Raw genomic sequence first — 57,671 nt, 5'->3', positions numbered from 1 at the left:
TGATTTTAAATTAATAATTGTTAGCGTATTTTAACCTATTCCTGATCGTTTTAAAATTCATTCTCCAACTGGAAATAGTCATTGCTATTTTCAAATTTGTTGTACTGGAAGACCTAAAGTAATCCAGTCATGCATTCCTCCCCTGTAGTATAAAATTCTATTTGCTGGACAACCTGCATCCAAGAGGTCTTTTATAGCTGTTGATGATTGTGGGCATTGTGGGCCATTACAAAAAAATATGCTGGGATTGTTTATGTCCAATTCATCCATTCTTTCTACCAACTCGGTATAAGGGATATTTATTGAGCCAGGTATGGTTACTGAACCAGAGGTATTAGGTTTTCTCGCATCAATAATGGGCCAACTTTTATTGTGGTGATTATATACTTCTAGCTCTCCCACCGTATGCACCTGTTGTGCGGCCGTTATGGATTGAATACTGCCCCACGTTACGTCAACTTCTACTAAACCAGGTTCTGTTCCTATATTTTTGGGTATCATATGGTTCTCATCTCTAGTAGAGGTTCTTCGCTCGGATATATCCTTAATTCTTGCCTTTAGTTCATTTATTTTATCTATTTCGGGCATACCAACAGATTCAATCTTGTCATCTACAAGCAATAATGGGGAGTGTTTCAAATGATGCTTTTCAAAGAATTCGGGATGCTCCTCAGAATAAATTACTTTATATGGCAACCAAGCGGCTTGAAGCACTTTCTCTAGTATAAGTCTATGCTGACAGGTTTTGGTCGCTGCTATTATTATCTCCATAATTATTTTCTTTTGTTGAATTTGATAAATAACATTATCAGTAGTATTACAATTAGAAGTGTTAAAAACCACCATCCCATATGCATTCCCCAGTAATAGGAATCTCCATTATTGTGCATCATTTCTGAATGTTCAGTATTCTGGTTGCAACTACTTAAGGTTACTAATCCGATAATTATAATCGCTAATGTTCTCATAATAGTTAATTTATTTGTTCCTGATATTTTCATTTGAAATTACTCCAATCTTTGTGCAAGAATTTATTATCCTTCATTCTTCATATTCCCTTTCATCTTCTTCATCATTTCGGGATTTTTCTCCATCATTTTCTGCTTCATTTCTTCCATCATTTCAGGGTTTTCATCCATCATTTGCATCATCTTTGTTTTCATTTCTTTTTTCATCATTTTGTTTTTATGGATTTCATCCATCAACATTTTACGACCTTCTTCACTTGCTATCATTCTATCGAGCATTTTAGATTGCATCTTTTGCATCATCTCCGGATTTTTCTCAATCATCATCTGCATATGGGATTGCATTTTTGCTTTCATTTCGGGATTTTTCTCCATCATCATTTTCATATCTCCAGATTCCATTTTTTCCATATGAGCTTTCATCAATATCTTTTTGGCTTCTTCACTTTTTTGTGCCTCACTGATGAAATTGGCAAACTGAATAGGGTTTGAAATGATTTCTTGATAAATGGCATTTCTATTTTCATCAACCTGCAATGTCTCTGTGGCATTGAAAGCTGACTTACAGCTAACCACTGTACCGATTAAAGCCATAACCATTATCGTTTTTACTATTGTTTTCATGTTTTTCATTTTATTTAATTTTAAATTATTTATATATATATTTTATGCTGAATCCTTGTTGTTTTTGTTGGCTGTTAAAAACCATCTTTCTCCTAAAATTATAAGCGTTATTGCTACTAGTGCAACAATTATGACCGTTTTGTCAGTGCTCGCTTTAATCCATAAAAAGGCACTTAAGACTATGACATCTAACAAAATAGCCGTTATAATTATGGCTGAATTAGCTTTAACTTCTTTTCTTAAGTTTCGCAGTACACCCCATTGGATGCCGATGTCCATTACTAAATAAAATATGGCACCCAAAGATGCTATACGACTTAAATCAAAAAATATAGTTAGTACAATTGCAATAACAGCAACATAAACCAACATGTGCTTTTGAATAGTACCGGGCATTCCGAAATGTTTATGAGGAATGAGCTTCATTTTTGTTAACATTGCTGTCATTCTTGATACGGCAAAGATGCTGGCTATAATTCCCGATATGGTAGCTACTATTGCTATACCAACGGTGAACCATAATCCGTATTGACCAAAAGCTGGCTTCGAAGCCTCGGCCAATGAATAATCCTTGGCTGATACAATTTCTGAAATAGTTAAATTAGAGGAAACTGCAAATGCCACTAATAGATATATTACGGTACATATTGAAAGAGAAATTATAATTGCCCGTCCCACATTCTTTTTAGGGTTTACAATTTCTCCACCGCTGTTTGTAATAGTTGTAAATCCTTTATACGCCAAAATAGATAAAGCCAATGCACCTAAATAATCTGTTGTTGCATAATTCGTTGAATTACTTAATGAAATAGCATCTTGGAAAGAAAAGCCAGCAGCCCAGAGCGCTCCTATTGCAAAAATAGCGATGCCTCCAATCTTAATGATTGCCATAATTAATGATGACTTTCCAATAATTTCATTGCCAGAAATATTAATTAGAAAGGCACCCACAATTAGGATTACCCCCAGTATGGGTACCCAAACACTGTTGTTGCCCACATTAAAGAGCTGTAAGGTATAAGAACCAAAAGTACGGGCGACCAGACTCTCATTGATTATCATTGAAAACGCCATTAAAAGCGCACCTGATGCTGCAACAGTTCCTTTTCCGTAGGCTTTGACCAAATACATCGCTATTCCACCAGAAGATGGAAAAGCATTTGACATTTTGATATAACCATAAGCACTAAATCCTGAGATTATGGCTCCAGCAATGAAGGCAAGTGGAAATAAATTACCTGACAGTTCAGCGACCTGACCCAATAAGGCAAAAATTCCGGCACCAATCATTACACCGGTACCCAATGCTACAGCTCCTATTAGTGATAGACTGTTTTTTTTATAGTTAGTATTCATATTTAGAATCTTACTGATAGTCCGCCACCTGTACCAAAACGGTTATCGTAGCTTGCCATCAATGAAAAGTTTCGTGATAAAAAATATTCCACACCTGCGTTCCAAACAACTTCGTTTGCAAAATTGTCTGCTGCCGGAAGGTCGTCCACCCATCCAAAATCTGCTTGATACTCATAATTGCCGAAAATGGCGGTTCTTGGGAAAATGATTATTTCACGGCTCAAACTAATCTGTGGCCTCAATTTAGTATCTATACGCACGTCAAGATTAAAGAGATAAGGTGTTAAATATCGAATTCCTACAATTGCTGTGGTTGAAAGTTCATCCAGACTATCTTCTATTTCATTTTCAATATTAACACCGCCAAACACTCTTAAATAATCGTGTAGATAACGTTCGTAGGTAACTTCTGCTTCCAAATTTTCATTCCATCCATATTCTGCCATCACATTGAACTGATTACGAATGTTGGAAGTTGTAAAGTTAAACTCGGTCATATGAGATGCGGCATCCACCATAGCCCACGTATAATATTTATCGGCTTCAGTGAGCAATCCACTTATGGGATAACCGTTCAAACGGTCGTCTCTTGGCGTGTTATAACTGATAACCCTTGCCATCCCGCTCATCATATGGTACAGAATGTGGCAATGAAAAAACCAATCTCCATACTCGTTGCCATAAAACTCTATCGTAACTTCCTGCATCGGTGGCACATTAACCGTATGCTTCAAAGGCGAATATTCGCCGTTCTTGTTGATGACCCTAAAAAAGTGTCCGTGCAAGTGCATTGGGTGGTGCATCATCGTAAGGTTGTTTAACGTAATCCTTGTAACCTCTTTATGGTTGATTTTTATCTGGTCAGTTTCGGAAAGTGGAACACCGTTCATACTCCAGATGTAACGGTTCATATTTCCCGTAAGGTTTAACAAGATTTCCTTAACTGGAACATCTTTGTTATAGGTTGTTTTTTCGGAAGACTTCAAGTAATCATAATTATATTCCGAAAACATATCCATTCCTGTTATATCAGAATCATCCATTTTCATTTCTGAATTTTTGGACATTTCCATATTCACTTCTTCCTTGCCGGCAGGCAGGTTTGAGTGGTCCATTTTGGAATGGTCCACTTTTTCATTCATCGTTGAATCTTTGGACATATCCATATTCATTACATCCATCTTCATTCCATATTCTTTTTTCATTTCAAAGCGTTCATCTTTTTTTGGTTGGAATTTTAAAGCGTGTGCACCCATTTTCATATCCATTTTTGCCATTTTCTGCATCATTTTAATTTTATCGGGTTTCGGAACTACTTCCGCAGGAAGCACTTTTCCGTTTCCAATATTTGCAGTTGCAGTACCCGAACCGTCTTGTGCCATTGCCCTGAACTCGATTTTTGCGTTTTGTGGAACGGTTACAATAAAATCGTAGGTTTCCGCAATAGCGATAAACGTTTTGTTCTTCTGTATAGGTTCAACATTAAGGCCATCGGCAGAAACCAGCGTGGGCATATCTCCGCCAAAAGTCATCCAAAATTGGCTGGATGCCGAACCGTTTATGATTCGCAACCTGACTTTTTCCCCTGCTTTAAAATCGGGATATTCGGGCTGTTGCTGTCCATTGACCAAAAAGGCTGGGTAATAAATATCCGCTATGTCAGCACCTTCCATTCGTTGTCTCCAAAAATCGAGCTGTGCACCAAATGCACCACGAGCAATTACTTTGTTAAGTGGGGTGGATGTTCCTTTTTTCATTCCGTACCACTCGTTACCACGTTTTAGGTTTCGCAGTACGTTCATTGGTTTTTCATTTGTCCAGTCTGAAAGCATCAAAACCAAATCTTTGTCATAATCCAAGGTTTTTTCCTTTGGGTTTATAACAAGAGAGCCGAAAACGCCACTTTGTTCCTGTAACATCGTATGGGAATGATACCAATAGGTGCCATTTTGCGTTATTGGAAATTCATATTTAAAGGTTTCGCCTGGGCGAATGGGTGGCGTGCTTAAATAGGGAACACCGTCAAAAAAATTGGGAATGATAATTCCGTGCCAATGGACGGATGTTTCCACACTCATATCATTTTTTACATAAATGACCGCATACTCGCCTTCGGTAAATTCCAAAGTTGGGCCTGGGATTGTGCCGTTTACGGTCATTCCCTTTACCTCTTTTCCTGCTTTGTTTACCATTTCTTCCTTGATGATCAAGGTGTATTCGTGAACTAGCAGATTGTCATTGTTTCCTTCTTGGGACTGCTCATAAAGGTTTTGACCAAAGATGGTTTGGCATCCTAATAAAATAAGTAGTGATATGTATTTCAAATTCTTAATTTTTCTAATTAATATCTCGTTAAATAAAAACCATTTCGGTTTAATAGATTACCTCTTTTGACGTAATTGTTAACTATTGACATAATCCAGCCCAAAAGCAAGCATAGACTGCTTTCCTTTTATTTTAATTACTCGGTTTTTCTAATAGGTAGGTGATAAATATCGCATTTGCGCAATTCAGTATGTACTGCCAAATTTTTAGAATTGATATGGAAAATTTTCCAGAGGGAAATTCAATTCATCTTCGACATTTACTAGAACAGCAGTGTCTCTATTTTAATGATACTATAAGGTAACCAATTCTAATAAATAAGCATGCTATAAAACCCTTTTACTTATTCCTGTTCATTTTAACGTATTTGTAATCGCAATATATCGACCAAGCTGTTTTCTTCATCACGGAGACCTAGAGTACAACTACGTTTTTTAATGGTATAGGCATTTAGGTCTATAGGATTCAAATTTGGTTCTGATAGCGTTGAAATTGAAAAGTAGAATAGATAGTAATAAACAGACATGTACTGCGTTCTATCTAGACTAAAAACCAGATTATGAGACAGATAAAACTACTTTTTTTATTACTGATGATGTTTCCGTTACTATCCTTTTCTCAGGTAGAGATGAAATGGAACAAAGAGGTACCTACTAAAATTTTATGGCAAGAAGTTACTTCACTGGGCAACCTTATCGTTAGTTCAAGAGAAGAATTGATTGGTATAGATACCGAAACAGGAGAAATTAGTTGGGGAAAAAGGGCCTTTGGTAATCTCGAGAGAGCGGCTTTCGAAGAACTTCCCAATAGCCCTTTTTTTTCGGTAACCACAGACCATAGCTTACATCTCATCGATCAGTTTAGCGGCAACGAAGTCTTTAATTCTAAAAATGCCGGACTTCAAAAGGTTGCGAGCTATCATTTATTGTATAACTCAGATGCGATTCTTGTTTCCGGAACGGATTACAATGAAGAACCGTTGATGGTTTCCGTAAAAATGTCAGATGCTAGTTTATCATGGTCCATGAATGAAAAATTTGGCCGTATCGTTACTGCCAATGAACTGGATAATCAAGAACTTCTTATCGTAACCTTGTTCAACAACTACAAACTCAATACAGATACCGGAGATGTAATTTGGAAGAAAACGAACTCCAGGGAAGCGGAGCAAATAGACAAAATGGGGAAATTTGGCGCCTTATTGAAGCAGGCCGCGGAGCATGTTTCCCAAGATATGGATATACAACTAGACTATTACCAGCCCGAAGGCAGTGATGTCTTCTATTTGGGGTCACAACAAGAGCGACAAGGCGGCATGACTACATCTTCCGGTACTACCTCCATCAACTATACCAATCACTATAACGCGTATAATATCAATGATGGTAGTTTGGTATGGAATGAAGAATTAGAGGTAAATGGGGCGCTTAGCCAGGTTAGTTTTTTAGATAACGGAATGCTTGTATTGCCCGATGATGGCAATAGAACAAAAATAAACCTGTTCGACTATAAGACCCGTGAAGGTCTATGGGGGAAAAAGGGCCGTGGTATTGCCATCAAAGGCGGAGTGTATGATTATTTAGATTCCGGTGATGGTATTTTGCTGGTATCGCGAACTGCCAATAAAGATTTCCTCAATTATTTAGACCCAACCCTTGGGGCCATTACCTTTGAAAAACCAGTCAGAGTAGAAGGTACAGTCGTCGGTATTGTGCCACTGGCAAATGCAATCCTATATATTACGACCGAATCCATGAACATTTTGGACCATCATACGGGTACACTCAAGTGGAACAAAAGTATTCAAACCAGTCCTAGACTTACCGCTGAGCATCAAGATAAAATCTATGCTTTTGATTACAGTTCCGGACTTTTAAAAGTTGTGAATAAGTCAAATGGTCAAGTCAGTGATTTTTCACAAGTAGCACTTCGCTTTGAGGGGAAGGAATCCCCATCGAATCTAGAAATTTTGGAGGATGGTATTTTTATACATTCTGATCAGAATGTTGCCAAATTTAATTTTGATGGATCTCTGGTCTATCAGGAATACTATGCCGCACCCAAGGAAGCGGGCTGGAAACGTGCCTTGCTATATGCCTCATCGGTAAGGGCCGCATATATTGGTGCCGCCTCATACTATGTTTCAGGGGCTATGGCCGCAGCCGAAAATGACGTACGTCAAAAAGACGAAGCAGCAGGAGAACTGGTATCTCAAATAGGAAACGCCTATGGGGATTTAGGCAATGCCGCCTCAAGTTATGCCGGTGCTGCCTTTAGAAAGGCGAATGCCCGACTCAAAGCCACTAAACAAGGTAGGGATTTTATGTTCATTATGTCCAAACAAGAAAAAGACATCGTCTTGTTAAAAGTGAGCAAAACTACGGGTAAAGTAGCGGGTGAAATTAATCTTGGTAAGGACCGTGAGCCCTTATATGCGGTTGACGATATTACCGGACAAGTGTATTATCAAACAGGAGACGCTGCACTTACCTCTTATATGGCGCGTTAACAGATCACCGTTTAGGAAGGCTATTGCATATGGCTTTCTTTTGGAAAGCTTGGTGTGTAATACAAAAAAAGAGTGTAACCATTTCAAAAACGTATAACGTATTGCTATTTTGATTTACGGCATAAAATTAAGAGGTCTAGAAGACCTCTTAATTTTATGCCCGTTGATGCGGTGGAGAAATTGGCGCCTCACTTTCTTTTCTATCGCTGCATCTCACCGAAAAAAGTAATTGCCCACCGCGTAATCACTTTTTATCGCACCTCAAAAGGTAATGACATCGAAGAATGAAATGAGGCCTATGCCACATCTTATTTAGAGATGCATAAATACCTTTATAAAATAAAAGACAAGCTATTTATAAACAGGTATTATGCGACCTAAGCCCGAGAGCTATCGAGAGTAGGGGAGTGATCCCCAATTTTAGTAGAAGTGCATGAATTCTTTACTATACAATTACAGGCTATTTATTTGTGTGAAATGAGATGGATATAAAGAAATCTTTATTAGCATTCTTTTAAATTACAGTAGTTGTTTTATTCAAAAGTATGCCGTTGTTCTTGTGTTGAAGAGGCGTTTAATAATTGGTTAAATACTTTTATATTCTCAAAATCGCGATTAATTTCTTCCGAAACAGCAATACCAGAAACACCCATTTCTAATAGCGCAGTAACATCTGCAGTGGTGATGCCTCCAAAAGCAATAATGGGCATTTGGGTCTTTAGAGCTTCAACTAGTAACTTATACCCATTTAAACCTAAGGCGGTATTTGAGTTATCATTGTTTGTAGTTGTTCTAAAGGGACCTAACATAATATAATCAACTTCTTTAGTAACTAGTGTTTCTGCCTCTTGTAAGGTATTTGCTGTACCACCGATTATTTGCCAAGAGTATAGAAATTTTCGCGCTTTAGTAGGGCAAATGGCTGTTTTATCTAATACTACGCCATCCGCTTTAACGGCTTTAGCAATCTTATACTGATGGTCAATGATTAATCTTGTTTGAAAATGAGAAGTGATTTCTCTAGCCTCTTCAGCTATCTTTAAAAACTTTTTTTCTGAAACATTATTTAAACCTAATTGCACTAATTCAATACCAGAAGTACACGCCTTTTGTATATTTCCCAAAACCTCTTTTGGTGAGTTTCCTTGGGGTGTATAATGTAGCTTAGGAATTATCATGTCTTTGTTTTTAGATGTAAATGTTGCTCAATCAGGTTGGCAAAGTTACGAATGAATGACGGTATATTTTATTGTATACTACGAGACGAATAGAAATATGTAAACTAAAACAGGATAACACAAATTAGTGATTATATAGGAGAGAAAATTTAGTTCCCTATGGTATAGTTTTGCTCCCTGATTTATTTGGCACTAATTTAAAAGTAGCTAGTAAGAGTATCATTCATCATGCATCTATTGGAAGTAACGACGCATGTGTTACTCTTGGACTTGAACTTAGGTTGTGGCAAAAGTTTTTCATTGGTCGTTAAGATGAAAACAGATGGAACTGTTATGGGGCAATGGGTTGATAAATTCAATGACGATACAGTAGGTATTCATATGTTTATAGATTGCATGACTGTTGATGGAAATACCGAAATTATTGGTGTTATTGTCACAAAAGGCTCTACGAATGGAGCTAATCTGGCTGGATCTTATGCAGTTACGGCAATGGTAGATAATGGAACTTCTGCCAATGACCCTCTTAATCAAATTTCCAACTCATATTATAGGGTAGACCCTAATAAATTTTTTGACTTTGCAATCGAGGATTTCGGACTTTTAGATATGAACATAGGCCAGCATTAGTCATTTATTTCTTCCATTTTCATGCTGAATAAGGTTAGTGGCAATTGCATTGTAAGTTTAAAAATTAACCCCTGATAACAAAATAGGTACATTCGGATAGTAAAAGCGCCTATTCGTCCCATACCATTTGTGTGCTTCTTTTGAATAGGATAATTTCAATTCAAGATCAGAAGTTCTTTTTAATTCAAATTCCCTACTTCTGACATTCCCCCAGCAACAGAAATAGTTTCTCCAATGGAAAGAGCTCGCTTAATAGTGCGGTTTTTCCAACATGAACATCGTACTCCATTGCTCATATATACCTAATTGAATTATTATATAACCCTTTAAATTGAAAAAGTATGAAAACAAAGCGTAAGAATGGCATGAAGGCTATTTTAAAATTAGCCCTGCTATCAACATTTATTTTATCGGTGGTATCCTGTTCTACCGAAGCTATAAACACGGACGAAACGACCAATCTGACAGCAGTGGCTGCCAAAGCCAAAAAGCCCCGTCCTATAAAAAATACCTATGTAGGTATTGACAGATTTGAAGGCGGGGTACTCGTGGGGGCTGACTTCTCTGGTAACATGTCACATGCGGGCAAATTTACCGGTCAGACCATTATAACAAGTTTTGATTTTATATCTGAATCGCAGGCTACCCAAACAAGTGTCGACCTCATCGTTGCTGCCAACGGAGATAAAATATACACTTCTTCAGGGGTCACTATTACGTTTTCACCAGAAAGTATTGCTGATGGAACCTATTCTGCGGGCACCTATACCGGCGGTTTTGATATAGTTGGTGGCACTGGTCGTTTTGATGGAGCAACAGGAAGAATGGATGTTGTTGGTAATGGAGAATTCGGTGCAGGAGTAGCGAGGCATAGTGCAGCAGGTAGTATTACATATTGATTATATGTTAAACCAAATAAAGCCAGCGCATGTCGCTGGTTTTTTGTTTTAAGAGAGCTGATAAAGGTGATTGTTATAGTAATGGGTGGTGGCTGTCTTTAAACTTTTCTTTTCAAAATAATAATTTAGAAAGGTAATGGTATTTTCCTTTTCTGAAGACAAGGAAGATAAAGCACTTATTAATCCATCCGACATCTTCCCAACGGAATTTATTACAAATAATGCATACACGAGTTATTAAAATCTTACGTAAAGCAAAGTATTTATAAAACATTAATAGCAGAAATGTAACAAGTCATACGCTATGTCGTCGTTTATAAAATAGCCAACTAATCATGATTGAGTCATACAACGCTAATAATCAAACCTGGAAAACGATAGTTATATTTTTAGGTATTCTTACCATACTTAGTACAATTTGTTACTATGCAATATTAAAGTTAAATACAACTAGCATCTACATTGGCGCATTAATGATGTGTCCTGCTATAGCATCATTTATAACTTTAAAACTTATGAAACGCTCCATTTCAAGCTTACCATGGAGTTTAAAAGATCCTACGTATTTAAAGCTATCTTATATATTACCTGTAAGCTATATTGCCATTTCATATATCTTAATTTGGGTATTTGGCTTCGGAAATCTTGGAAACCAAGATACGATTGCTGCATGGTCCCAAGAATTAGGAATGACAGGATCCAATACTTCTATGGTAGTGACAGTTATGATTTTGCTATTAGCTATTGTTGGTGTCGTTAAAAATATTGGTTCAACTTTAGGAGAAGAGATTGGTTGGCGTGGCTTCTTTGTGTTCGAACTTAGAAAAGTAGTGTCCTTTGAAGGTGCATCAATTCTTAGTGGCTTGATTTGGTCTATTTGGCATTGGCCAATAATTTGGTTAATGTATAACGGAAGCGGTCAGCTTTTCTTTCATATTGCAGCTTTTACGATTATGATTGTTGCCATTTCGATTATCATGACCTATTACACGTTTAAATCTAATAGTTTGTGGCCAGCAGCACTTTTTCATTCCGTGCATAACATTTTCATTCAAAAGGTATTTACTCCAATGACAACAACGAATGATAGTAGTTCATTTTGGATCGATGAATACGGTTTTATGATTCCAATTGTCGCTAGCGTTTTTGCTATTGTATTTTGGAGGAAAGCGAGAAAAGAGAATTTATAGAATTAAAGGAATACAGGTCAATCAAAAAAAATCAAAATGACAGTTTTAGTAGTAGGAGCAAGTGGAGCTACAGGCAGTAAATTAGTAGAACAACTTCTATTTAAAAAAAATAAAGTAAAAGTAATTGTAAGATCTCCTGAAAAGCTACCAGCATCATGGAAAACCAATGATAATCTGCAAATCATCACTGCTAGTTTATTAGATTTAAGTGATACAGAAATGCGGGAAATAGTTAAGGATTGTAATGCTGTTGCTTCCTGTCTGGGACATAATTTAACTTGGAAAGGCGTTTACGGACAACCAAGAAAACTGGTGACAGATGCTACACGACGCTTATGCAATGCTATAAAATCAAACAAGTTGCAAAGCACAACAAAGTTTGTTTTAATGAACACTACAGGCAATCGTAATCGCGACGTATACGAACCTATATCTTTTGCTCAAAAATGTGTTATTGGTTTGCTTCGTTTGTTATTACCACCTCATGTTGATAACGAAAAAGCTGCCGAATATTTACGAACACAAATTGGACAAAACAATAGTTTTATAGAATGGGTTGCTGTTCGACCAGATAGCTTGATTGATGAGGAAGAAGTGTCCAATTACGAAATATATGCTTCACCAACACGAAGTGCCATTTTTAATGCAGGCAAAGTGAGTCGTATAAATGTTGGTCACTTTATGGCTAGTTTAATTACTGACGACGACTTATGGACTAAATGGAAAGGGCAGATGCCCGTAATCTATAGCAAATCAAATCTTCAATAGTGTATTGACAATAAATGAAATGTAAATCTTATACATGGTGATTTTGAAAAAAAATATTGAGAAACATATTTCAGGAAAGAAAGTTTTTTGGCTATTCATTCTAACCAATCTAGTATATGCTTTTATGCTAATGGTTACAATTCCGAATACAATGGCATTTTCTAATGGAATGAAGTTATTAGATATGATGCCAACAGGCTATGATTTCAATTATGTGAACAAATTGTTCAGTACTCTTGGGGAAAATGGACGAGAAACGTATCTAACCAACCAAATACCTGTAGATATGATTTATCCATTACTATTTGGTGTTTCCTATTGCTTAGTAATGGCATATTTTCTAAACAAAATAAACAAACTAAATACACCATTTATTTTTCTATGCCTTTTGCTCGTTATTGCAGGAATTGCAGATTATCTCGAAAACATCGGAATTATCTCAATGCTTAGCAGTTATCCAGATTTTACTAAAACAGCGGTTCTTACAACCAGTATCTTTTCAGTAATAAAAAGCATTTCAACAAGTATGTTTTTTATCGCTTTAATAGTAGTCTTAATACTGCTAGGTATTAAATCATTAAAAAAAACAAGTAGTACTATTTAAGAGAAATGGAACCCAAATAAATATAACTAGCCCAATAATTTAATTGGGCTATAGTGTGACAAATTTTATTTGTTTTATACTAATGGTGTATAAACCTAATTTTCAGTACTATGATCAATACAACTAAAGAAAACAATATTCAGAAAATTCTTATCAAGTTTTATAAATGTGAACTACGTACATTTAAACGCATACTTGGTTTAAAGTAAAAATTCAACAGCTCAGTTGGCACGTTTATAAACCAGGTTAGTAGTATAGCTACTTGGATTGAGAATTTGTAGAATTTCGCCTGCTCGCCATCTTTTTTGATTATAGCTTGAGCAAATGGCTAAACCATTACTATAAATGTTCTTTAATGTTGCGAGTTATACAGCTTGAGCCTTGATTACGGCATAAAAATATAAGGTCTAGGAGGCCTTATATTTTTTGAGCGGGTTAGCGCGCTGGCCTTATTTGGTACAACACTTTCTTTGGCACCACTTCATCTCGCCGAAAAAAGTAATGACATCGACGGAGGAAATGCATGAACACCTATAAAGAACAATAGATAAACAATGAATAAACAGGTATTATGCGATTCAATCAAGATAGCTATCGGGAGGAAGGGAGCATAATAATACGTGTGGAATGGGTTTCCTGATGATACCGTTTTATAGTAGTCATATAATTACGTGTTGCGAATTTCTTATTCCTTAAAGTACTTCAACGGTACGCGAGGACTGAAAATTTATTTTTTCATTATATTTAAAGAAACATTACGTAATCCCTTCCACTTAATGAATAAAAAAGTAAGGACTATTCTAATTTTTCTAGCTGCCTTTGCTTGCATCTATATTGCCATACGACAGGTCTTGAAGTTTAGATTGAATGATTTACTGAAAGAGCAAGAAATGTATGGCATTCAAATAACCCATGACAACATAAACTTGAATATTCTTAAGGGATCGGCCAGTTTTAAAAATCCGGCGGTACAACTAACCCAAGAGGCCAACATTGGTTTCGTTGGCGATATGACCCTAGAGAACTTCCAAATCAACGATATCCGTTATCTAAATCTATTGTTCACGGGTAATTTGGACATTGAATCCATCTCGTTGAATAGGCCCCAGGCCGCATTTAAAACAGCTCCAATAGACAGTACCCTCATAGATCATACGGTTGCCGGGAAGAAATTAGGTTTGGCCATTAAATTGAAAGACCTGGTCCTCAACGAAAGTCACGTAACTATCCATGATGGTCAAACAGATTCGCTCTTGCTTTCCCTTAAAAATTTCAATTTAGACGTATCGGACATTGAAGTTTCCGATCGTACCATAGCCCATTCCATCCCATTTATTGGCGAGGATTATGACGTGCGGTCAGATTCCATTTTCATTAAAATATCACCCTACGAGAATTTAAAGATCGCCCAAGTGAATGGTGACCATAACTATACGTATCTTTCTGGTATAACGTATGGTACAACACTTTCCAAGACCGACTTTGATGCAGGTCTCCTTCAAGAGAAAGACCATTATACCATAGCCATAGATTCCGTCCAATTTCAAAAATTAGGATTAGATAGCGTCGGGGAGGAAGACCTAATCTTTTTTTCTGCCCAGAAAATAAGCATCGTACAACCCAAAATAGGAATCTATCGCAATAAACTCCTGCCCGATAGTTATAGTGAAAAACCCATGTACAGTAGCCTGTTACGGGAATCCCCCATCAACATACAAATAGACAGCCTTCAATTAAAGGATGCCCAGTTCACGTATGTAGAACGATCCAAGTGGGAGAATGAAGGGGGCAAACTGGAGTTCAATGAAATGAACGTTGACATTACCCGTTTGGGTAATACCTATAAAGATAATACCCAAGTGCGCCTTACCACCTTGTTTATGGACAGTGCACCTTTTGAAGGCACTTGGAGCTTTAACGTGTTGGACCCCAGCGATGTTTTTACTTTTGAAGGGGAATTGCATGGGCTGGCCCTGGATAAGCTTAATGCCTTTACACAGCCCTACGCGGATACCCGTCTGGAAGGCATCATGCAAGATGTGTATTTTAATATTTATGGCAATGGCGATACCTCTACCGTAGACTTAAAGTGCAAGTTTAACGATGTCAGTATTTTTCTATTGAAACCAGGTACACGTAAAAAAAAGAAGTTGCTATCTGCCTTGGCAAACGTTTTGGTGTCCACCAACTCAAAACATAGGGGAGAGGACTTTAAACAGGTATCGGTAAAAGTGCAAAGAGATAAGACCAAATCTTCTTGGAACTATATCTTTAAAAACATTGAAGAGGGCATGAAAAAAGTGTTGTTGTAACAACTCTGACGGGGTGAAGGTGCTCATGAATACGCTGCATTTGCATTTAGAAAATAAGTATTTAGTTTTGCTTTTGGCGCACTAGATGCAACTCTGTAAAATGGCCCGTAAACGCGTTATCCGAGAATTTGCTATAATTGAACCATAATGTCTTGCGATATGCGACATAAAAAGTGAAGATTGAGAATCTTCACTTTTTTGAGAGCGTTAGCGAGCTGGCCTTATTTGGTACTACACTTTCTTTGGCGCCACTTCATCTCGCCGAAAAAAGTGATTACCCAGTGGGTGATCACTTTTTCTCGCGTCTCAAAAGGTAATTAAACCGAGGGACGAGGTTCATTAATACCTATAAAAAACAATAGACAAGCAATGAATAAACACGTATTAACTGACCGACGACAGGAGGGGAGTATAATGTGTGTGGAATGGAATTTTATACGAAAACGCTAAAAAGAATAAAAGAGTTACAGTAATTTTGTGTCTCATATAATTTCAGAATCTTGCTAGAGAAAAGACGACAATTACCCCAAGAACAATCTATAGATACTGATTATTTCATTTATTGCTTAGAAGGGGTTCATGATATAGAAACGGACAAGGTTAGCGAAGTACAAGAAAACTTGGAACAATTGGCCATGAAATATGGAATAGCAAGTATTTATAAAACGTGCGACACCATTGAAGGTCTAGAAGATAGCTTAAATGCACTGGTCTTGGATGATCATAATTTTAAGGACTATGAAATCATCTACTTGGTCATGAAAGGTGAAGCAAATAGTATTTGTTTAAATGACTACTACTATAGTTTACAAGAAATTGCGGAAATTTTTGAAGGAAGGTTAAAAGGAAAAATTTTACATTTTTCAAATGCCAAAATCTTAGATTTGGACGAAGAGGAAGCACAGTATTTTTTGGATATCACTGGCGCAAAAGGTGTTTCTGGCTATGGTAATGAATTTAATGGAATAAGTAGCTCAAATCTTGATAAAGCATTCTTTAACTTATTTAAAGAAGATGATGATATGTTAGCTATTGTAGAAGAGTTGCACCAAAGACATTACAATGTTTGCAAATTACTTGATTTTAGATTGTATTATTAAACCTAGAAAATTGCTAAGAAAACGACCTTCAATTAGGACTTTTCATTGAATACGAGAATTTTGAAATATCTTTCTCTTAATTTTAATTAAGAGGTAATAGTCTAATAATTTTAATAGCTTTTCTTTATTTGACGTTATGACATTTTGCTTAAGAAAGCAAAGTATTTAATACTACACTTTTTTAAATAGTTATTCTTAAAAGTTCTTCTCAAAAGGTAATGAAATCGAAGAATGAGATTAGGCGCTAGCCAAATTACATTCTAGGTTCATGAATACCTTTAAAAAACAATAAACCAGCAATGAATAAACACGTATTATGAGAGCCAACTAGCTTGTCCGCCTAAGTTTTTTTTGCGAAGGAGGATAGGAGGGGAATGTATTGTGTGTGGAATGGAAATCTTTCTTATTTCTTGGAAATTATCCGCATTGAACCGCACTAGCTATCGACTTGTGATAGAGACCTTAGCTTTTAAGTATCGAAATTTCAAAAAAGACTAGGCATAATGATGACTTCATATCATCCATAAAATTGCGGACTATGATTTGTTGATTATTCTAAATCGCAGTGATTATAAATGTCAAGACAAATCAGTTAATCTAACCAAAGAAAGGTTTACTATATTCCTAACACTAAATGTTATTGTCTCAAAATGAGACTTTAACTTTTAAAACCTATTGATTATTTAAATAATTGATTATTTTGCGCTTTAATAATTGACAAAACTCAATAATTTTATAGGGTTTATATTTCAATAGTTTAATTTTTTAACAGAATTATAGCAGTGTCCCAAAAAGGGAAGTAGCTATAAAATTAAAGGGGTACATTTTTAAACATACCCTTTATCAACTAATCAAACCTAACTAAAACAACACTATGTGTTTATCTAAATTTCATTTCAAAAGTATACCTAGCCTCTTGTTCAGGATAATGGTAATTCTACTTACGCTTCCTTTGGCCATGAACGCCCAAGAAGTTGGCCAGACGGAACGATTGGTCTCTCCCGAATTGGAAGCCGACAATTCAGTTGTATTTCGTATTAAAGCACCAAAGGCCGAAAATGTAACTCTTTCGGGCAATTGGATGCCCATGGTTCCAAATGGAAATCAAGGTATGATCAGACAAACGGTCGAACTCGCTAAGGATGATATGGGTGTATGGACGACCACAGTTGGTCCATTGGCACCTGAACTTTATGGATATACATTTTTGGTAGATGGTGTTACCACGTTGGACCCTTCTAATTTAAAAGTAGCCCGTGACGGTATTTTTAGGACGGAAAGTTTACTTTATGTTCCAGGTGAGGCATCAGACCTATATTGGGCCAAAACCGGACCAAAGGGAAGTGTACACCAAATTTGGTATGACTCACCCAATCTAGATTTAACGCGCCGCATGTTTGTCTACACCCCTCCAGGTTATCATGAATCTACTGAAGAGTATCCTGTGTTGTATTTACTTCATGGTGGTGGTGGTGATGAAGAGGCATGGCCTACACTTGGTGCAGCGCCAACGATTATGGACAACCTCATTAACAGTGGTGAGGCCGAACCCATGATCGTGGTTATGACCAATGGAAACCCTTCCCAAGCCTCTGCCATAACGGTAACCCCTAAGTTGCCAAATGTAGAACAATCAGGAAACAACATGGCAAGTATGTTATTTGAAAAAAGTCTGGTCAATGATGTGATTCCATATATTGAAGCGAATTTTAAGGTTAAGGCCAATAAGGATAATCGTGCTCTGACCGGTTTAAGCATGGGTGGATTACAGACCATGAATACTTCATTCACCAACCCAGATTTGTTTAATTATATTGGAGTGATGAGTATGGGGTTTGCCGATTTAAGTCGATTTGGAATAGAAGTGGACCACTCAAAACGTGAACAACAGATTTTAGACCTTAAGGAAGCTAATCCAAAATTGTATTGGATTGCCTGTGGAAAAGATGATTTTCTTTATGAAAGTGTCGTAACCATGCGCGAGGCATTGGACAAGCAGGATTTTGAATATACCTATCGTGAAAGTACCGGAGGACATACATGGACCAATTGGCGAATATATCTATCGGAGTTTGCTCCCATGTTATTTAAATAATTATGAATCCCTACATGAAAGAATCATGCTTCATCTTGTCCATGATTTTAAGGGCACTTGATCATTAAAAATCTATTAAAAAAATAAATTACCAACGGTAACGCTAAACAAATAAAATGAAACCTTTAACCAACAACCCTATTTTAAAAACATTTTCATTACTACTACTTCTTATACTGTATACGGGAATTGGCTCGGCACAGGAATCTAAGAAAAGGCTTCCCATTATAGATGTACATGTACATGCCATGAAAGCTAACCCTAATTTTTCTTCAGAAATGTGTCCGTGGTTTTTAAAGGATATGCCGGGGAGCGGACCCAATCAAGAACCACCTTCCTTTATAAATACCAATTGCGTGGCCCCTTTAAAACCTGCTAAATCCGATAAAGAAATGCAGGAAGCAATCTTAAGGGCAAATAAGGAATTGAACATTACCATGGTGGTAAGTGGTGATGCCGATGTTATTCATAAATGGCATAGCGCCGCACCTGACCATATTATTCCATCGTTGGGAATAAGCAATCCAGAACAGATGACGGTGGCCGCCTTTAAAGATTCCCTTTCTAACGGATTCTATAAAGTAATGGGCGAAGTGGCCCCACAATACCAAGGCATGTCCCCAAGCGATATGTCATTAGATGCCTATTTTGGTGTTGCGGAAGAGCTTGGTGTTCCAGTTGGTATTCATATGGGAACAGGTGGTAACGGTATGGCCAATATTAGCTCTCCTAAATATAGGGCATCCTTGGGGCAGCCTTTTTTATTGGAAGATATGCTGGCCAGACATCCCAAATTAAAAATATGGGTGATGCATGCCGGCTACCCAATGGTAGATCAAATGATCGCGTTAATGGGTGCGAATGCGTATGTTTATGTTGACTTGGCAGGGTTTATTTGGAGTTACCCTTTGGAAGAAATACATGCCTATCTAAAACGTTTGGTACAAGCCGGCTTCGCCAAAAGAATATTATATGGCACCGATCTAATGGTTTGGCCAGAACTATTGGAAACTTCTATTGGGGTAATTGAAAATGCAAACTATCTTTCAGAGGAACAAAAACGGGATATCCTTTTCAATAATGCAGTACGATTTTTAAACTTGGATGCTTCAAAATTTGAATGAACCCTATTACAGGTTAGCCAAAAAACCTAATTTCTTAAAATTATTTCAAATAGAAATTAAAGAAGAGTTTTTAGGCACATGGAGGGCAGCAAGTGCTCAGGAATTTTATTTTATTAACTAGTTTATCCAATCATCGAATTTAGAGATGTTCGTGAATCTCCTAAAATGTCGATTTCAAAATTTTGAGCTGTTGCGGCAAGCCGATGACAATCTTTAGAGGAATGTATTGACGCACAGATTCTTATAAAACGAGTATTTCAAAAGAATCTAAAATTTTGTTTTTTTTGGCGTTGGCGAGCGGCTGTAAATTGTGTTTGAATTTAAAATACGTATTCAGCATTTCAGAACTTAAAAAGCAATCGAGCGTTTGCCAGCGGCAATTTGACATCTTTAATTTGGTCTAGGTATATACAGGGTTAGAAATACTTTTTTCTAATCTGGGTTATAGAATATAATTGGTAAAAAAAGATTTTGTCGTTGACATTGTAAGTTACAACGGATTTTTAATTCTATTTCGGTTGACCATCCTGTATTTCATTACATTGATCTACAAAACCGACCAAAATAAAACCTGAATGAAATTTAAGTATGCCCTTGGAATGCTTTTCCTTCTATTACAAGTAGGTTCTATTGTGTATGCCCGATTTGTTCCGGAACGGTATTTTTGCTGGGCTCCGTATGATGAACATACCAACTATGCTATTTCTATAAAAATAAATGGTGAGTTACTTTCAAAGCAAGACATAAAAAATAGGTACCATTACCAAGCAGTTGGTTGGGAACCAAGAGCAATAGATAATGTTTTCGATTTAATACGGCAGTATGAGACTACTAATGGAATAGATGATAATGCACAGGTACAAGTGCATTACAGTACAAATGGTCATGAAGAAAAAGTATGGAGATTTCCAAAAAAATAGGCAGTCTTACATCACAACAATTCTTTCCATTGCGAGTTACGAATACCGCCATGCTACCCAATATTCTTTTATTGTGCAAGCTTGCTTTTATCATACTTTGCTTGTATGGTTTTGTTGGATCTATTGATAATCCTCATATTCCATTTATTAAGGTTTTTGACCAATTTCACAACATTCCAAATGTCTTTAAAATCGTTTGCAGAGTCACGTTTGTGACAGCAGGCATGTTATTGTTGTTTAATGTTAGGGTGAGAACTATGGCGTTTTTAATGGGAATAACAACGTTATTGGTTTTACTTTCTTCAAAACCAATATTTAGAAATCACCTGTTCATATTAGGTTGTTTTTTTCTATTGGCAGGAGTATCGGACAGGAGGCACAGTCCTTGGTTATTATATGTTCAGTTTGCACTAATATATCTTGGGGCGGTAATAAATAAAGCTCCTCAAATGGATTGGTGGACCGGACAATTTATGGACAATTGGTTGCGGAATGCCTCCGAGAATCAGACTTATATTACTATTGCTTCAAGCCTGCCAGATATGATGTTTGCAAAGCTTTTATCATGGAGTTCTATGTTCATTGAATTTGCCATAGCCCTATTAATATTAAATAAGAAAACACAAAAAATTGCAGTTTGGACTATTCTTATTTTTCATACATTACTCTACACCTTAACGATTAATCGATTTGGTCATTTTTATGAAGATATTGTCTTAGGATTACTCATTTTTTTAAATTGGCCTAAGGAAAAGCTATTGGTAGCGATAGATGACAACAGATTTTTGAAATTAAAAAAGGTACTGGTTAGCCTAAATTTTAATAAACACATAATCTGGAGTAATGATAGCCCCCAATTGGAATCTAATTGGTTTGAAATACGTACTTCTGAAAAGGAAGCGTTTAATTGGAGCGGTATTCGCATATTTTTAATGTACAGCAGTAATTTTTATATATTTCTATTTGGGTTAGATTTTCTTAGCCGTTTTATCACTCGCTTTCTTTTTAATAATGAAATTATGCATATGACTCAGGTTATCATGATCTGGGCAGGTATTTTATTTTTCCTTCCGATGCTGTGGAAAAAACAAAAAACTAAAGGTTAAAAATGAAAAAAAAGGATTGTATATCGATATTGATTCCTGATGGGCAAGGCTTTTTAGCAACACCTGTTATCAATTGTTTAGCAGCTTCAAATCAGTTCAAAATATATCTGCTTTCGAATCTAAAATATACGCCAATGCGTTTTTCAAGGTTTGTGAATCACTTTTCTTATTCTCCAAAAACTGAAAATGATGAAGATTGGATTCATACGATTGACAATACAGTTGAAAATCACGGTATTGATTTTATTATGCCCGTATCTGAGGATAGTATTCGAAAACTAATACTACACAAGAGCAAATTAAAAGCGGCAAAAAAGTTAATGCTATTACCTGAGCTTGACAATTTTGATACTGCTAATGATAAAGCACTACTGTCTCAGCATTTACATACGTTCGACATTCCATATCCTAAAGGATGCTTAGTATCAAATATGGCGGAATTGAACAAAATAGAAACATTAAATTTTCCTGTAATAAGTAAGCCTACAATAGGGTATGGTGGGGGTAAGCATATCCATCTTTTTAAAAACATGGATACGCTTAAAACCCATTTTAAAAATAACGATTTTTTAGGAATACACATTATTCAAGAATATATAGAAGGGTACGATATTGATTGTAGCGTATTGTGTAAAGCAGGTGAAATTTTAACATACACCATTCAAAAAGGTATTCTTAGTGACGCCTCTGGTTTTTCACCTTCTGATGCACATGTCTTTGTTCAAGAACCCAAGTTGTTCTCCGTGGTAGAAAAGCTCATGAAAACGCTTAATTGGTCTGGTATTGCACACATTGATTTGAGATTTGACGAGAATGCACAACAATTCAAAGTTATTGAGATTAATCCTAGGTTTTGGTTGTCGCTTGAGGCGTCGTTACATGCTGGTTTCAATTTTCCAGAATTATCCTATAAGTTGAGTACAGGGCAAACTTTGATAACGCCAAAATTTAATGAATGTAGCTATTGGAGTCTAAAAGGTTTAAAATTAAAACAAAAAAAGAAAGTTCTATTTAGGTGGAAATTTTTGATAAAACATACCGGTTTAAAATTTTTCATCAAAGACCCTGTTCCAATATTTTACCGGTTTTTTGCCCTAAGATTCGGGAAAGTAGAATCGGTACATGACTTCTCTAACTGATTACTGTATTATGGGTAATATACTTATGACTCAAAATATTCTATAATGTTCCGCGTTATGACACGTTGCTTGGGTACAACATAAAAATATAAGGTCTGGGAGACCATATATTTTTTGAGCGGTTTGGTGCGCCTGGGTATTTGGCACTGCACTTTCTTTAAATTTTACTTATAAATACTTCTTCTGAAAAGGTAATGAAATCGAAGAATAAGATTAGGCGCTAGCCAAATCTCATTCTAGGTTCATGAATACCTTAAAAAACAATAAGTAAGCTATGAATAAACACTTATTAACTGACCGACGGCAGGAGGGAAGGCAATGTGTGTGGAATGGTATTTTACTACATATTTAATTTGACTACGGAAAACCGTAAATAACTACTTGTTAAAATTATCTATATTGTAGTTGGCTTATGAGCTAGTTCCTAGCTACAAATTTTACTTTTAAAATATGCAAAAACCACCTGTTTCTGATAGAATTCTTACTGTTTTGCATCAAGATTATGCCAAACCATTTTCAAAGAAATTTGATTTAAAAAGGACTGCAAAAGAATTTGGAGAAGATGTTACTGAAAAAGAAGAAGAAGTTTTAAAATTTATTGCCATTTGCAATCAATATAATATTGAAATACAGAAAAACATTGTTGATGCTTTTACCAGATTAAATCTAACGAAAATTGAAACTATAGACTTTTGCCATAGAGCTATTAATAAACACCTAATAGAGATTAAGCCTAAAATATTATCGCAGTATATCAAAGAAAATGATGCGTCAACCGTCGGAAATATAGAGTTTTCAAAGTTCAAACAAGAAAATGGAAGTGAAATCAATATTCAGCAAATTATTGAAATAGGTGGGGATATTTTAGGTTTCTTAATTTCTTTGATTAATGATTGGAAATTTTCTAAAAATTTGTTTGCTCCGTCTATTAATCCTTCCGATGATGAATTTGGGAAATACTTTAGCTATATATGGTTTAATACAAATGTCTTATTGAATCTTGAATCATCATATGAGATTTTACTTTTCGAAAATGGAGATTTTGAATCAAATCCAAATTTTGATGAATTTAAAATTACGACAAACCTAAAACTAATTAAATTACTTACGCAAGCAGCCGACATAAGAACACACAGTAATTTAAATGAAACTTCGTATTACTTAAGTGGTATTTATAACAAAGTTCACAAGGATAAAATTGGAGCTAAATCTTTATCAATTAAAAATGGGTTTTTGAACATTACCAAAGGTACTGTTAAAGAGAGTTCTATAAAGTTATCTGCAGATGCAAACGTCTTTATAAGATTTTATCATTTCCAAGAAGAAAAAATAAAGCATTTCAATGGTTTGACATTAATGGATATAAATGAAGTTTTAATATTAATAGTTGGCTTCATTAATTTAATATCTGAAAAATTAAGTACAAATGGTACTTTGTCCATTTACGATACCCCGTCACGAATTAATGAAAAGGATTTAATTGAATTTTTGATTGAATGTACAGATTATGAAAGAGAAACCCTTGAAAAAATAATTTCTGCCATAACCTCCAATGACAAAAAACCTTACTTATGGAGAAAGCCTTTTTATAAAATCGATAAAACTTTATATTTCTGTTTAGTAACATTAAATGCCCCTAATTATTCTTTGCTGGTAGAAGAATTAATTTATTCAGCCGGTTATTCAATCAGAGATAGCGAAAACCTTCTAAAAAGATTTATCGAAAAGGAGTTAAAACTAGAAAGAATAAAATATTCTTTCTCTAAAGTTGATTTAAGCACAATAGTTAGTGATTCAATCGATTTAACTAACAATTTGCTCTACGAATTAAAAGATTATTATATACTAATTGAACCGATATGCTACAACCATCCTATAGAGTCTGAAGAAATCGATGATGTAATAAAATTAATAGGTGATAGGGCTTATGATTTAGCAGGTAAAACTGCATTTTTAAACTCTAGGATAAATGATAAAGGAATAATTCCAATTATGATTTCAAATCATAATGCTCTTAGCTCTTTGCGCATTAACAATATAACCACTTTTGATTTTCACTTATTTAAAAATTATTTTTTTACCGGAGAATTTAGAAATGTCCAAATTGCTATCAATAAAAATAAGAAAATAGAGAAGGAAATATCCAGAATAGAATATTATTCAGATGAAAATGAATTTAACTCGAACTTCATTAATTTTTTAACATCTCCAATACCAATTGTATCAATTTTTCAAAAAATGGTTTGGAAAGAAATCCAAGTTACCCCTGATGACATTAATATAAAAATAACTATTGACACAATAGACCAAATTGAGAGTAGTCATGATATCTACAATAGATTAAGAGTTTTAGATAACGCTCTTAACAACAAATATTATTATGACCATGATAAAAGAAAAAATGAACTATATGACGACTCTATTGCATACTCTCTAAACAATATTTTAATGTCTATCGCTTACGGAGATTATGAGCTATCTAAATCTAAAATTGAATTATATACAATCATTAAAAAAGCAAAAATTGAGGGGTTTAGCCATATGATTTATGCTTTAACGAATGCATTTTCAAAAGTTTCTTACACTAAGATTAAAAAGGATAAATCATTCAAATTTGTTGAATTTGAATTCGATGAGATTTTTCCATTACTTGACAAAATATTTAAAAAGAGACATAATGAAATTCGATTATTCGATTTTACAATAGAAGAGAATCTTTTTACCAAAATTGAAGAAAAAAAACTGATATCCTCAGCTTTAAACGTATTATCAATTCTTGGTCCAAAAAGTTTAGCTGATGGAGATTTCGAAACTATGTTTATGCAAATTTCTATTGTTAAAGCCTTTAAAAAGAAATATGCTTTAGATTATGAGTTCTACTCAGTATGTTATAACATGGTAGATTCATTAAACTTCAATGGTAAATTTCAACGTGCAAGAAATTTTAGTGAAGAGATTTTAGTGATTTCCAAAGAAGAGAAAAAACATCATTATGGCTGGGGTATATTGTTTAAGTGTTTTACTTATCAAAAGAATAATTTTGAGGCTGTAATCTATGGGGCATTGTATTATACTGCCCTCATAAGGTTTGCTAATTTCAAATATTCAATTATTACAGATTCCTTATACAATGCCTTGAAATTCTTCAGGGAATTTCACTTGCCCAAAATGATGGATTCAGTAAACGAAATATTAGACGAGATAAAACTTAAAAAATATGACGAGCAAAAGTTTAAGCTTAGTTATTTTTTAGGAAGGTTTCAGAATTTAAGGGCTAATACAGATATTATTGATGAGTCCTTAAATTATTTACAAAATAATTTACCTCAAATCATTTCTTTTAAAGAAAAAGGTATTTTGCCTTGGCTAAATTATCTGTACAACATAAAAAGATACAAAGACTTAGGCGAGAAAGAGTTCGATAAGCCAATTGAAAATACTATAAAAAGCCTTGAAAGCGAAGTAAAAAGTGACAGCTATAAATCAATTAAGCAACGTCACTTTGGAAATATAAAAGAAAATAAGAGAGGTTTAATAAGTTTACTTAAAAGCGTTTTTGAAACAAACACATCGAATGATTTTGAATTTGAAATAAAACATTTAGAACTTCCTGTAAAGCTTTTGCTCACAGAAGCTGTTAAACAAAATGATATTGAAAGCATACTACTTTCTGGTTTAGTTATTAACGATAACACATTAACTTATGATGACAAATATTTTGAATATAATACAATTACAAGAGCTACGATAGATGTTAATACTGAAATAAAACAAAGATTAGAAAATTATTATGATTTTATAATAGAAAACCTAAAGCTAAAACATAATCAAGTTTTTATATGGGTTTTTAGTCATGATAAAACTTTGTACTCCATAGTTATTACTCATGATAATAAAGTAATGTTAAAAGAGTTGTCCAATTGGGATTACTCCAAAATGCGAAAATGGATTAAACATAAAGAAAATTTCTTCTTTGATTCAAAAAAATATTTTGACCTTGGAGAGCAAGAAAGTGAATATCAAAACACCTTAGATACCCTTTCTTTTTTTGACTTAGAACTTGAAGTTGATTATGATGAAATATTATTCTCAAGTAGTCTTGATTTAACGCAATTTCCATCCAATCTAATAATTAATAACAAAGACTTTATAAGTTCAAATGTACCTGTAACAAATATTATATCCGTTGAATGGTTTATTAAAAATGGAAATGAATATTGTTTGCCAAGTAATTTTTCTTCAACCGCTTGGATACCCATTGAAGATGGAGATATTCCAATAAATTCTAGTTTTAGTAAACTCAAACCTATTTTAGATAATAACGGCACCAAAATAATTGAATCGAGAAACCTAAGTCACTATATTGATACAGATGTGAATATTTTTCTTGCTCACGGAGAAATTGGATTTAATAATTTCAGAGCCATTTATACTAATCATAGTTCTGAAAGTGCCGTTTTAGATGTAGACTCGCTATTCGGTAAGGGAGAAATTGCAATTCTATTTATTTGTAATTCAGGTTTAACTAACGAAGATATCTTTGCAAATAGCGTAACGTCTTTATGCTATGATATTTTAAAACTTGGCTATAAAGCGGTAATAGCACCCTTTTGGAGATTGGAAATAACTATTCCTTCATATTGGTTAAACGTGTTTTTTAGCAATTTTAAAGAAGGTTATAAGCTTTCCGCGGCTGTTCATATGGCAAATGCTGAACTAGCAAAATATAAAGAAGAAATATCGAATGCTTTTTTTGTTCCTGAAGGAAGATTAGCGATGCATTTATATGGTAATCCAAATTTAACGGTTAAAAAAGTCTAAACGAATTTTCAATAAAAACAAGGGTTTCTGGCCTAAGAGAATTTTGGTAAAACAATAGGGGAGAGGAGCGTCCATATTTTAGGGATTTAGTAATACTGTTTCTTAAGAGTTTAAATTGTTCAAAAGATTTCAAAACAATGTTAACGAGTTCCAATGTTTCCTAAAATATAGCGAATGAGCCGTTAATTGTTTCCAAAATTATATGCAGCCTTGAATTTTTGTTTCTTTTGTTTCAAGACAAAAGATAATGAAACTCGAAAAAAAAGATTAATAGAAGTTCTATATATAACAAGTGCATAGAATTTTATTTTTCTTAAAATTTATGCTCTTGTGGCAAGTTTACGAGAATCGCTTAAAATTTTTTATTACGTACATTTTGTCGAATACTCGATTTTTAATGAGTGTAAAAAGGTTAGCTTTTATTTTGGCGTTGGCAAGCGTTGGATAATTGTGTTTAAAATACGACGTGAAATTGAAAGTCTAGTAGACTTTTGATTTTTCGTGCGAGTTGATGCGGCTGCGAAGCAATTTGATTTTATAAAACAATCGAGCGCTTGGTAGCGGCTATTTTACATAACCCGTGACAAATAAGATTAGCCAGTGGCTGATTTTGTTTGTTGCCGAGATGATGCGGCGGTATTTTAATGACTATAGTATATGTGAGACGTAAATTAACTTTTACATAATTACTTTGTTATAATCCTCTTACAGGGTTTATAAAGTAACTATGTAAAATAGCACGAAAATGCGCTATTCGTTAATTCACTATTAATGTTCTATAATTTATATTATGTAAAATAGAATATTTATGAGCTCCTATAAACTATTAGTTCATCCCTTCTTTTTCACCAACCTTTTTATTCATCCACAGGATAATTAAAAACGATTGTAAGACAAAAAAAATGCCTCAAATTGAAATCATGAGTACTTTGATATTTAAAGGTAGCCCGCGGTACTTTTAATTAACGATTATTAATCTTTATATCATCCTCACATCAAATTAAAAGCATATTCACTAGAATCACATTAAAAATTATTTTATTTTTATTTCATAAAATAATCAATTTGAACCATAGCCAAAATTTTGTTCTTCTGTCTGAACACAATACCTATTACGTGGAGTATCTTATTGGGCACCTCGTTTTAGCTAACAGTATTACCGAAGCTGTCATATTTGATTCTCAGGTTCAGGCGATAAAATTTCAAAAATACCTCTACAAGCATTGTAGTATTAAGTTTTCAGTAAACACCTTTATTCAATAGCACCTTTGTCAGTTCTTAAAATGGTTAAATAGAACTTAAATTTCTAGCTAGAAATTTTGCTAGATGATATCTTCACCAAAAAATAGTTATGAAATACGCAGTATTCCTTTTTCTTATGACCCTAATGGTGTCGTGTAATTCTAATGATTCTAATACTAATGCTCCGCTTCAAGAACCTTTCGATTATTCTGTGATTAATGAGCAAGATATCAATGCCTACCTAACTACCAATGATTTGGTTTCCTTAAAAACGGAATCTGGCCTACACTACATCATTGAAAATCAAGGTGATGGCGTAAAACCAAATGCTTCTTCTAATGTAACGGTTGCCTACAAAGGATATTTTCTAAATGGTACTGTTTTTGACGAAAGTTCTGCCGAAGGTCTAACTATTGGACTTAACCAGGTTATTGAAGGTTGGACAGAAGGAATCTCCTTATTTAATGAAGGTGGCAACGGAATATTGTTGCTGCCAGCACATTTAGGTTACGGCAGTTTCGATTATAGCACCATACCTGGCGGTTCTGTTTTGGTTTTTGATATCAGCCTTATTTCGGTTAATTAAACGTAAACGCGTCTACTGGCATCTTTGCGGTTTGTATTTTAGACGTTGATGCAGATTGCTCGGTCCAAGCAAAATAAAGGGTTTCTTCAACAATTTCCATTTGAGGGAATCCTGATTTTCGAGAACCATCCAATTCAGCAATAACCTGTTTATTTGAAACAGAACCATCCTTGGAAACAATCATGGTATAGAAAACAGCCATTTTGTCTTTAGATTCCATCCAACTTACTACAGCCTTATCTTGATCCATCCAAAGTACATCTACCCTGCCCATAACCATGCCTTCTGCGATGAGAATAGGTTCTTGAAAATTCGCTCCACCATCGTTTGAAAATACAACGTTTACTTTCGGGTTGTTTTCTGCTCCTGTAAACCAAGCAACGACAACCTCATTGCCCAAAGCCGCTACTTTTGGTCCGTTTACCGGGCATCCTTTTATTTGCCAATGATCTTCATGTATTACTTTAGGTGTTGTCCAGTTTCCATCCACAAAACGAACAATACTGATATCACGAATTTCCTCTTCTGAGCGATCACGATAAATAACAATAGGTCCGTTATCGGTTATAGCCGAAGTGGTCTGGCAACAATCACAGGTACTATCATCAAGTTCATACTCTTGTAATAGCTCACCTGTGGTCGATACTACCCCTGCCCTTAAGGTCATTGCTCCCCGCTCCCCTACTTCATTTTCTTCGGTATTTCTGCCATCGAGCCAATTCACAAAAAAGTTGTCGTTATACGGTTCTACACTGACAAAACCATGTTCTGTTGGTGTACCATCGGTATGTAATGGCATATCGGTTTTCCATTCCGTAGCTCCCTTTGGCTTTACATTCATCTTAATATCATATGAATACGTGCCAGCCGTAGATTTCTTTAATACATGTGACCATAGACTACCATTATTCTCTGTAATCATTGGGTAATCGGCCCAATTCACAAACCAATCGCTACCATTAAATATAGCCTGTGGTTTTTGCCATATGTCATCGACCAATTCTGCATAATACATGGTCTTTAAAGTGTCGCCTGTAGTTTCTACCCAAGAAAGTAGTGCAACGTCTTTATTCGACATTAAATGCGGTAAGGAACTAGATGTGCCTGCCGGAGAAATCATCTCTTGAACTACCGAAACTTTAGTTTCTGGTAGTTCTTGTTTTGTTTCCTGCTTGGCTTCTGGCTTACAACCGATAAAGGTTAAGGCAATAGCTAAGGTATAGAAATAGGATGTTGAGCGCATTACTGTATTTTTCTTAGTTGTTCAATCATTTCTGGACTATCCCACGCCATTCCACCATCAAATCGCAATACCTGCTCCCCCACTTCATTATATACCAAAGTAACGGGTAAGGCATTTATTCTTTGTTCGGCATAAGCACCATTGTACTTAATGTATTTAAAATCGAATCCTCGGGCTTCTTTAAAAACTGATATTTTCTTCAAAGATTGGTCTGAAGCGAATAAAAACACATAGTTCTCTTCCTCTAAAATGCCTTGTAATTTCAATAAATCTGGCATTTCTTCAATACAGGGTCGACACCATGTAGCCCAATAATTTAAGAGTATCCGTTTTCCCTTATAATCGGTCAATTCAACAGGGTTACCGTCTAAATCTTCATATAATGATATTGAGGCTTTTTCTACCTCAATTGTCGTAGATTCAGCTGCTGTTTTTTGTTCTTCTTTTACTTCTTTGCAGCCTAATAGTGATATGCTCAAGACTAAAAAAAGTACAATTCCTTTCTTCATTGGTATTTGTATTTTTCTATTCGTAAATACACGTGGTATTATCTGCTTTTACATAGTAAGACTTATAATTCTTGGCCTTTTCATCCATACAACCACATAGGTTCAGTACTTCTATACTTTTAAAATCGATGGGATGGGTTTCTGCCTGAATCGAGATATACCCTTCTTTTAATGGTTTTCCTTCTACATACGCACTTTCTTTATACCCAGATATGCCGCCGCCGCCAATAGTAGGCGATTTAAATTCTAGAACTACTTCCTTTTCCATAATATGCTGCACAAGGGAATCTCCCAGAACCAAGGCTTCCGCAGTAACCCACTGGTCACCATGGTAGGTTTTTGAGGTGGAGTTGACACAATGTGTGGTAAACAGGCTATCGTTCATAACCACATTGGTGCCCGGTGTACACAAATTGGCCGTTGTACGCTCATTGGTGCCGTCACCGCCCAAAAGTTGATACTCTAAAGAAATTGGAAAATCTTGGTCTAAACCCAACGTTGCAGGTTCTTGACAATGTAACATTAGACCATTATTGCGAAAGGCCCAAGCGGGACCGTTAGTCATTTGCTCCCCAACAAACCGATACGTTGCGCGTAGTTTATAATGTGAGAATTTCTGTTTATAATATAGATGTCCGAAATTTCCATTAAAGGTATCTGTCTTAGCATATCTGACACTTAAAAGGCTATCCTGATATACAAACCTATTGTTATGGTTAACCCCAAGTTCATATCCTGCAAATTTTGGAGTCCAGTCGTCATAATTGGCTCCATTGAATAAAGCGAGCCATTCTTCTTTTTCCGTTTCTTTAGGCTGTTCTGAGCAAGACAGGCAAAATAGAAGCAATAATAGCATTATTGCAGAATGCGCATACGTTTTAAAAATAAAAATAGCATTTTTTAGGATGTTCATATCAGTATATCTTTTTATCTAAATAAGTAGTGATAACTACATATAACATAGTACAATTATAGATCGTCCTCTAATTTATAACATTATACGAACATACCTTAAATTCACCTATCAAAACAAAAAAACCGCCCTATTAAGGGCGGTTTTTTTATAAAATGTATGCTATTTATTTAATCTCAACCAACTCTAACTCAAAAGTTAAATCTTCACCGGCCAAAGGATGATTTGCATCTACTACAATTTCATCTTCTTTTATTTCTGCAACGCGAAGTTGTTTTTCACTACCATCAGCGTTCGTAGCCATAAGTGCCATGTCGACCTCTACTTTCAAATCTTCAGGTAAATCTGATTTTTTTACGGATTGAAAAAGTTCCTTACGCTTTTCGCCATAAGCTTCTTCCTTGGCAATAACGACAGTCTTTTTCTCGCTCGGTTGCATATCAATCAATCCTTTTTCAAAACCAGGAATTAAACTACCTTCTCCTAATTTCACTTCTAAAGGTTCTCTATCTACCGAACTATCAAACACTTGTCCATCACTCAATTTACCGGTGTAATGTACTCGTACTAAATCATCTGCTTTTACTTTGCTCATACTATTAAATTCTACTAGTTAACTTAATTGAGCCTCAAAGGTATTGTTCTTAATACCCAATAACGAATTATAGCGCAAAACCTTCCCTTTTTAGGCTTCCTTTAACGTAAAACATAGTAAACTTGTAGTTAAAACATTAATTTATAATCAATTTCGAATATTTGGTACGTAGCCTTTTTAAGTATTCATAAAGGTCTATATATCAAAACAAAAGAATTAAAGAGTATATTTAAATAGAACTACCAACAAAAAACAACAACTCATCATGAAATCAAATGCACTTTTACTCTCTCTATTATTCATATTGATGACAACCACTTTTCAAGCACAATATAAAATCGGAATTTTTGATGGTGAAACCGCTATCGGGAATCCAAAAGTGAAGGGTTCGTCAACCTTCGATGCTAAAAACCAAACCTACACTTTAACAGGAGCTGGTACTAATATGTGGTTCGGCACCGATGAATTTCAATATTTATGGACGACTATACAAGGAGATTTTATTCTTCGTGCTACCGTAAAATTTAATGGTGCCGGGGCTGACCCTCATCGTAAAACGGGATGGATTATTAAAAATAGCTTAGATACGAATTCTGCTCATGTGAATGCTAGTACACATGGTGACGGACTCACCTCTTTACAGTACCGTAAAACGGTTGGCGGACTTACCGAAGAGCTGAAATCTATAGACGAGTCCCCCACTATTATACAATTAGAAAGACGGGGTACTACATATATTATGTCTACCGCAAAATTTGGTGAAGAGCTTACCTCTGTCGAGCTAACTAATATGGATCTAGACAATGAGGTGTATGTGGGGTTATATGTATGTTCCCATAATCCTAAAGTTTTGGAAAGTGCGACCTTTAGCAATGTACGAATCGTTAAACCGGTAGAGGCAGATTATACTCCCTATCGCAATTATATAGGAAGTAATTTAGAACTGATGGATGTGGAAACCGGACACAGAAAAATTATTCATCATTCCGCTCATTCCATTCAAGCACCTAATTGGACAGTCGATGGTAAAAAATTGATTTACAATTCCAAAGGTCATCTTTATAATTATGAGCTAGAAACGAATACTATTACCCCCCTAAACACTGGTTTTGCTGTTAATAACAATAATGACCACGTACTTTCTTTCGATGGTAAACTTTTAGGTATCAGTAACCACAATCAAAAAGATGATGGCTCTTCTGCTTTATACTACTTACCTACTGAGGGTGATTCGCTACCCAAAATGGTAACAAAACCTGGGGTTGGTGCATCTTACTTTCATGGGTGGTCGCCAAACAATAAAGAGATGCTTTTTACGGGCAACAGAAACGGAGCATATAATATATTCTCGGTCAATATTAAATCAGGAAAAGAAGAACAGCTTACAGATTACCCAACATTAGACGACGGACCTGAATTTAGTGAAAACGGGAAATATATTTACTTTAACTCGGTACGTTCGGGCACCATGCAGCTCTATCGCATGAAAGCAAATGGTAAAAAACAAGAACAACTGACCTTCGACGAATACAACAATTGGTTCCCGCATGTGAGTCCGGATCAAAAATGGATTGTTTTTATTTCCTTTCCCAAGGATATAAATCCGAGTGAGCACCCATTTTACAAGCATTGCATGTTACGTATTATGCCATTTAATGGAGGAGAACCCAAAGTACTTGCCCATATTTATGGTGGTCAAGGAACTATAAATGTGCCCAGTTGGTCACCAGATAGTAAAAGAATTGCTTTCGTAACCAATACTGATAGTTACTAGGAAAAGAATGATATATGGTTACTGCTTTATGTTACTTTCCAAAGCTTCAATAGCGCCTTCATAACGAATAGAATTTCGATTATTAAGGCTCACTACTACAGTAGTAGATTTGCTAGGAAAAATAGCCATTATCACATAATACCTGTCTGATTTGTCGCTGATGTTGAAACTAACAGTGTACTTACCGTTATCGGTATCAAAGGTCTGCTTATAATCTTCGGGGATTCCGTTAAATTCAATTCCGGTTGCCGAGCCATAACCACCGCCAAATTGACGTTCACCATAATAAGGTAAATTGGCTGAAACACTATCTCCAAAAACTTTTAAGTAATTAGGATTTCCGGCCAAATTAATACGTGAAATAGTACTTCCTGGTGGTATAAGTCCTGAATTAGCAATGGCATTCATACTCTGAGTAACCATTGGGTTTGCCCAATCGGCAGTAAACTCAAAAGATCTTGATGAAATTAATGAATGAATTGGGTGGGTATCGCTGATACTGTTTTTAGTAGACGAACAACTAAACAATATACTTAATACGACAAAAGAAGCAACTATTGTTTTCATAGGTCATATGCTATTAATGGTCTTTTAATCAACTAAATCTACGCCAAATTCTCAAAATTATTATTGATATTTATCATCTCCAAATTCGGTATCGACCAATAGGTTTTTTTGAAATTTATCTGTATGAGATTCCTTATAAATTTGCTTAATCTTGCTCAATAATGCTTCGCGCTTTTGTAACCGTGCTGTTTCAAAGTTAGGTTCAAACTGAAACATAATTGGTTCTTCTTCACTTTCAAGATTAACATTTTTAGATGCAAAATTTTGAGAATGAGCAACTTTTACAGAAAATAAAAAGCAGCAAATGGTAAAAACGAAAAAACGTTTCATTTAATTAGTATTAGTGTTCTACTCCTAGAATAACTATTAATAAAATAAGACTGTTGTTTTATGTACTAATTGAAATAATTGATAGGCTACGACCAATTTCACCTGACAAACGATTATTGAACAGATTTTCTAGATTTGTTGGTGTACTCCATAACATCACTTTCAAGTTCTGCTGTTTCCTTAATAAGAAAATTTACCAATTGGTACTGATCCGGCAAAAGTTCATTGGTTAATTTTAAATAGTCTAATAAGGTCTCGTTTGCAGCTGCCAGCTTCCCTATTTTATCTTTCAGATACGCTTTAGTCTCAAAAAGCCCCATAGTCGAAGGTTCATATAAGTAGGAGTCTATACGAGTTTTAAAATATTGAAGCGTATTATAACAACGTTCCAGTTTACCTAAGCATTTAGATTTGTCATGTTCATTTTCCATAGGGCAAGGTTTTAAAATGAAAATGAGGGAAATTTATTTCAAATTAAGATAAGAAATTTGAATATAAACTATGTTTGTTATGGTTTAACTAAACTTTAAAATTTCAACGCTTTCGGTAACGATTTAGAAACAAAACGGTTAGCAATTGATAATACAAATGAGCTTTTTATTTAAGCTTTTTTTTGTTGTCAGGACGATTTGAAATGAGTATCTTAATCTAAACTTTGAACCTATGAATATCAATTTTGAATACGACGATGTGAAAGCCAGCAACCGATTGGAAATTATGGCTGCACAAAAATTAGAAAAATTATTGGATAAGTTTGATTTTATAGTAAGATCCGATGTATTTTTCAAGAAAGAGAATACTTCATCACCTGATACAGGTATGGTATGTAATATACGTTTGAGTGCCCCTGGACCTCGCTTATTTGCTCAATCTTCTACAGGAAGTTTCGAAGCCTCCATAGCTTCATCGGTAGAAGACTTACAAAGACAGTTAGAGAAACGAAAAGCTAAAATGCAATCTCATTAGACTACATTTTAACGAGGTTTAATCTTCAATATTATTATCGGATTTAGTTTCACTTGCGATAACATTTTGAATTTTTTCAGAAAACGGATTGCGCTTTAATTCTTCAATTAAGCGCTTTCTTTTTTTATCGGATATGTCAAGTGAATCCAATATCTCCCTAGTTCGATATTGAAATGCAATTCTACTTTGCTTTAACGCAATACGTTCAGAAACAGATAGTACATAATCGGACTCAAATTGGTTAAGAAGTGTTCTCTTGTTTATTTTAGCATTAATCGAGTCAGCATCTTGTGCAAAAGTAGTGTTCACACCTAAAAGTAGGTATATGAAAACACCACCCAATAAGGTTAGTTTTTTCATTTCAATAGTTGTTCTACTAGAAATGTAACACAATATTTTCGAACTCCAACTTAATCTATTGTTAGTTGTTAATAATCGATAGAACTAAACAGTTTATCGCTTGAAATAATTTACATTTTTTCTTTATATTCTTTCCATAAAATCAGACTTAAATTGGATTTTATATTTGCTATTAGTTTGACAATACTAATTATCAGAAGGCCAAACGTATTATCTAAAATATAATTTTACAGCTTAACCATTTAAAACAATAGTCATATTCTATGGTTAATTTATACATGAAATTTATCTGATAATTGGAAGGTTAAAATTTTGAGTATCAAGTTGTGAACATTTCGATAAAATAAAATTCTAAATGTCAAAATTCAATACCTTTGCACTTCCAAAAAAATGATATGATAGTCTGGATTATTTTTATTGCCTTTGTACTTGTTTTTCTTGCTTTAGACCTTGGTGTGTTCCACAAAAATGACCATGTGATAAAATCAAAAGAAGCGGGCATTTGGACTGCAATTTGGATTACGGTTGCTTTTAGCTTTAGTGGTGTTATCTATTGGTTGTTCAATTTTGGAATAGTTGATAACCCAACCGGACTAACACCTAACAACGCAGTTTTAAAATACATTACAGGGTATTTAATAGAACTTTCTTTAAGTGTAGATAATATTTTTGTCATCGCAGTAATCTTCAGTTCATTCAAGATTCCCCCTTTATATCAGCATAGGGTATTATTTTGGGGAATTCTAGGAGCTATCGTTTTTAGAGCTTTAATGATATTCTTCGGGGTTGCATTGATTACCAAATTTGAATGGATCATTTACATTTTCGGTATTTTCTTATTATATACCGCTTTTAATATGTTGAAAGGTGATGATGACGATTTTGACCCTAAGAACTCATTTGTCTTTAAAATGATTAAAAAAATCTACCCTGTCTCGTCAAACATGAACGGTCATGATTTTTTCGTAAAAAGAATGAATGTCAATGCCGCTACTCCCCTATTCGTAGCGCTTATAGTAATAGAATTAACCGATATTCTATTTGCTTTAGATAGTATACCAGCCATATTAGCGATTACCGCAGACCCTTTTATCGTATTTTCCTCAAATATTTTGGCGATTTTAGGTTTACGATCAATGTATTTCTTAGTCTCACGAATGTTGGAGAAATTTAGATATATCAACTATAGTCTCGTTGTGATACTAGCTTTTGTGGGATTAAAAATGCTTTTCTCTCATTATATAGAATTACCAGAGTGGGTTTCTCTTGCCGTAATATCAGTAGCCTTGGCATCGGGAGTGTTAGCTTCGATGTTTATTAAAGAAAGAGAATAAGGAAGTTCTTATTTACTTTTCAATTTAGTATCGATAATTGCCATGGCATCGTTTACGGTTTGCATTTGGTCCATATCATCGTTTTCTAAGCGAATATCAAAAGCATCCTCAACATCTAGAACAATGTCTACTAGGTTAGCGGAATTGATATTTAAATCATTCATGAAATGACTATTCTGCTCAACATCTGTAACAGTTACATCTTCAGGTAGGTATATTTTTATAATATCCTTCAATTTATTATATTTCTCTTCTTCTAACATCTTTATATAATTTTATACCAAAAGGTATTTTATTTTAATTGAGTTCCTTACAAAATTATTCAGAATAGGCTTTAAAAATAACACAAGCATTAACATCGCCAAACCCAAAACTTGCTTTTGCTATTATTTTAGGGATATGGTTCATTGTTTTTAACGGAATACAATTTTCTGAAATTAACGATTGTATTTGAGTATGAATATCGGCACAATTTACATTCTTGAACACCACTTTTTCTTGAAATTGTAAAATAGTGGCTACACTCTCAATACTACCCGCTGCTGCTAAACAATGTCCTATAGATCCTTTAAAAGAATTGATGTAAGGAAAATCTTTTCCTGAACGATTCAAAGCGATGCTCCAATTCTCAATTTCCAATACGTCTTTAGCGGTAGCGGTTAAATGACCATTTATCACATCTACTTCAGATGCTTCAATTCCAGAATTAAGAATGGAATTACGAATACAACGCTGAACGGCAATACTGTTAGGTGCTGTCATAGAACCTTCTCCTAATTGGCCGCCACTATTAATTTCTCCGCCTAAAACTTCGGCATAAATATGCGCACCTCTTTTTTGTGCGCTTTCTAAGGATTCCAAAACAAGGGCTCCTGCCCCACTTCCCGGAATAAATCCGCAAGCCGATGCACTCATGGGTCTACTGGCTTGCGAAGGATTATCGTTATATGCTCTTGGTAAAATGCGCATAGCATCAAATCCACCCCATACATACGGACCGCTATCACTACAGCTTCCTGTTAGTATAATCTCGGCTTTACCTTGACTAATTCGGTCGTAAGCCATAATAATACCTTCTGTACCCGTTGTGCAAGCAGCAGAATTCGTAGTCACTTGATTACCACAACCTAACAAGCCGCCTAAATAAGCGCTAATACCACTGGCCATCGTTTGTATGACCGAGGTACTGCCCAATCTTCGAACGTTACCTTCATCTATAAGGTGAATGGCTTCCCTAAACTTATCTACGCCCAATATACCAGTACCGAAAAGTATACCTCGGTCCCAGCTAGGTTCTTCTGTCTCGTTTTTTTCTAAACCAGCATCTTTCCAAGCATCTACTCCGGCTATTACACCGTATACGATGCCTGTAGCATTTAATCCTCTTCTTTCTAGCGGTGTAAAATAATTATCTATAAGATTATCTTTCACCAAGGGTTCACCGGCAATTTGACAACCGAATCCTAATTTTTCTAAAATAGGTTGATGTCGAATACCACTTTTACCTTCTAACAGCGATTGAGTGAAATCGGTAAGACCTACACCATTTGGCGCACAAACCCCTAAACCTGTTATAACTACACGTCTACTCATTATGTACGCCCATCATGCCTGCCAATGTACCTTTACAGACCAGTTTACCTTCTTCATTAAACATTTTAACGTTGCATTTTAATTTATGGAACCTAAAGTAACTAAGTTCTGAGGTAACCCGAACCCTTTCTCCCGGAAAAACCGGTAGTAAAAACTCCATTTGAGAACTACTCATTCCTATTTTTAAGTCCTCTATCTTACGATCTTCCCCCAAAAGATAAATTCCCAAACTGACCAGACCTATTTGTGCACAGCACTCTGTTAAGAGTACTCCTGGGGTAACTGGGTTATTCTTAAAGTGACCCTCATAAAATGCAGCATCAGGTTTAAACGTATACGTTCCTTCAGCACTTTTCTCATTTACTTTTAAAATCTCATCAACAAACAGAAAAGGCTCCGAATATGGCAATCTATTCACTATCCACTGAAATGGTTTTCTTATCATCGATTATTTCTTAAATCAAACTTTCTCCTCCATCTACTTTGATTACGGTACCAGTAATCCACTTTGCTTCATCGGTGGTTAGCAAATAAACCGCATTTGCCACATCATCAGGGGTTGTTAATCGATTGTTCGGATTCCGTTTCAATGCATTTGCTTTAATCTGCTCATAGCCCGGAATCATAGATAAAGATTTGGTCATCGTAATACCTGCTTGTATACAATTCGCTTTTATACCGATTGGTGCAAATTCCAGAGCAATACTTCGGGTCAATGCCTCTAACGCCACTTTAGCTACAGAAACTGCGCTATAATTTGGTAAAGCTTTGGTATTACCCTCACTTGTAAACGAAATTATTCTAGTATCTGAGGCAAATAACTTTGCAGCGACCAATGCCTTTGTCCAATCATATAAACTCAATGCCATGGCATCGAATGTTATTCTGAAATCAGTATCGGTAAGGGTTGAATTACTTTCGGAATACATTGGCTTCAATGCTCCCTTTGCAACACTATGTACCAAAACTTTAATTTGATGCCCTTTTGGTAATTGGTGTTCTATATCGGAGATGATAACTGGACGCTTTTCTGCATTTAAAGCATCGGCATTCAATGTTATCAGTTGATTTCCAAATACACGAATCTCGTCAAAGGCATTTTCAATAGTATCCATATCAGAACGTCTATCTCGATGAACGATTATGATGTGATAACCATGACTTGCTAATTTCTTCGCTGTAGCCAAACCAAGTCCGCTACTACCGCCTAAAATTAATGCCCAAAAATTAGTTTTCATGCTTCTAATTACTTTAATAAACTACCATTCGATAAGAACGCGCTGCGCCGAAAAACCAGGACCAAAACTTAAAATGAGTCCTTGTTCATCTGTGGGTATATCTTTTTCCAAAAAACGCTCTAAAACGTAAAGAACAGTTGCGCTACTCATATTACCATAAAGTCTTAAAACTTCGCGGGTATCATCAATATTCTTTCCTAAAGCACCAAATAATGATTCTACGGTTTGTACTATTTTTTTTCCTCCAGGATGAAAAATCAGATGGTCGACTTTATGAATATCACTTCCATATTTTTCCAAGAATGGGTGAACAATGTCCGAAAAATGATTTGTTATTGTTTCTGGCACCGCTGGATCTAGAATCATCTTTAATCCATGATTGGTCAAATCGAAACCCATCATTTGGGTAGCATCTTTAAAGTGGTACATTTCCCCACCAATAATTTTAGGTCCTAAAGCATCTTCCTCAGAAGATAACAATACACAAGCCGCACCATCGCCAAAGATTGCAGCACTTACCATATTGGCCATAGAATAATCATTGAGTTGAAAGGTTGCAGTGGGACTCTCTACGGATACCAAAGCTATTCTTTTCCCAGGATTAGATTTAAGGAAATTATGTGCGTAGATGAGTCCCGACACCCCAGCAGCACAACCCATTTCAGTCACAGGCAGCCGAACGATATCTTGACGCATACCCAGCTCATTAATTAAATAGGCATCTAATGATGGTATCATGATACCCGTACAACTTACCGTTATGATATAATCGATGGAATCTGCTTGCCAGCTACTCTTTTGAAGAGCGTTTCGCAGCACATTTGCTCCCATACGTTTCGCCTCCCTAACATAAATTTTATTTTTATCTTCAAAAGTGGTGGCAACAAATACTTCTTCTGGAGGCATAATCGAATATCGCTTGTCTACGGCGGCACCTTCAAAAATCTTAATGACCTTACGTGTAAAGCGTTCTTCCTGACCGCTTAACCAAAATTCAACTAATGGCAGTATATCCTTGGTATATCTAAAATACTCAGGTAATTCTTTGGTAACACTAACAATTCTTGTTTGATTCATAGCTGTTCTTAATCTTCAATCTACTACTTCTTTTTTAAAACCCATACATATCTAAAGGCCCATTTCCATTCAATTTGGTGAGAGGCATTTTTTACTTGAGCTGAATACCCCATTAAGTCTTTCTTTTTAAAGGCTCTTCGTATGGATAACAAACCATCTTTTTTGGCAATTTCTGTTCTAATAAAAAAGAAACTAAACGCCTTGAATAAATAATAAGCGATAGGATTACGCTCTAAATCATTGATAACAACTCCTAAAGAAGCGAGTGAATTAAACTGATTTACGAATTGAACTACACCTTTATCAGTAAAATGATGAAGAGTCAACGTAGTCATGACCACATCAATAGTATATTGGGAGAAATCAGCGGTTAAAATATCGGCTTCTAAATAGGTTATTTCAGGATATTCTGTCGAATAATGGGTCGCTAATTCTAGGCCTTGCTTATTTAGGTCCACGCCTATTAACTTAAGAGGTATATTTCGTTTTCTAGCTTCGAAAGCTAGCTTTCTCAGCATGGTACCTTCTGCGCAACCCATATCTAAAATCGTATACGATTTTTTATTTTCTATCGTAAGCAACTTAAATACAGCATTTAAAGTAATAGTATAACCACCTAACAACCTATTCACCCTATTTATATCTTGTAGAATGATATCCAGTCCTTTGGTAGTACCTGAATAGGTATCCATAATTTCAATTTCAGTACTTCGCTTTGTAAAATCTACCATTAGGATATCAATTCTCCGTGTGTCTTTGTTATAATATATTTTAGCAAGGTTTCCGATTTTCCTACGGTACGAATTGCCATTGAAACCATTGTTTTATTCAATAAAATACGCTGTAATTTTCTACCGAACCATAAACGTTTGCTAAATGTTTTGATCCATATTTTTTTATAATCACTCTCTAACTGATGTCTTTTGTAATTTGAATCATTAAAATATTGCAACACCAATTCAGACGCAATTTTAGCACTATGTATAGCCATGGCCATTCCATTACCACAAAGCGGATGTATTAACCCTGCTGTATCACCACACATAAGCATATGATCAACCACAGTCTCTTTTTTATCAAAGGAAATCTGGGCAATGGTCATTGATTGTTTGAATACCGGTTTGGCATTTGATAAAAACGAATTCAGAAAAGGGTTTTTTGCCACCACCTCGTTATTGAAAGCCGTGATATCTTTATATTTTTTAAAAGTTGCATAATGTGCAAGGTAACAGAAATTGATTGCGCCAGATTCTGTTTTGGAGAGTCCACCGTATCCTCCATCAAAATTATGCAAACCTACAAGTTCATTGGGAAAATCTGGTGATTGATAATGAGCTTTAACAGCCAGCCAAGAGTTCTTTTTTAGGCTGAACTCCCTTTCCATATTTTTATCTAATACAGAACGCTTACCATAGGCCCCTAAAACGATTTTGGAAGTATATATGTTCGTTGTTGTATTAATTGTAAAAATATCATCCTTAAACACTGTTCTAATTACTTTTTCGAAATAGAATAGTACTCCCAATTCCTTGGCACGTTGGTACAGTAAATTATCCAACGCATATCTACTTATCCCAAAACCACCGAGTGGTAATTCGGTTTCAACCAAAAAGCCTTTGTGAGTAGAAATTTGAAATTGTGTGATATCAACAGCCCCGACTGAACTAGGAAAAAGACCTAATCTATTAAAATAAGGCAATATCTCTTTAGACACGTATTCACCACATACCTTATGATGTGGGTATATATTCATTTCAAAAACACCAACATGCTTACCTTCTAAAGCCAAATGAATGGCCGAAGTAAGCCCTGCAAGACCTCCCCCTATAATAAGTATATCGTGTTCTTTCACCATTGGGAAGTTACACCAAAAACAAAAAGCCCTGCAAATGCAGGGCTTTTATTTTAACACAATGCCAAAATAAGTGTCTCTTAATTGGTTTGTTTTTTTGCTTCTTGCTTTAATGACTCGCTAGCAACAATCGCTAATTCAACTCTTCTATTTTTTGCTTTACCTTCTGTAGTTGTATTATCGCCTACTGGTTGAGTTTCACCGTACCATTTAGTATCGAAACGACTTGCATCAATTCCTTTGCTAATTAAGTAATTGGTAACCGACTCTGCTCTTTGTTTAGATAAATTCATGTTATATTCATCAGCACCTGCACTATCAGTATGGCCTTCAACTAAAATATTAGATTGTGGATATTCTTTAAAAATACCCGCTAATTTATCTAAAGTAGTAGCCGATGTACCTTGAACGTTCGACTTATTAGTTGCGAAGTAAACACCTGCATCTTCATTAAAGGTAACATTAATACCTTCACCTACCCTTTTTACTTCTGCACCTGGAATCTCTTCTTCGATACGCTCTGCCTGTCGGTCCATTCTATTGCCTATATAACCACCTGCAGCACCACCAATAGCAGCGCCTAAAATAGCTCCAAGAGCAGTGTTATTACCACTACCAACATTATTACCCAAAACACCGCCTATCACTGCGCCACCGGCAGCACCAATAACAGCACCTTTTTGAGTTTTATTTGCGTTTTTAACCGTACTACAGCTCATTACCATGGCAAGAGCGATTATGTAACTAGTTTTACGTATTATCATTGTTTTCATAAACTTAAATTTAATTTTAAAGTAGGTTATTATTTTTTAGTGAACTCATATACTACGTTCACCGCAGTACCGTCTACCATAACGTTAGATTTCAAAATCATTGCATATTCAGTTAAAGTTTCAATATTTAATCGGTAGCCCGCTCCACCAGAAATATCCTGATTCTTTTCATTGATAAATTTAAACTGTAATTGACTAGTATAATTTTCTTCGCGCTCTACAACAGACCATCTAATGTAGCGGTCTCCACCATTACATAAAGTTGACGGACTAATAGTATATCTACCAGTACTGTTATTGTCACGAAAGAACCATTCACTGCCTTCAAGACAAATATCTTCAACGTCATTAAATAAAACTGCTTTTACATTTCCAGTGTTACCTTCAAAAGCAACATTGTTCAATGTCCATGTGCCGCTTAATAAGTTTCTTTTACCGCGAGCATCTTTTGAAACAGAGCAAGAGGATACTAAAAGAACAATACTAAATAGCCAAATCATTTTTTTCATAAGTAAATTTATTAGGTTTGATTCTATATACGTTAATTGTTAGTTTTTGGATGGATTACTATCCATTATATTCCAATCTATAACGCAAATATCTACCTAAAGTATACGATACTTATGCTCTTTTGAGAATAATGTTAACGGATATGCCTAATAAGCTATAAGTTCTTGTAAAACAGACTCAAATCTAGATTTTGCAAGGTATTGTTGTTCTAATTTTGAATCAAATGGAATTGGAGTCTCCAAACTACCTACTCTACGTATAGGCCCATCTAAATATTCAAAACAATTTTCCATTACTAAAGCTGAAATATCGCTTGCAATACCTCCAAATAAACTATCTTCTTGAAGTATGATAAGTTTACCCGTTTTTTTAACGGAATCATAAACAGCATTAATATCTAAAGGCTGCAAAGTTCGTAAATCTAATAGGTCTGCCTGAATTTCTATATTATTATCTAATGTTTCTAATGCCCAATGAACTCCGGCACCATACGTAACTATGGTAATCGCAGTACCTTCTCGAAGAAGACTAGCCTTACCAAAGGGTAGCGTATAATAATTGACTGGCACTTCTTGATACATACTTCTATATAGGCCCTTATGTTCGAAAAATAGCACAGGGTTAGGATCCTCAATAGCAGTTGCCAGTAAACCTTTAGCATCGTAAGGAAATGCTGGATACACCACTTTAAGTCCTGGGGTTTTAGTAAACCAAGCTTCATTGGTTTGAGAATGAAAAGGACCAGCTGCTACACCACCACCACACGGCATACGTATAACAACGTCAGCTTTTTCTCCCCATCGGTAAAAACTCTTTGCTAAATAATTCACAATAGGATTAAAACCAGTACTGGCAAAGTCGGCAAATTGCATTTCCATTACGGCTTTGGCACCATTAATTGATAACCCCATTGCAGCAGATACTATTGCCGATTCACAAATTGGCGTATTGCGTACACGCTCCTTACCAAAATCTTCAACAAAACCGTCCGTAATTTTAAAAACCCCACCATATTCTGCAACATCTTGGCCCATGATGACAAGGTTGTCAAACTTTTTCATAGATGCTCTTAATCCATCAGAAATCGCATCTATTAAACGTATGTTCTTAGTATGTATACTAGGTGTACTAGCTTTAAAATCAAATTTTTGATATACCTCACTTAACTCTTTACTTTCATTAGGGGTTATCGACTCTTCGGAGTATGCTCTTTTTAAATGTTCATCGATTTCGGCTTGAATTTCAGTTCTAATACCGTCTATAATATCATCTGTAAGTATTTTTTCATTCTTTAGAAAAGACGTGAAATTCTCTAATGGATCCTTCTCTGCCCAAGTATCTAAAAGCTCTTGTGGAACATATTTTGTGCCACTAGCTTCTTCATGCCCCCGCATACGAAAGGTTTTAAATTCAAGTAAAACTGGTCGTGGATTAATTCTCATGTCCTCTACCAATTCCGATACTTTGGTATATACTTCTAAAATGTTATTACCATCGATAATATGGGATTCCATTCCGTAGCCAATTCCTTTATCGGCTAGGTTTTCACATGTAAATTGTTCGTTGGTAGGTGTCGATAATCCGTATCCATTATTTTCAATACAAAACAAAACAGGCAATTCCCACACGGCAGCAACATTTAATGCTTCATGAAAATCACCCTCACTAGTTGCTCCTTCACCCGTAAATACTGCGGTTACCCTTTTTTCATTTCGCAATTTATGCGCAAGGGCAATACCATCTGCAACACCTAACTGTGGTCCCAAATGAGAAATCATTCCTATTATCTTAAATTCTTGTGTACCGAAATGAAAACTTCGGTCGCGCCCTTGGGTAAAGCCGCTTGCCTTACCTTGCCATTGTGTAAAAAGCCGGTATAATGGAATTTCCCTAGTGGTGAACACTCCTAAATTTCTATGCATTGGCAAAATATACTCCTCACTATTCAATGCACTGGTAACCCCTACGGAAATAGCTTCTTGCCCAATACCGCTAAACCATTTAGAGACTTTACCCTGACGCAAAAGAATCAACATCTTCTCCTCTATCATACGAGGCTTAAGCATTGATTTAAAAAGGGTTATCTTAATATTTTCAGCTACTTGAAAATGATTATAATTCATAGAGAGTATATAATTTGCAAATAAAATATAAATGTAACAAAAATGAGTTCATCAACTAACAATTATAACACTGCTTGTAAATCCGCAATAATTATTAATTTTACATAAATTCCATAAAACATGAGCTTGGTACCTAGTGTTGATTTGTCAGATTTTATTTCGGAAGATCCAAAAAGAAAACAAAAGTTTATTAATGAAATTGGCAAGGCCTTTGAAGACATTGGTTTCGTTGCTTTAAGCGGACATTTTCTTTCGGATGAATTGGTTGATTCATTATATGCAGAAATTAAAAAATTTTTCAGTTTACCTGAAGAGATAAAAGATGGTTACCAAATAGAAGGTATTGGTGGTCAACGTGGATATACTTCATTTGGAAAAGAACATGCTAAAGGTAGAAAAGAAGGAGATTTGAAAGAATTTTGGCATTTCGGACAGTATGTAGAAGACAATCCCGAATTAGAGAAAGAGTACCCAGATAATGTTATCGTCAAAGAACTTCCAAAATTTAATCAAGTAGGTAAAGAAACCTATAAAATGCTCGAAAAAACAGCAAAATATGTTTTACGTGCACTGGCATTACATTTAAAACTAGATGAATTCTATTTTGATAATTTTATAAAGAATGGAAATTCAATCTTACGACCAATACACTACCCTCCTATTACATCAGAACCTAAAAATGCAGTTAGGGCCGCAGCTCATGGCGATATCAATTTAATAACTTTATTAATGGGCGCTCATGGTAAAGGTTTACAAGTAAAGAACCATGATGGAGAGTGGGTAGACGCCATTGCCAAGCCTGATCAATTAATGATAAATGTTGGTGATATGCTTTCACGTTTAACCAACAACAAGTTATTATCTACCATACATCAAGTAGTTAACCCGCCAAAAGAACTTTGGGGAACTTCTAGATATTCTGTTCCATTCTTTATGCACCCGGTTAGTGAAATGCCCCTAAATTGTTTAGAGAACTGTATTGATGAGGAGCATCCTAAGTTGTACACCGATATTACCGCAGGTGAATTTTTGCATGAGCGATTGATTGAATTAGGATTGATAAAGAAGTAGTCGGAACCTGAATAATTTAAGTAGGAATTTTCCGTTCTATTTCTTTTAAATAATTCAATCATGAAAAACTCCTACTTAAAATCCACTATTTTCTTTCTGTTTTTAATTTCCACTTGTATATCAACTTTTGGACAAATAACGTTTGAAAAAGGATATTTTATTGACAATAGCGGTCAACAGACTGACTGTCTTATTAAAAATATTGATTGGAAAAACAATCCAACTTCATTTCATTATAAAATATCGGAACAAGGAGAAGTCAATATAATAGATATTACCGAAGTTGAGGAATTTAGTATTATTAATGGAGCAAAATACATTAGAAAGACGGTCGAAATCAATAGGTCTTCAGACAAAACCTCAGAATTGGACGAAAAAAGAAAAGTTGAGTTTAATCAAGAACAACTATTTCTAAAAGAACTTGTAACTGGTCCTGCCAATCTATACTATTATGAAGATGGTAATCTAATTCGATTTTTTTATTCCCTAAACGATAATAAGCCCAGTCAATTAGTTTATAAAAAATATAGGAAAGAGGATTTTGAAATTTCAGAAAATAACGAGTATAGACAGCAACTTTTAAACGCTTTAGATTGCTCCGCTATCAATACAGCATTTATTAAACGTTTAAGATATAAAATTGATTCATTGAAGAATTTATTCTTTGCATATAATGGTTGTATTAATCCTAATTATTTAATTCTTTCCAAATCAAAGTCAAAATTGAAATTAAATACATTTTTAAAAATTGGATTAGCAAACTCATCTTTGATCACTAAAAAAAATGGAAGTACAACCGCAGAAGTTAAAAATATTCTTAATCCAAGTATCGGTTTGGAATTAGAAAGCATTCTTTCTCATAATAAAGGAAAATGGGCTTTTATTGTAGAACCTACATTTCAAATCAGTAAAGAAAAGGAAGAATCATATCAAAATTTATTCGCGCGATCTGTATTAATTGAGGTTAATTATAAATCTTTTGAAATTCCGATTGGTATTAGACACTATTTTTTCTTAAATAAAAAATCAAAATTATTTTTAGATGTAATGGCAGTACTTGATATTCCAATAAATTCATATATAGAATACAGTAATAATTCTAGAAGATCATTTGGAACAAATTTTGGTTTTTTCTTAGTTGTTGGCTATAATTTCAATGAAAAATTAAGTTTAGGGATGCGATATTTTAGTCCTCGCGAAGTTCTTGGCAATGTAAATTCAGTAGACCTTACCTCTAAATACTCCGGGATTGGCTTAACCTTAGGCTATAAAATATTTTAAAAAGCAAAGAGCCGTAAACAAAAAAAACCTTACATAAATTGCTAAATACAACAAATCAAATTTTTTATAAATTTTAAACTTTGAATCCTAATATTTTCATGAAACACATTCAATTCCTAATTATATTTTTATTCGTAAGTAGAGGCCTATTTGGCCAAATAACCTTTGAAAAGGGTTATTTTATTGATAACTCTGATAATAAAACAACAGTTCTAATTAAAAATATAGACTGGAAAAATAATCCAACGTATTTCAAATATAAAACGACAGCTTCTGGAGATATCAATAACAAAAACATAGCAGATATTAAAGAGTTTAGTATTGATAACGGCTCTAAATATATTAGAGCAACCGTAAACATAAATAGATCATCTAACAAAGTGCCTGAATTAGATGGATTGCGAGAGGTGAATTTCAATGAAGAACAATTATTTCTAAAAGAACTCGTATCGGGATCAGCTAATTTATATGTTTATGAGAATGGTAATTTAATGCGCTTTTTTTATTCTATAAATAATGAGGTGCCTATACAATTGGTGTACAAAAGATATAAAAAAGAAAATATTCAAATTGCTGAAAACAATGAATATCGACAGCAATTGCTAAATGTTTTACTATGTGAAAACGTTTCAACAGCCAGTATTAAAAACATTTCGTATACAGAGAACTCGCTTAAAAGAATATTCGATATTTTCAATTCGTGTAACGACCCTATCAACTACATTGCAAGTACATCAAATAATAAATTAATATTTAGAATAAGAATTAGACCAAGATTAAATAACACAACCCTTGACGTAAACTCTACAGCTGATAGGAGACTTAAAACAAATTTTGACAAGAACATAAGTTTAGCTATAGGTGCAGAAATAGAGGCAGTTTTACCATTCAATAAAAATAAATGGGCAATACTCATTGAACCTACCTATCAAAATTATTCCGCTGAAACCGAACCACAAAAATCAAATAATTTTAGTGCTAATGTTTATAATGCAGAAGTACAATACACTTCTATCGAATTACCAATTGGGCTTAGACACTATATTTTTTTATCTGACAAATCAAAAATTTTTCTCAATGCCTCGCTATTAATAGATATTCCGTTTAATTCTCAAGTAGTTTATAATGGTTTAAACAGACCTAATCCCGAGTTAAGTTTAAACACAAGCTTAGCTTTAGGGTTTGGCGTTGACATTTTTGAAAAATTGAGCATTGAGGCACGTTATCTTGGCAAAAGAGAAGTATTTGCAAGTACCACTGATGACGATTTCACTTCCAATTATAGAGGTTTTTCTATAATTTTAGGTTACACACTATTTTAATAAAAAAAATAAAATGGACTTACAAGACCAACTAAAAAATCTTTTTCCTGATCATGAACCGCAAGATGTTACGCCTGAAAAGGAGAATGAAAATAAAATCTGGTTACAAGATGACCCTATCATCTGTAAGTATGAAAAACGTAAGGGGAAACCTATTACCATTTTAGAAGGATACACAGGTGCTAATGAGGATTTTAAGAAGTTGTCAAAAGAAATAAAGACCAAATTAAGTGTTGGTGGTAGTTTTAAGGATGATAAAATTATTATTCAAGGAGATTATCGCGATAAAATTATGGCAATTTTAAAAGATAAAGGCTTCAAAGTCAAACGTGTGGGTGGATAAGAAATTTAAATCCTTTATATGTTAACTTCTATTTGTTTTCTGTTAAATTATTTTATAACGTTGTTATAAGTGTTATTTTTAATCCAATCAAACTAAATTAAACTGGTATGAGTTCTCTTTTACACATTACCAATGGGGATAATTTCACCCAACGTCTCCAAAAATTAAATCTCGATGGCGATGTAATCACATGGAACGAGATGCTATGTGAAGGCAAGACTCTACCAACCGTTGGAACGGAAACATTTTGGAAAGCAAGATTCGAATTTCTTCATAAAAACTATAAAGTTTCAAAATCTTGGTTTATTGAAAAGACTTTAAAGGAGTATCGATCATTATGTAGCCATAAGCAACAAGACCATATTATATTATGGTTTGAGTACGATCTTTTCTGTCAAATAAACATGCTTGCGGTAATCAGTTGGTTATTGACGCATCGTAAATACGCTCAAATTTCGTTGGTTTGTAGTGGCAAGGAAGATGATTCAGATAAAATGTATAGTTTGAACGAACTTACCGATGAACAATTACTGAATTTATACAAGAATAAAAAAGTATTAACACAAGATGATGCTGAGTATGCAGACTATGTTTGGCAATTATACTGTAGCAATAACCCTATACGTTTAGAGAATTTAAGCGATTTTAAAGACTATCAGTTCGATTATTTAGGTGATGCAGTTAGGTCTCACCTAAAAAGGTTTCCGAGTATTGTTAACGGTTTAAATGATATGGAAAATACCATATTGCGTTTAGCTCTTAACGAAAAGCCTAAGTCAAAGGCTGAATTCATGCAGATTATCCTTAAAAATCAAGGGAATTTAGGTTTTGCCGACACACAGTACGATAGGGCAATAACCCGCTTAAAACCTTTAATAACAAGCTTGAATCCTGTTCGTTTGTCAAAAAAAGGTAAAGAAATTTTAGAAGGTAAAACAAGTTATTATTCGTGTATTCAAGATAATGATGTGTATTTAGGAGGTGCATTAAAGTATAATTTTCTTTACAATACCGATTCGAACAGAATTTTAAAGTTATAGCATGCAATTAAAGCCTGCTGAGCTTATTTTAAATGAAGATGGAAGTATATACCATCTTAATTTACTCCCAGAAGATTTAGCCACCACTATTATTACCGTAGGAGACCCCGATAGGGTTAGCCAGGTTTCTGGTCATTTTGATCGTGTTGAAGTAAAAAAGGGAAAACGAGAATTTGTTTCCCATACCGGATATAAGAACGGAAAAAGAATTTCGGTTATTTCAACTGGTATTGGCACAGATAATATTGATATCGTTTTAAATGAACTAGATGCTCTGGTTAATATTGATTTTAAATACAGAACATTAAAAAAGAATCATACTTCCTTAAAAATTGTTCGAATTGGTACGAGTGGTGCCATTCAAAAAGAAATTCCCGTAGATTCTTTTTTAATGAGCGAATATTCAATGGGTTTCGACGGACTATTACATTTTTACGAGCATGAAAATATTAGCCATGTTCAAATTGAAGATGCCTTTATTGCATATACCTCTTGGGACAAAAAAAAAGCAAGGCCATATGTGCTTAATTATTCGGAAAAACTAGGGGAAATTTTCAAAGACAATCGTATACGATTAGGATTCACCGCAACAAATACAGGCTTCTACGGACCACAACAGCGCCAATTAAGACTAAAGCCTAGTCAAATGGAATTAATGGAAAAATTATCGTCATTTAGGCATGATGGCCTGTCTTTAACCAATTTAGAAATGGAAACTTCTGGTATTTATGCCCTTTCTCAGCTATTAGGTCATGAGGCAGTTTCGATGAATTGTATTTTAGCCAATAGATCAACCGGTGAATTTTCTAGTAATCCGGCAAAGTCAGTCGATGAATTAATTAAGTTCTGTCTAGAGCGGTTGGCTTAACATGCTTTTACAACAATCTTAGTTTTGTACTTCTTATTTTTACAGAAAGACCATTTAAGAAAGAGTTTTAGATTTGAATTCATCAAATACATAAATAAACTTTAATAAGAGTTCAATTCAATTCGAAAACAATATGCCTTTAAGAACCACTTTAAAAAAACTAAATGAAAACCGTTAAAATTATAGGAGTCCCTGAACATTTCAATTTACCTTGGCATTTAGCGATTGAAGAAGGTGCTTTTGAAGAAAGAGGAATTGATTTATCTTGGACAGATATACCTGAAGGAACCGGTAAAATGTGTGAGTTATTAAAAAATCAAGAAACCGATTTAGCTATAATTCTTACCGAAGGAATTGTAAAAAGTTTTACAGAAGGAAATAAAGTCAAAATTATTCAAGAATATATCGCCTCTCCCCTACTTTGGGGTATACATGTAGACGCCAATAGCACTTATAGGTCGCTTGAAGAATTAAAAAATACTACAGCTGCAATTAGTCGTTTTGGTAGTGGAAGCCATCTTATGGCCTACGTACAAGCTAAACAAATGGGCTGGGAAACGGAAAAATTGAAGTTCAATTTAGTAAACAACCTAAATGGTGCAGTAGAAAGTCTATCTACTGCTAAATCAGACTATTTTATGTGGGAACGTTTTACAACCAAACCATTGGTTGATAGCGGTATTTTCAGACATTTAGGAAATTGTCCTACGCCGTGGCCTTGTTTTATGTTGGTAGGAACAGATGAATTTCTAACAGAAAATAAGAGTTTGGTAAAACATATTCAAGAAATTATCAATATATATACTGTAGAATTTAAGCAGATACCTCGAATAGATGCTACTTTAGCAAATCGCTATCATCAAAAATTAGAAGATATTCAAGAATGGCTACAGATAACCGAATGGAGTCAGAAGCAATTACCAGAAGACACATTGATGAAAATTCAAGAAACGCTGAAAGAGCTAGATTTAATAGATAAATCTGTCCCAATATCAAAAATTTTAAATTGATTTAAATCGTAGCTAAACTAAAATGCTTTTGAATTAATTCCTTAAATGTTTCATCAGATAAAGGTTTTTGAGAGAAATCGGCAATGAATTCATTGGTTACAGCTTTATCCTTATCTTCTTGGTTATCACTGATTGTAACCAAAACTATCGTGATTTGTTCTTTCAACTTTTTTGGCACCAACTCTTCGTACGATTTCATGAACTGCCATCCATCCATAATTGGCATTCTTAAATCAAGCATTACCATACATGGCAATTCTAATTCGTTTTGCCCTTTACCTAAAATAAAATCAAGTGCTTCTTGACCATTGAGCGCAGAATTAATTTCTACATCTAAGTCCAATTTATTTATAAAAATTGAATGCAAAAAGTTGCTTGCCTCGTCATCATCTACTAGTAATATTGAATTCAACCTACCTAAATTGCTCATGAATGTATTGTTAGTTATGAGTGTATATTAATTTCTAAAAAGAGATTGTTTCTGAAAGTTAGAAAAAATCTAAATAACTAACTTACCAAATAATAGATTTATTGCCTAAATCATTCAATATTTTGTTACAAGTTGAAAAATGTTTGTTACCGAACCAATATCCACGGTTAGCACTTATAGGCGATGGATGCCCAGATGTGAGTATGTGATGTTTGCTAGAATCTATTAATTTAGCCTTTTTCTTAGCGAAACTTCCCCATAACATAAACACAAGATCCGTTCTTTCTTCTGATAATTTTGATATCACTGCATCTGTGAACTTTTCCCATCCTTTTTTTTGATGGCTTCCTGGCTCGTGCGCTCTAACTGTAAGCGTAGCATTTAGCAATAGAACACCTTGGTCAGCCCATCTTTCTAAATTTCCACTTTTAGGATAAACCACTCCTAAATCTGTTTCTATTTCTTTGAAAATATTCACCAAAGAAGGTGGATGTTTTATTCCATCTTTAACAGAGAAGCATAAACCATTCGCCTGATCAGGACCATGATATGGGTCTTGCCCAATAATAACCACTTTAACATTTAAAAAAGAACAATGCTCAAAAGCCGAAAATATCTCTGCTTTTTTTGGATAGCATGTGTATTCATCATATTCTTTTGTAACGAATTGGGTTAGTTCTTGAAAATATGGCTGTTCAAGTTCAGATTTTAAATAGTGTTCCCAACTTGATGGCAATGTTAAATCCATAAATAGTGTAATTAATGCTTTGCAATATCAAAATTAGTGTTCTCGATGATTTTAAACTTCATTAAACTGAACTTTGAAATTAACTAAGCAGATGTAATAACAACGTTTATTGGAATATTTCAGTTTTAGGATAGGGATATTTTTTGAAGTATTTGGAGTAATCCTGCTTTCTTCATATGAGTGGCAATCCGTACCTTTGTTGCTTATTATACCAAAACGTGGCGAACATACATTCCAAAACATTACAAGACTTAGAATTTCCATCAGTATTAATACAAGTATCTGCTCGTTGCCATACACAATTGGGTAAAGAAGCCGCATTGGAAATTGCTCCATTTACCACAGATGAAGTTATTAAATTAGAGCTAGGAAAAACTGCAGAATACCTTTCTTCGCTAATAAGTGAAAATCGTATTCCCAACCATGGTTTCGATAGTATTAATGCGGATCTTAGACTTTTAAAAATTGAAAATACCACTTTAGAATTACAAGGGTTTAAACGTATTGCAAGTATATGTACAACGGTAGCCTTGCACCATAAATTCTTTAAAAAATTCAAAGATTATTATCCGCTTTTTAATGATTTCGTATTTAGATTAGAACCCAATACACAAATACCAGATTTAATCAATACTGTAATTGACCGTTTCGGAGAGGTTAAAGACAATGCTTCTGATTCACTTTTTAGTATTCGAAGACAAATAAATCAAGTACGTGGCAAAATCACTCAAAGTTTTGCCTCCGCATTAAATATGTACCAAGCATCCGACTATTTGGACGAAATTCGAGAGTCCGTCGTAGAAAATAGAAGGGTTTTAGCGGTTAAAGCAATGTACCGCAAAAAAGTAAAAGGGGCTGTAATGGGAACTTCAAAAACCGGTAGTATTGTATATATTGAACCGGAAGCGGCCTTAAAGTATAGTCGTGAACTCAATAATTTAGAATTTGAGGAAAAAGAAGAAGTACAACGCATTCTTAAGCAACTAACGAGCCAAATTAGACCCTTTAGAGCGCTTTTAAGAGACTATCAAGAATATTTAACCCAAGTAGACGTAACCGCGGCAAAAGCTAAATACGCGGAAGATATAGATGCTTTATTACCCCAAATAAACAACAATAATCATTTATATCTTCGAGATGCCTTTCATCCATTACTTTTTTTAAATAATAAGCGTAAAGGCGAAAAGACATTCCCTCAGACCATAGAATTGCATAACGAAAATCGCATTATTGTTATCTCAGGACCTAACGCAGGTGGTAAAAGTATTACCCTAAAGACCATAGGTCTACTGCAGGTAATGTTGCAAAGTGGGCTTTTGATTCCTGTTCACGAACGAAGCGAAGTATGTTTTTTTAAAAGGATTTTAACTGATATAGGTGACAATCAAAGTATTGAAAATCATTTAAGTACGTATAGTTATCGATTAAAGAACATGAACCAATTTTTGAAACGATGTGATAATCAAACATTATTCTTAATTGATGAATTTGGTACGGGTAGTGATCCAGAATTAGGTGGGGCATTGGCCGAAGCATTTTTAGAAGTATTCTACGAACGTGGCTCATTTGGCGTAATCACAACCCACTATGCGAATCTTAAAGCCCTTGCTAATGAGTTACCTCATGTAACCAATGCTAATATGCTTTTTGATGGAAAAACTCTTGAACCTACCTTTCAATTGATTTTAGGGCAGGCCGGTAGTTCGTTTACATTTGAGGTTGCCCAGAAGAATGGCATCCCCTACTCGCTTATCAACAAGGCCAAAAAGAAGATTGAGCGTGGTAAGGTTCGTTTTGACGCTACTATAGCGAAACTGCAAAAAGAGCGCAGTAAAATGGCTGAAACTGGCTCTAGATTAAAGGAGGAAGAGGTAAAAGCACGGGAAGAAAACGAGCGTTTAGAAAAATTGAATGCCAAGGTTAAGTCAAAATTAGAGAACTATCAGGAATTGTATGATCACGACCAACGAATGATACAATTAGGAAACAAAGTGAATGTTGCGGCAGACAAGTATTTTCAAGATAATAAGAAACGTCCATTAGTTTCTGAGCTATTACGAATTGTAGAAACGGAAAATAGTAAACGCAAGAAAAAAACAGCGAACCAAGCAAAAGCTGAACGAACAAAAAAAGTACAAGTAGCAAAAGAAGTACAAAAAGAAGTTGAAGTTATTCGAGAAAAGAAGAAGGTAGAGAAGAAAAAAGCTGTTCATAAAGAAAAGAACAAGCCAAGACCTGTTTTTAATATCGGAGACCGAGTTCGTATGACCGATGGTAAAGCTGTAGGCAGTATAGATTCCCTTGA

52 protein-coding genes (1 of these 52 only partly in view) are annotated in these 57,671 nt (G+C 34.8%); 26 read left to right on the top strand and 26 right to left on the bottom strand.

The features are described from left to right. Positions 1-90: 90 nt before the first annotated feature. From BMY56_RS03335 to BMY56_RS03315, 5 genes are all read right to left on the bottom strand, one after another. Entirely contained in the window at positions 91-771 is a 681-nt protein-coding gene (locus tag BMY56_RS03335) for a rhodanese-like domain-containing protein (protein ID WP_091619824.1), read from the bottom strand. Between the two features lie 2 nt (positions 772-773). Beyond that, positions 774-968: a hypothetical protein gene (locus tag BMY56_RS03330; RefSeq protein ID WP_143057772.1), complete on the bottom strand. Its 195-nt coding sequence runs from the start codon at positions 966-968 to the stop codon at positions 774-776. A gap of 66 nt (positions 969-1,034) precedes the next feature. Further along, on the bottom strand, positions 1,035-1,592 hold the full coding sequence (locus tag BMY56_RS03325) for a hypothetical protein (RefSeq protein WP_245737125.1): 558 nt from the start codon (positions 1,590-1,592) through the stop codon (positions 1,035-1,037). Between the two features lie 42 nt (positions 1,593-1,634). Continuing rightward, the gene (locus BMY56_RS03320; RefSeq protein WP_091619816.1) at positions 1,635-2,948 is read right to left on the bottom strand and encodes an APC family permease; all 1,314 of its coding nucleotides are present in this window, start codon (positions 2,946-2,948) and stop codon (positions 1,635-1,637) included. A gap of 2 nt (positions 2,949-2,950) precedes the next feature. Next, positions 2,951-5,281: a multicopper oxidase domain-containing protein gene (locus tag BMY56_RS03315; protein WP_091619813.1), complete on the bottom strand. Its 2,331-nt coding sequence runs from the start codon at positions 5,279-5,281 to the stop codon at positions 2,951-2,953. 551 nt (positions 5,282-5,832) lie between these two features. Between BMY56_RS03315 and BMY56_RS03310 the strand changes: the two genes are divergently transcribed. Beyond that, complete coding sequence (locus BMY56_RS03310; RefSeq protein WP_143057771.1) at positions 5,833-7,782, top strand: PQQ-binding-like beta-propeller repeat protein; 1,950 nt, start codon at positions 5,833-5,835, stop codon at positions 7,780-7,782. A gap of 533 nt (positions 7,783-8,315) precedes the next feature. Here BMY56_RS03310 and BMY56_RS03305 read toward each other — a convergent pair. Further along, positions 8,316-8,960 carry a thiamine phosphate synthase gene (locus tag BMY56_RS03305; RefSeq protein WP_091619807.1) on the bottom strand — a complete coding sequence of 215 codons (645 nt, stop codon included), beginning with the start codon at positions 8,958-8,960 and terminating at the stop codon, positions 8,316-8,318. 228 nt (positions 8,961-9,188) lie between these two features. Between BMY56_RS03305 and BMY56_RS03300 the strand changes: the two genes are divergently transcribed. The 14 genes from BMY56_RS03300 (at position 9,189) to BMY56_RS03235 (ending at position 29,496) form a co-directional block, all read left to right on the top strand. After that, on the top strand, positions 9,189-9,590 hold the full coding sequence (locus tag BMY56_RS03300) for a hypothetical protein (RefSeq protein WP_143057770.1): 402 nt from the start codon (positions 9,189-9,191) through the stop codon (positions 9,588-9,590). A 341-nt stretch (positions 9,591-9,931) separates the two neighbouring features. Further along, positions 9,932-10,489, top strand: coding sequence for a hypothetical protein (locus BMY56_RS03295; RefSeq protein WP_091619802.1), 558 nt, complete (start codon positions 9,932-9,934; stop codon positions 10,487-10,489). Between the two features lie 335 nt (positions 10,490-10,824). Beyond that, the gene (locus BMY56_RS03290; protein ID WP_091619800.1) at positions 10,825-11,679 is read left to right on the top strand and encodes a CPBP family intramembrane glutamic endopeptidase; all 855 of its coding nucleotides are present in this window, start codon (positions 10,825-10,827) and stop codon (positions 11,677-11,679) included. Between the two features lie 36 nt (positions 11,680-11,715). Then, positions 11,716-12,447, top strand: a complete 732-nt coding sequence (locus tag BMY56_RS03285; protein ID WP_091619797.1) for an NAD(P)-dependent oxidoreductase — start codon at positions 11,716-11,718, stop codon at positions 12,445-12,447. Between the two features lie 43 nt (positions 12,448-12,490). Then, the gene (locus tag BMY56_RS03280; protein WP_394332493.1) at positions 12,491-13,051 is read left to right on the top strand and encodes a hypothetical protein; all 561 of its coding nucleotides are present in this window, start codon (positions 12,491-12,493) and stop codon (positions 13,049-13,051) included. Between the two features lie 776 nt (positions 13,052-13,827). Next, positions 13,828-15,363 (top strand): AsmA family protein, encoded by a 1,536-nt coding sequence (locus BMY56_RS03275; protein WP_091619792.1) that lies wholly within the window; start codon positions 13,828-13,830, stop codon positions 15,361-15,363. A 500-nt stretch (positions 15,364-15,863) separates the two neighbouring features. Further along, entirely contained in the window at positions 15,864-16,463 is a 600-nt protein-coding gene (locus BMY56_RS03270) for a DUF6642 family protein (RefSeq protein WP_091619790.1), read from the top strand. 874 nt (positions 16,464-17,337) lie between these two features. Next, positions 17,338-18,558: an esterase gene (locus BMY56_RS03265; protein WP_091619787.1), complete on the top strand. Its 1,221-nt coding sequence runs from the start codon at positions 17,338-17,340 to the stop codon at positions 18,556-18,558. 116 nt (positions 18,559-18,674) lie between these two features. Further along, entirely contained in the window at positions 18,675-19,682 is a 1,008-nt protein-coding gene (locus tag BMY56_RS03260) for an amidohydrolase family protein (RefSeq protein ID WP_091619784.1), read from the top strand. A gap of 575 nt (positions 19,683-20,257) precedes the next feature. After that, positions 20,258-20,602 (top strand): hypothetical protein, encoded by a 345-nt coding sequence (locus BMY56_RS03255; RefSeq protein ID WP_091619782.1) that lies wholly within the window; start codon positions 20,258-20,260, stop codon positions 20,600-20,602. Continuing rightward, entirely contained in the window at positions 20,581-21,708 is a 1,128-nt protein-coding gene (locus tag BMY56_RS03250; protein ID WP_091619779.1) for a hypothetical protein, read from the top strand. The genes BMY56_RS03255 and BMY56_RS03250 overlap by 22 nt, the downstream gene beginning before the upstream one ends. 2 nt (positions 21,709-21,710) lie before the next feature. Further along, entirely contained in the window at positions 21,711-22,847 is a 1,137-nt protein-coding gene (locus tag BMY56_RS03245) for an ATP-grasp domain-containing protein (protein WP_091619776.1), read from the top strand. Positions 22,848-23,297: 450 nt separating this feature from the next. Next, positions 23,298-27,668, top strand: coding sequence for a hypothetical protein (locus BMY56_RS03240; protein ID WP_091619773.1), 4,371 nt, complete (start codon positions 23,298-23,300; stop codon positions 27,666-27,668). Between the two features lie 1,351 nt (positions 27,669-29,019). After that, a complete protein-coding gene (locus BMY56_RS03235) occupies positions 29,020-29,496 on the top strand; it encodes an FKBP-type peptidyl-prolyl cis-trans isomerase (protein ID WP_091619770.1) in 477 nt (158 codons plus the stop codon). Here the strand turns inward: BMY56_RS03235 and BMY56_RS03230 are convergent. From BMY56_RS03230 to BMY56_RS03215, 4 genes are all read right to left on the bottom strand, one after another. Next, complete coding sequence (locus tag BMY56_RS03230) at positions 29,489-30,739, bottom strand: hypothetical protein (RefSeq protein ID WP_091619767.1); 1,251 nt, start codon at positions 30,737-30,739, stop codon at positions 29,489-29,491. The two genes, BMY56_RS03235 and BMY56_RS03230, sit on opposite strands and share 8 nt — an antisense overlap. Continuing rightward, positions 30,739-31,248, bottom strand: coding sequence for a TlpA family protein disulfide reductase (locus tag BMY56_RS03225; protein WP_091619764.1), 510 nt, complete (start codon positions 31,246-31,248; stop codon positions 30,739-30,741). The genes BMY56_RS03230 and BMY56_RS03225 overlap by 1 nt, the downstream gene beginning before the upstream one ends. A gap of 16 nt (positions 31,249-31,264) precedes the next feature. Continuing rightward, positions 31,265-32,161: a 3-keto-disaccharide hydrolase gene (locus BMY56_RS03220; RefSeq protein WP_091619762.1), complete on the bottom strand. Its 897-nt coding sequence runs from the start codon at positions 32,159-32,161 to the stop codon at positions 31,265-31,267. Positions 32,162-32,327: 166 nt separating this feature from the next. Next, positions 32,328-32,756, bottom strand: coding sequence for an FKBP-type peptidyl-prolyl cis-trans isomerase (locus BMY56_RS03215; RefSeq protein WP_091619759.1), 429 nt, complete (start codon positions 32,754-32,756; stop codon positions 32,328-32,330). A gap of 265 nt (positions 32,757-33,021) precedes the next feature. On the opposite strand from BMY56_RS03215, the gene BMY56_RS03210 reads away from it, so the two are divergent. Beyond that, positions 33,022-34,530, top strand: a complete 1,509-nt coding sequence (locus BMY56_RS03210) for a TolB family protein (protein WP_091619757.1) — start codon at positions 33,022-33,024, stop codon at positions 34,528-34,530. Between the two features lie 18 nt (positions 34,531-34,548). Here the strand turns inward: BMY56_RS03210 and BMY56_RS03205 are convergent, their stop codons facing one another. The 3 genes from BMY56_RS03205 to BMY56_RS03195 all read right to left on the bottom strand — a co-directional run bounded on the left by BMY56_RS03205 (position 34,549) and on the right by BMY56_RS03195 (position 35,858). Further along, the gene (locus tag BMY56_RS03205; protein ID WP_091619754.1) at positions 34,549-35,097 is read right to left on the bottom strand and encodes a DUF4251 domain-containing protein; all 549 of its coding nucleotides are present in this window, start codon (positions 35,095-35,097) and stop codon (positions 34,549-34,551) included. A gap of 60 nt (positions 35,098-35,157) precedes the next feature. Beyond that, the gene (locus BMY56_RS03200) at positions 35,158-35,427 is read right to left on the bottom strand and encodes a hypothetical protein (RefSeq protein WP_091619752.1); all 270 of its coding nucleotides are present in this window, start codon (positions 35,425-35,427) and stop codon (positions 35,158-35,160) included. Positions 35,428-35,540: 113 nt separating this feature from the next. After that, positions 35,541-35,858, bottom strand: a complete 318-nt coding sequence (locus BMY56_RS03195; RefSeq protein WP_091619749.1) for a hypothetical protein — start codon at positions 35,856-35,858, stop codon at positions 35,541-35,543. A 232-nt stretch (positions 35,859-36,090) separates the two neighbouring features. Between BMY56_RS03195 and BMY56_RS03190 the strand changes: the two genes are divergently transcribed. After that, positions 36,091-36,393, top strand: a complete 303-nt coding sequence (locus BMY56_RS03190) for an HPF/RaiA family ribosome-associated protein (RefSeq protein WP_091619746.1) — start codon at positions 36,091-36,093, stop codon at positions 36,391-36,393. An 18-nt stretch (positions 36,394-36,411) separates the two neighbouring features. On the opposite strand, the gene BMY56_RS03185 is transcribed toward BMY56_RS03190, so the two are convergent. After that, positions 36,412-36,753, bottom strand: a complete 342-nt coding sequence (locus tag BMY56_RS03185; protein ID WP_091619743.1) for a hypothetical protein — start codon at positions 36,751-36,753, stop codon at positions 36,412-36,414. Between the two features lie 395 nt (positions 36,754-37,148). Between BMY56_RS03185 and BMY56_RS03180 the strand changes: the two genes are divergently transcribed. Beyond that, on the top strand, positions 37,149-38,087 hold the full coding sequence (locus BMY56_RS03180; RefSeq protein ID WP_091619740.1) for a TerC family protein: 939 nt from the start codon (positions 37,149-37,151) through the stop codon (positions 38,085-38,087). Positions 38,088-38,095: 8 nt separating this feature from the next. Here the strand turns inward: BMY56_RS03180 and BMY56_RS03175 are convergent, their stop codons facing one another. The 10 genes from BMY56_RS03175 to BMY56_RS03130 form a co-directional block, all read right to left on the bottom strand. Continuing rightward, the gene (locus BMY56_RS03175; protein WP_091619738.1) at positions 38,096-38,350 is read right to left on the bottom strand and encodes an acyl carrier protein; all 255 of its coding nucleotides are present in this window, start codon (positions 38,348-38,350) and stop codon (positions 38,096-38,098) included. A gap of 55 nt (positions 38,351-38,405) precedes the next feature. Then, entirely contained in the window at positions 38,406-39,680 is a 1,275-nt protein-coding gene (locus BMY56_RS03170; protein WP_091619735.1) for a beta-ketoacyl-[acyl-carrier-protein] synthase family protein, read from the bottom strand. Further along, positions 39,673-40,125, bottom strand: a complete 453-nt coding sequence (locus BMY56_RS03165; protein WP_091619731.1) for a 3-hydroxyacyl-ACP dehydratase FabZ family protein — start codon at positions 40,123-40,125, stop codon at positions 39,673-39,675. The genes BMY56_RS03170 and BMY56_RS03165 overlap by 8 nt, the downstream gene beginning before the upstream one ends. 10 nt (positions 40,126-40,135) lie before the next feature. Next, positions 40,136-40,918, bottom strand: coding sequence for an SDR family oxidoreductase (locus BMY56_RS03160; RefSeq protein WP_091619728.1), 783 nt, complete (start codon positions 40,916-40,918; stop codon positions 40,136-40,138). Between the two features lie 21 nt (positions 40,919-40,939). Continuing rightward, on the bottom strand, positions 40,940-41,995 hold the full coding sequence (locus BMY56_RS03155; protein WP_091619726.1) for a type III polyketide synthase: 1,056 nt from the start codon (positions 41,993-41,995) through the stop codon (positions 40,940-40,942). 23 nt (positions 41,996-42,018) lie between these two features. After that, positions 42,019-42,726 (bottom strand): methyltransferase domain-containing protein, encoded by a 708-nt coding sequence (locus BMY56_RS03150; protein ID WP_091619723.1) that lies wholly within the window; start codon positions 42,724-42,726, stop codon positions 42,019-42,021. Continuing rightward, complete coding sequence (locus BMY56_RS03145; RefSeq protein WP_317040590.1) at positions 42,726-43,850, bottom strand: NAD(P)/FAD-dependent oxidoreductase; 1,125 nt, start codon at positions 43,848-43,850, stop codon at positions 42,726-42,728. Before BMY56_RS03145 ends, BMY56_RS03150 begins: the two co-directional genes overlap by 1 nt. Positions 43,851-43,927: 77 nt before the next feature. Continuing rightward, positions 43,928-44,620 (bottom strand): YiaD family glycine zipper/OmpA-like lipoprotein, encoded by a 693-nt coding sequence (locus tag BMY56_RS03140; RefSeq protein WP_091619720.1) that lies wholly within the window; start codon positions 44,618-44,620, stop codon positions 43,928-43,930. Between the two features lie 29 nt (positions 44,621-44,649). Continuing rightward, positions 44,650-45,129: a lipocalin family protein gene (locus BMY56_RS03135; protein ID WP_091619718.1), complete on the bottom strand. Its 480-nt coding sequence runs from the start codon at positions 45,127-45,129 to the stop codon at positions 44,650-44,652. 147 nt (positions 45,130-45,276) lie between these two features. Then, positions 45,277-47,253 (bottom strand): alpha-ketoacid dehydrogenase subunit alpha/beta, encoded by a 1,977-nt coding sequence (locus BMY56_RS03130; RefSeq protein WP_091619716.1) that lies wholly within the window; start codon positions 47,251-47,253, stop codon positions 45,277-45,279. A gap of 120 nt (positions 47,254-47,373) precedes the next feature. Here BMY56_RS03130 and BMY56_RS03125 point away from each other — a divergent pair, with 120 nt between their 5' ends. The 7 genes from BMY56_RS03125 to BMY56_RS03095 all read left to right on the top strand — a co-directional run bounded on the left by BMY56_RS03125 (position 47,374) and on the right by BMY56_RS03095 (position 54,188). Further along, positions 47,374-48,324 (top strand): isopenicillin N synthase family dioxygenase, encoded by a 951-nt coding sequence (locus BMY56_RS03125; RefSeq protein ID WP_091619714.1) that lies wholly within the window; start codon positions 47,374-47,376, stop codon positions 48,322-48,324. Between the two features lie 60 nt (positions 48,325-48,384). Then, positions 48,385-49,605 (top strand): hypothetical protein, encoded by a 1,221-nt coding sequence (locus BMY56_RS03120; protein WP_091619711.1) that lies wholly within the window; start codon positions 48,385-48,387, stop codon positions 49,603-49,605. A 98-nt stretch (positions 49,606-49,703) separates the two neighbouring features. Then, positions 49,704-50,927, top strand: a complete 1,224-nt coding sequence (locus tag BMY56_RS03115; RefSeq protein ID WP_091619709.1) for an outer membrane beta-barrel protein — start codon at positions 49,704-49,706, stop codon at positions 50,925-50,927. Between the two features lie 13 nt (positions 50,928-50,940). Further along, positions 50,941-51,270 carry a translation initiation factor gene (locus BMY56_RS03110; protein ID WP_091619706.1) on the top strand — a complete coding sequence of 110 codons (330 nt, stop codon included), beginning with the start codon at positions 50,941-50,943 and terminating at the stop codon, positions 51,268-51,270. A 107-nt stretch (positions 51,271-51,377) separates the two neighbouring features. After that, positions 51,378-52,310 carry a DUF1835 domain-containing protein gene (locus BMY56_RS03105; protein ID WP_091619703.1) on the top strand — a complete coding sequence of 311 codons (933 nt, stop codon included), beginning with the start codon at positions 51,378-51,380 and terminating at the stop codon, positions 52,308-52,310. Position 52,311: 1 nt separating this feature from the next. Continuing rightward, the gene (locus tag BMY56_RS03100) at positions 52,312-53,178 is read left to right on the top strand and encodes a nucleoside phosphorylase (RefSeq protein ID WP_091619701.1); all 867 of its coding nucleotides are present in this window, start codon (positions 52,312-52,314) and stop codon (positions 53,176-53,178) included. Positions 53,179-53,342: 164 nt separating this feature from the next. Beyond that, positions 53,343-54,188 (top strand): substrate-binding domain-containing protein, encoded by an 846-nt coding sequence (locus BMY56_RS03095; RefSeq protein WP_091619698.1) that lies wholly within the window; start codon positions 53,343-53,345, stop codon positions 54,186-54,188. A 1-nt stretch (position 54,189) separates the two neighbouring features. Here the strand turns inward: BMY56_RS03095 and BMY56_RS03090 are convergent, their stop codons facing one another. Continuing rightward, positions 54,190-54,618: a response regulator gene (locus BMY56_RS03090; protein ID WP_091619695.1), complete on the bottom strand. Its 429-nt coding sequence runs from the start codon at positions 54,616-54,618 to the stop codon at positions 54,190-54,192. 82 nt (positions 54,619-54,700) lie between these two features. After that, positions 54,701-55,366 (bottom strand): uracil-DNA glycosylase, encoded by a 666-nt coding sequence (locus BMY56_RS03085; RefSeq protein WP_091619692.1) that lies wholly within the window; start codon positions 55,364-55,366, stop codon positions 54,701-54,703. Positions 55,367-55,584: 218 nt separating this feature from the next. Here BMY56_RS03085 and BMY56_RS03080 point away from each other — a divergent pair, with 218 nt between their 5' ends. Further along, positions 55,585-57,671 carry the 5' portion of an endonuclease MutS2 gene (locus BMY56_RS03080; RefSeq protein ID WP_091620073.1) on the top strand. It continues 85 nt past the right edge of the window, so only the first 2,087 of its 2,172 coding nucleotides appear in the window; its start codon is at positions 55,585-55,587; its stop codon lies off the right edge, out of view.

It is taken from the genome of Maribacter orientalis (assembly GCF_900109345.1).
GTDB lineage: Bacteria > Bacteroidota > Bacteroidia > Flavobacteriales > Flavobacteriaceae > Maribacter > Maribacter orientalis.
This window is presented reverse-complemented; position numbering and strand designations above follow the sequence as displayed.

Excerpts from the sequence above, each read along its gene's own strand:
- BMY56_RS03335 (WP_091619824.1), bottom strand. The coding sequence starts at position 771 with ATGGAGATAATAATAGCAGCGACCAAAACCTGTCAGCATAGACTTATA.
- BMY56_RS03330 (WP_143057772.1), bottom strand. The coding sequence starts at position 968 with ATGAGAACATTAGCGATTATAATTATCGGATTAGTAACCTTAAGTAGT.
- BMY56_RS03325 (WP_245737125.1), bottom strand. The coding sequence starts at position 1,592 with ATGAAAACAATAGTAAAAACGATAATGGTTATGGCTTTAATCGGTACA.
- BMY56_RS03320 (WP_091619816.1), bottom strand. The coding sequence starts at position 2,948 with ATGAATACTAACTATAAAAAAAACAGTCTATCACTAATAGGAGCTGTA.
- BMY56_RS03310 (WP_143057771.1), top strand. The coding sequence starts at position 5,833 with ATGAGACAGATAAAACTACTTTTTTTATTACTGATGATGTTTCCGTTA.
- BMY56_RS03305 (WP_091619807.1), bottom strand. The coding sequence starts at position 8,960 with ATGATAATTCCTAAGCTACATTATACACCCCAAGGAAACTCACCAAAA.
- BMY56_RS03300 (WP_143057770.1), top strand. The coding sequence starts at position 9,189 with ATGCATCTATTGGAAGTAACGACGCATGTGTTACTCTTGGACTTGAAC.
- BMY56_RS03295 (WP_091619802.1), top strand. The coding sequence starts at position 9,932 with ATGAAAACAAAGCGTAAGAATGGCATGAAGGCTATTTTAAAATTAGCC.
- BMY56_RS03290 (WP_091619800.1), top strand. The coding sequence starts at position 10,825 with ATGATTGAGTCATACAACGCTAATAATCAAACCTGGAAAACGATAGTT.
- BMY56_RS03285 (WP_091619797.1), top strand. The coding sequence starts at position 11,716 with ATGACAGTTTTAGTAGTAGGAGCAAGTGGAGCTACAGGCAGTAAATTA.
- BMY56_RS03275 (WP_091619792.1), top strand. The coding sequence starts at position 13,828 with ATGAATAAAAAAGTAAGGACTATTCTAATTTTTCTAGCTGCCTTTGCT.
- BMY56_RS03265 (WP_091619787.1), top strand. The coding sequence starts at position 17,338 with ATGTGTTTATCTAAATTTCATTTCAAAAGTATACCTAGCCTCTTGTTC.
- BMY56_RS03260 (WP_091619784.1), top strand. The coding sequence starts at position 18,675 with ATGAAACCTTTAACCAACAACCCTATTTTAAAAACATTTTCATTACTA.
- BMY56_RS03255 (WP_091619782.1), top strand. The coding sequence starts at position 20,258 with ATGAAATTTAAGTATGCCCTTGGAATGCTTTTCCTTCTATTACAAGTA.
- BMY56_RS03250 (WP_091619779.1), top strand. The coding sequence starts at position 20,581 with ATGGAGATTTCCAAAAAAATAGGCAGTCTTACATCACAACAATTCTTT.
- BMY56_RS03245 (WP_091619776.1), top strand. The coding sequence starts at position 21,711 with ATGAAAAAAAAGGATTGTATATCGATATTGATTCCTGATGGGCAAGGC.
- BMY56_RS03240 (WP_091619773.1), top strand. The coding sequence starts at position 23,298 with ATGCAAAAACCACCTGTTTCTGATAGAATTCTTACTGTTTTGCATCAA.
- BMY56_RS03235 (WP_091619770.1), top strand. The coding sequence starts at position 29,020 with ATGAAATACGCAGTATTCCTTTTTCTTATGACCCTAATGGTGTCGTGT.
- BMY56_RS03230 (WP_091619767.1), bottom strand. The coding sequence starts at position 30,739 with ATGCGCTCAACATCCTATTTCTATACCTTAGCTATTGCCTTAACCTTT.
- BMY56_RS03225 (WP_091619764.1), bottom strand. The coding sequence starts at position 31,248 with ATGAAGAAAGGAATTGTACTTTTTTTAGTCTTGAGCATATCACTATTA.
- BMY56_RS03220 (WP_091619762.1), bottom strand. The coding sequence starts at position 32,161 with ATGAACATCCTAAAAAATGCTATTTTTATTTTTAAAACGTATGCGCAT.
- BMY56_RS03215 (WP_091619759.1), bottom strand. The coding sequence starts at position 32,756 with ATGAGCAAAGTAAAAGCAGATGATTTAGTACGAGTACATTACACCGGT.
- BMY56_RS03210 (WP_091619757.1), top strand. The coding sequence starts at position 33,022 with ATGAAATCAAATGCACTTTTACTCTCTCTATTATTCATATTGATGACA.
- BMY56_RS03205 (WP_091619754.1), bottom strand. The coding sequence starts at position 35,097 with ATGAAAACAATAGTTGCTTCTTTTGTCGTATTAAGTATATTGTTTAGT.
- BMY56_RS03200 (WP_091619752.1), bottom strand. The coding sequence starts at position 35,427 with ATGAAACGTTTTTTCGTTTTTACCATTTGCTGCTTTTTATTTTCTGTA.
- BMY56_RS03195 (WP_091619749.1), bottom strand. The coding sequence starts at position 35,858 with ATGGAAAATGAACATGACAAATCTAAATGCTTAGGTAAACTGGAACGT.
- BMY56_RS03190 (WP_091619746.1), top strand. The coding sequence starts at position 36,091 with ATGAATATCAATTTTGAATACGACGATGTGAAAGCCAGCAACCGATTG.
- BMY56_RS03185 (WP_091619743.1), bottom strand. The coding sequence starts at position 36,753 with ATGAAAAAACTAACCTTATTGGGTGGTGTTTTCATATACCTACTTTTA.
- BMY56_RS03180 (WP_091619740.1), top strand. The coding sequence starts at position 37,149 with ATGATAGTCTGGATTATTTTTATTGCCTTTGTACTTGTTTTTCTTGCT.
- BMY56_RS03175 (WP_091619738.1), bottom strand. The coding sequence starts at position 38,350 with ATGTTAGAAGAAGAGAAATATAATAAATTGAAGGATATTATAAAAATA.
- BMY56_RS03170 (WP_091619735.1), bottom strand. The coding sequence starts at position 39,680 with ATGAGTAGACGTGTAGTTATAACAGGTTTAGGGGTTTGTGCGCCAAAT.
- BMY56_RS03165 (WP_091619731.1), bottom strand. The coding sequence starts at position 40,125 with ATGATAAGAAAACCATTTCAGTGGATAGTGAATAGATTGCCATATTCG.
- BMY56_RS03160 (WP_091619728.1), bottom strand. The coding sequence starts at position 40,918 with ATGAAAACTAATTTTTGGGCATTAATTTTAGGCGGTAGTAGCGGACTT.
- BMY56_RS03155 (WP_091619726.1), bottom strand. The coding sequence starts at position 41,995 with ATGAATCAAACAAGAATTGTTAGTGTTACCAAAGAATTACCTGAGTAT.
- BMY56_RS03150 (WP_091619723.1), bottom strand. The coding sequence starts at position 42,726 with ATGGTAGATTTTACAAAGCGAAGTACTGAAATTGAAATTATGGATACC.
- BMY56_RS03145 (WP_317040590.1), bottom strand. The coding sequence starts at position 43,850 with ATGGTGAAAGAACACGATATACTTATTATAGGGGGAGGTCTTGCAGGG.
- BMY56_RS03140 (WP_091619720.1), bottom strand. The coding sequence starts at position 44,620 with ATGAAAACAATGATAATACGTAAAACTAGTTACATAATCGCTCTTGCC.
- BMY56_RS03135 (WP_091619718.1), bottom strand. The coding sequence starts at position 45,129 with ATGAAAAAAATGATTTGGCTATTTAGTATTGTTCTTTTAGTATCCTCT.
- BMY56_RS03130 (WP_091619716.1), bottom strand. The coding sequence starts at position 47,253 with ATGAATTATAATCATTTTCAAGTAGCTGAAAATATTAAGATAACCCTT.
- BMY56_RS03125 (WP_091619714.1), top strand. The coding sequence starts at position 47,374 with ATGAGCTTGGTACCTAGTGTTGATTTGTCAGATTTTATTTCGGAAGAT.
- BMY56_RS03120 (WP_091619711.1), top strand. The coding sequence starts at position 48,385 with ATGAAAAACTCCTACTTAAAATCCACTATTTTCTTTCTGTTTTTAATT.
- BMY56_RS03115 (WP_091619709.1), top strand. The coding sequence starts at position 49,704 with ATGAAACACATTCAATTCCTAATTATATTTTTATTCGTAAGTAGAGGC.
- BMY56_RS03110 (WP_091619706.1), top strand. The coding sequence starts at position 50,941 with ATGGACTTACAAGACCAACTAAAAAATCTTTTTCCTGATCATGAACCG.
- BMY56_RS03105 (WP_091619703.1), top strand. The coding sequence starts at position 51,378 with ATGAGTTCTCTTTTACACATTACCAATGGGGATAATTTCACCCAACGT.
- BMY56_RS03100 (WP_091619701.1), top strand. The coding sequence starts at position 52,312 with ATGCAATTAAAGCCTGCTGAGCTTATTTTAAATGAAGATGGAAGTATA.
- BMY56_RS03095 (WP_091619698.1), top strand. The coding sequence starts at position 53,343 with ATGAAAACCGTTAAAATTATAGGAGTCCCTGAACATTTCAATTTACCT.
- BMY56_RS03090 (WP_091619695.1), bottom strand. The coding sequence starts at position 54,618 with ATGAGCAATTTAGGTAGGTTGAATTCAATATTACTAGTAGATGATGAC.
- BMY56_RS03085 (WP_091619692.1), bottom strand. The coding sequence starts at position 55,366 with ATGGATTTAACATTGCCATCAAGTTGGGAACACTATTTAAAATCTGAA.